At 61.9% G+C, this 57,671-nt stretch carries 41 protein-coding genes and 1 pseudogene (2 of these 42 only partly in view); 27 read left to right on the forward strand and 15 right to left on the reverse strand.

What is annotated here, in order from left to right; all coding sequences use genetic code 11:
* From ACMGF9_RS11310 to ACMGF9_RS11320, 3 genes are all read left to right on the forward strand, one after another.
* A protein-coding gene (locus tag ACMGF9_RS11310; RefSeq protein ID WP_021503735.1) for a VOC family protein crosses the window boundary here: on the forward strand, positions 1-184 show its 3' portion. The gene continues 290 nt to the left of window position 1, outside the view; only the last 184 of its 474 coding nucleotides appear in the window; its start codon lies off the left edge, out of view; it ends in the stop codon at positions 182-184.
* Positions 185-210: 26 nt separating this feature from the next.
* Entirely contained in the window at positions 211-900 is a 690-nt protein-coding gene (locus ACMGF9_RS11315; RefSeq protein WP_015377931.1) for a VIT family protein, read from the forward strand.
* A gap of 108 nt (positions 901-1,008) precedes the next feature.
* On the forward strand, positions 1,009-2,346 hold the full coding sequence (locus ACMGF9_RS11320; protein WP_021503734.1) for a D-serine ammonia-lyase: 1,338 nt from the start codon (positions 1,009-1,011) through the stop codon (positions 2,344-2,346).
* A 54-nt stretch (positions 2,347-2,400) separates the two neighbouring features.
* On the opposite strand, the gene ACMGF9_RS11325 is transcribed toward ACMGF9_RS11320, so the two are convergent.
* The 4 genes from ACMGF9_RS11325 to tet(41) form a co-directional block, all read right to left on the reverse strand.
* The gene (locus ACMGF9_RS11325; RefSeq protein ID WP_031299656.1) at positions 2,401-3,837 is read right to left on the reverse strand and encodes a 6-phospho-beta-glucosidase; all 1,437 of its coding nucleotides are present in this window, start codon (positions 3,835-3,837) and stop codon (positions 2,401-2,403) included.
* Between the two features lie 128 nt (positions 3,838-3,965).
* Complete coding sequence (locus tag ACMGF9_RS11330) at positions 3,966-4,700, reverse strand: MurR/RpiR family transcriptional regulator (RefSeq protein ID WP_004938065.1); 735 nt, start codon at positions 4,698-4,700, stop codon at positions 3,966-3,968.
* A 257-nt stretch (positions 4,701-4,957) separates the two neighbouring features.
* A complete protein-coding gene (locus ACMGF9_RS11335; protein WP_015377929.1) occupies positions 4,958-5,914 on the reverse strand; it encodes a sulfonate ABC transporter substrate-binding protein in 957 nt (318 codons plus the stop codon).
* A 197-nt stretch (positions 5,915-6,111) separates the two neighbouring features.
* On the reverse strand, positions 6,112-7,290 hold the full coding sequence (gene tet(41) / locus ACMGF9_RS11340; protein WP_071796731.1) for a tetracycline efflux MFS transporter Tet(41): 1,179 nt from the start codon (positions 7,288-7,290) through the stop codon (positions 6,112-6,114).
* A 64-nt stretch (positions 7,291-7,354) separates the two neighbouring features.
* On the opposite strand from tet(41), the gene tetR reads away from it, so the two are divergent.
* The 5 genes from tetR (at position 7,355) to ACMGF9_RS11365 (ending at position 12,902) form a co-directional block, all read left to right on the forward strand.
* On the forward strand, positions 7,355-7,996 hold the full coding sequence (gene tetR / locus ACMGF9_RS11345) for a tetracycline resistance transcriptional repressor TetR (protein ID WP_015377927.1): 642 nt from the start codon (positions 7,355-7,357) through the stop codon (positions 7,994-7,996).
* A gap of 175 nt (positions 7,997-8,171) precedes the next feature.
* A complete protein-coding gene (locus ACMGF9_RS11350; RefSeq protein WP_015377926.1) occupies positions 8,172-8,645 on the forward strand; it encodes a (2Fe-2S)-binding protein in 474 nt (157 codons plus the stop codon).
* Positions 8,642-10,900 carry a molybdopterin cofactor-binding domain-containing protein gene (locus ACMGF9_RS11355; protein WP_414160234.1) on the forward strand — a complete coding sequence of 753 codons (2,259 nt, stop codon included), beginning with the start codon at positions 8,642-8,644 and terminating at the stop codon, positions 10,898-10,900. Before ACMGF9_RS11350 ends, ACMGF9_RS11355 begins: the two co-directional genes overlap by 4 nt.
* A 28-nt stretch (positions 10,901-10,928) precedes the next feature.
* Positions 10,929-12,227, forward strand: coding sequence for a c-type cytochrome (locus ACMGF9_RS11360; RefSeq protein WP_031299654.1), 1,299 nt, complete (start codon positions 10,929-10,931; stop codon positions 12,225-12,227).
* 69 nt (positions 12,228-12,296) lie between these two features.
* Positions 12,297-12,902, forward strand: a complete 606-nt coding sequence (locus tag ACMGF9_RS11365) for a nitroreductase family protein (protein WP_004938044.1) — start codon at positions 12,297-12,299, stop codon at positions 12,900-12,902.
* 209 nt (positions 12,903-13,111) lie between these two features.
* Here ACMGF9_RS11365 and ACMGF9_RS11370 read toward each other — a convergent pair whose 3' ends face one another.
* Complete coding sequence (locus ACMGF9_RS11370; protein WP_414160235.1) at positions 13,112-14,008, reverse strand: DMT family transporter; 897 nt, start codon at positions 14,006-14,008, stop codon at positions 13,112-13,114.
* 129 nt (positions 14,009-14,137) lie between these two features.
* On the opposite strand from ACMGF9_RS11370, the gene ACMGF9_RS11375 reads away from it, so the two are divergent.
* Together ACMGF9_RS11375 and ACMGF9_RS11380 are read left to right on the forward strand one after the other, a co-directional pair.
* Positions 14,138-14,707: a helix-turn-helix domain-containing protein gene (locus ACMGF9_RS11375; protein WP_031299653.1), complete on the forward strand. Its 570-nt coding sequence runs from the start codon at positions 14,138-14,140 to the stop codon at positions 14,705-14,707.
* Positions 14,708-14,829: 122 nt separating this feature from the next.
* Positions 14,830-16,755, forward strand: coding sequence for a DUF3857 domain-containing protein (locus tag ACMGF9_RS11380; RefSeq protein ID WP_414160236.1), 1,926 nt, complete (start codon positions 14,830-14,832; stop codon positions 16,753-16,755).
* Positions 16,756-16,793: 38 nt separating this feature from the next.
* On the opposite strand, the gene ACMGF9_RS11385 is transcribed toward ACMGF9_RS11380, so the two are convergent.
* The 3 genes from ACMGF9_RS11385 to ACMGF9_RS11395 form a co-directional block, all read right to left on the reverse strand.
* Positions 16,794-17,150, reverse strand: coding sequence for a DUF1937 family protein (locus ACMGF9_RS11385; RefSeq protein WP_046898315.1), 357 nt, complete (start codon positions 17,148-17,150; stop codon positions 16,794-16,796).
* 99 nt (positions 17,151-17,249) lie between these two features.
* Positions 17,250-18,482: an ethanolamine utilization protein EutH gene (gene eutH, locus ACMGF9_RS11390; RefSeq protein WP_414160237.1), complete on the reverse strand. Its 1,233-nt coding sequence runs from the start codon at positions 18,480-18,482 to the stop codon at positions 17,250-17,252.
* Positions 18,475-19,935 carry an FGGY-family carbohydrate kinase gene (locus ACMGF9_RS11395; protein WP_414160238.1) on the reverse strand — a complete coding sequence of 487 codons (1,461 nt, stop codon included), beginning with the start codon at positions 19,933-19,935 and terminating at the stop codon, positions 18,475-18,477. The genes eutH and ACMGF9_RS11395 overlap by 8 nt, the downstream gene beginning before the upstream one ends.
* A gap of 259 nt (positions 19,936-20,194) precedes the next feature.
* Here ACMGF9_RS11395 and ACMGF9_RS11400 point away from each other — a divergent pair, with 259 nt between their 5' ends.
* The 3 genes from ACMGF9_RS11400 (at position 20,195) to ACMGF9_RS11410 (ending at position 23,695) form a co-directional block, all read left to right on the forward strand.
* On the forward strand, positions 20,195-21,598 hold the full coding sequence (locus ACMGF9_RS11400; RefSeq protein ID WP_004938024.1) for an NAD(P)/FAD-dependent oxidoreductase: 1,404 nt from the start codon (positions 20,195-20,197) through the stop codon (positions 21,596-21,598).
* Positions 21,588-22,811 carry an FAD-dependent oxidoreductase gene (locus ACMGF9_RS11405; RefSeq protein ID WP_414160239.1) on the forward strand — a complete coding sequence of 408 codons (1,224 nt, stop codon included), beginning with the start codon at positions 21,588-21,590 and terminating at the stop codon, positions 22,809-22,811. Before ACMGF9_RS11400 ends, ACMGF9_RS11405 begins: the two co-directional genes overlap by 11 nt.
* A 113-nt stretch (positions 22,812-22,924) precedes the next feature.
* Positions 22,925-23,695 (forward strand): DeoR/GlpR family DNA-binding transcription regulator, encoded by a 771-nt coding sequence (locus tag ACMGF9_RS11410; protein ID WP_004938020.1) that lies wholly within the window; start codon positions 22,925-22,927, stop codon positions 23,693-23,695.
* A 47-nt stretch (positions 23,696-23,742) separates the two neighbouring features.
* On the opposite strand, the gene ACMGF9_RS11415 is transcribed toward ACMGF9_RS11410, so the two are convergent.
* The 3 genes from ACMGF9_RS11415 to ACMGF9_RS11425 all read right to left on the reverse strand — a co-directional run bounded on the left by ACMGF9_RS11415 (position 23,743) and on the right by ACMGF9_RS11425 (position 28,942).
* Complete coding sequence (locus ACMGF9_RS11415) at positions 23,743-26,040, reverse strand: FdhF/YdeP family oxidoreductase (RefSeq protein ID WP_414160636.1); 2,298 nt, start codon at positions 26,038-26,040, stop codon at positions 23,743-23,745.
* Between the two features lie 202 nt (positions 26,041-26,242).
* Entirely contained in the window at positions 26,243-27,916 is a 1,674-nt protein-coding gene (gene ggt, locus ACMGF9_RS11420; RefSeq protein WP_015377920.1) for a gamma-glutamyltransferase, read from the reverse strand.
* Positions 27,917-28,078: 162 nt separating this feature from the next.
* Positions 28,079-28,942, reverse strand: coding sequence for a LysR substrate-binding domain-containing protein (locus ACMGF9_RS11425; protein ID WP_031299651.1), 864 nt, complete (start codon positions 28,940-28,942; stop codon positions 28,079-28,081).
* 143 nt (positions 28,943-29,085) lie between these two features.
* Between ACMGF9_RS11425 and ACMGF9_RS11430 the strand changes: the two genes are divergently transcribed.
* The 3 genes from ACMGF9_RS11430 to ACMGF9_RS11440 all read left to right on the forward strand — a co-directional run bounded on the left by ACMGF9_RS11430 (position 29,086) and on the right by ACMGF9_RS11440 (position 31,975).
* Positions 29,086-30,225 (forward strand): agmatine/peptidylarginine deiminase, encoded by a 1,140-nt coding sequence (locus ACMGF9_RS11430; protein ID WP_075685924.1) that lies wholly within the window; start codon positions 29,086-29,088, stop codon positions 30,223-30,225.
* Between the two features lie 76 nt (positions 30,226-30,301).
* The gene (locus ACMGF9_RS11435; protein WP_021503722.1) at positions 30,302-30,982 is read left to right on the forward strand and encodes a class I SAM-dependent methyltransferase; all 681 of its coding nucleotides are present in this window, start codon (positions 30,302-30,304) and stop codon (positions 30,980-30,982) included.
* 246 nt (positions 30,983-31,228) lie between these two features.
* Positions 31,229-31,975 (forward strand): IclR family transcriptional regulator, encoded by a 747-nt coding sequence (locus ACMGF9_RS11440; protein WP_004938000.1) that lies wholly within the window; start codon positions 31,229-31,231, stop codon positions 31,973-31,975.
* Positions 31,976-32,063: 88 nt separating this feature from the next.
* On the opposite strand, the gene ACMGF9_RS11445 is transcribed toward ACMGF9_RS11440, so the two are convergent.
* Positions 32,064-33,113 carry a DAPG hydrolase family protein gene (locus ACMGF9_RS11445; RefSeq protein ID WP_414160241.1) on the reverse strand — a complete coding sequence of 350 codons (1,050 nt, stop codon included), beginning with the start codon at positions 33,111-33,113 and terminating at the stop codon, positions 32,064-32,066.
* 362 nt (positions 33,114-33,475) lie between these two features.
* Here ACMGF9_RS11445 and ACMGF9_RS11450 point away from each other — a divergent pair, with 362 nt between their 5' ends.
* The 5 genes from ACMGF9_RS11450 to ACMGF9_RS11470 all read left to right on the forward strand — a co-directional run bounded on the left by ACMGF9_RS11450 (position 33,476) and on the right by ACMGF9_RS11470 (position 40,953).
* The gene (locus ACMGF9_RS11450) at positions 33,476-34,594 is read left to right on the forward strand and encodes an MFS transporter (RefSeq protein WP_021503721.1); all 1,119 of its coding nucleotides are present in this window, start codon (positions 33,476-33,478) and stop codon (positions 34,592-34,594) included.
* 124 nt (positions 34,595-34,718) lie between these two features.
* On the forward strand, positions 34,719-35,861 hold the full coding sequence (locus ACMGF9_RS11455; protein WP_414160242.1) for an efflux RND transporter periplasmic adaptor subunit: 1,143 nt from the start codon (positions 34,719-34,721) through the stop codon (positions 35,859-35,861).
* A 1-nt stretch (position 35,862) separates the two neighbouring features.
* Entirely contained in the window at positions 35,863-39,000 is a 3,138-nt protein-coding gene (locus ACMGF9_RS11460) for an efflux RND transporter permease subunit (RefSeq protein ID WP_414160243.1), read from the forward strand.
* A 1-nt stretch (position 39,001) separates the two neighbouring features.
* Complete coding sequence (locus tag ACMGF9_RS11465) at positions 39,002-40,444, forward strand: efflux transporter outer membrane subunit (RefSeq protein ID WP_075686295.1); 1,443 nt, start codon at positions 39,002-39,004, stop codon at positions 40,442-40,444.
* 155 nt (positions 40,445-40,599) lie between these two features.
* Positions 40,600-40,953 carry a DUF1493 family protein gene (locus ACMGF9_RS11470; RefSeq protein WP_004937980.1) on the forward strand — a complete coding sequence of 118 codons (354 nt, stop codon included), beginning with the start codon at positions 40,600-40,602 and terminating at the stop codon, positions 40,951-40,953.
* A 7-nt stretch (positions 40,954-40,960) separates the two neighbouring features.
* Here the strand turns inward: ACMGF9_RS11470 and ACMGF9_RS11475 are convergent, their stop codons facing one another.
* Positions 40,961-41,530 (reverse strand): DJ-1/PfpI family protein, encoded by a 570-nt coding sequence (locus ACMGF9_RS11475; protein WP_004937978.1) that lies wholly within the window; start codon positions 41,528-41,530, stop codon positions 40,961-40,963.
* Between the two features lie 135 nt (positions 41,531-41,665).
* Here ACMGF9_RS11475 and ACMGF9_RS11480 point away from each other — a divergent pair, with 135 nt between their 5' ends.
* A complete protein-coding gene (locus tag ACMGF9_RS11480; RefSeq protein WP_004937975.1) occupies positions 41,666-43,204 on the forward strand; it encodes a long-chain-fatty-acid--CoA ligase in 1,539 nt (512 codons plus the stop codon).
* Positions 43,205-43,243: 39 nt separating this feature from the next.
* Here the strand turns inward: ACMGF9_RS11480 and ACMGF9_RS11485 are convergent, their stop codons facing one another.
* Positions 43,244-44,518, reverse strand: coding sequence for a Glu/Leu/Phe/Val family dehydrogenase (locus ACMGF9_RS11485; protein WP_004937972.1), 1,275 nt, complete (start codon positions 44,516-44,518; stop codon positions 43,244-43,246).
* A 619-nt stretch (positions 44,519-45,137) separates the two neighbouring features.
* Here ACMGF9_RS11485 and ACMGF9_RS11490 point away from each other — a divergent pair.
* Positions 45,138-46,595, forward strand: a complete 1,458-nt coding sequence (locus ACMGF9_RS11490; RefSeq protein ID WP_322192728.1) for an amino acid permease — start codon at positions 45,138-45,140, stop codon at positions 46,593-46,595.
* A 110-nt stretch (positions 46,596-46,705) separates the two neighbouring features.
* On the forward strand, positions 46,706-47,326 hold the full coding sequence (locus ACMGF9_RS11495) for a transcriptional regulator (RefSeq protein ID WP_004937967.1): 621 nt from the start codon (positions 46,706-46,708) through the stop codon (positions 47,324-47,326).
* Between the two features lie 740 nt (positions 47,327-48,066).
* Here ACMGF9_RS11495 and ACMGF9_RS11500 read toward each other — a convergent pair.
* Positions 48,067-50,256 carry a TonB-dependent siderophore receptor gene (locus tag ACMGF9_RS11500; protein ID WP_351005121.1) on the reverse strand — a complete coding sequence of 730 codons (2,190 nt, stop codon included), beginning with the start codon at positions 50,254-50,256 and terminating at the stop codon, positions 48,067-48,069.
* A gap of 200 nt (positions 50,257-50,456) precedes the next feature.
* On the opposite strand from ACMGF9_RS11500, the pseudogene fes reads away from it, so the two are divergent.
* The 3 genes and pseudogenes from fes to ACMGF9_RS11515 all read left to right on the forward strand — a co-directional run.
* Positions 50,457-51,763, forward strand: a pseudogene (gene fes / locus ACMGF9_RS11505) (enterochelin esterase).
* A gap of 29 nt (positions 51,764-51,792) precedes the next feature.
* The gene (locus ACMGF9_RS11510) at positions 51,793-52,017 is read left to right on the forward strand and encodes an MbtH family protein (protein ID WP_004937955.1); all 225 of its coding nucleotides are present in this window, start codon (positions 51,793-51,795) and stop codon (positions 52,015-52,017) included.
* Between the two features lie 50 nt (positions 52,018-52,067).
* Positions 52,068-57,671, forward strand: the 5' portion of a protein-coding gene (locus tag ACMGF9_RS11515) for an amino acid adenylation domain-containing protein (RefSeq protein WP_414160244.1). Its footprint extends 2,907 nt past the window's final position; only the first 5,604 of its 8,511 coding nucleotides appear in the window; it begins with the start codon at positions 52,068-52,070; its stop codon lies off the right edge, out of view.

Consider the following 57,671-nt stretch of genomic DNA (forward strand, 5'->3'; position numbering starts at 1 on the left):
CGGAGAGGCGGAGCAGTGCGGCTGGCTGCGCGATCGCTGGGGGCTGTGCTGGCAAATTGTGCCGCGGCGCCTGACGGAGTTGATGAACGATCCCGACGCCGCTCGTGTGCGGCGGGTCACGGAAGCGATGCTGCTGATGGGCAAAATCGACATCGCCGGGTTGGAAGCGGCGGCGCGGGGCTAGCGGTAAGAGAACGAAGGAGAGAAAGGATGCATCGAGAGCGGCACAGTATTGAACGCATCGGCTGGCTGCGGGCGGCGGTGCTCGGCGCCAACGACGGCATCGTTTCGACGGCCAGCCTGCTGCTGGGCGTGGCGGCGGCCAGCGCCGCGCATTCCGCGCTGATGATCGCCGGCGTCGCCGGGTGGGTGGCCGGGGCGATGTCGATGGCCACCGGTGAGTATGTGTCGGTCTCGTCGCAGGCGGATACCGAAAAGGCCGCGCTGGCGGAAGAGCAGGCGGAGTTGCTCGAAGACTATCCGGGGGAGTTTCGCGAACTGACGTCAATCTACGTGCATCGCGGGCTGGATCCGGCGCTGGCTCGGCAGGTGGCGGAAAAGCTCATGGCGCATGATGCGCTGGAGGCGCACGCGCGCGACGAGCTGGGCATTTCCTCCGTCACCCGCGCCCGGCCGCTGCAGGCCGCGTTGGCGTCGGCCCTCAGTTTCTCCCTCGGCGCGCTGCTGCCGCTGCTGGTGGCGCTGTGGGCACCGCTCGACTGGACGCGAGCGGCGCTGGTGGCGTCGGCGCTGATTTCTCTCGGCGTTCTCGGCGGCATCGCCGCGAAAACCGGCGGGGCGCCGATCTTGCCGGGCGTGGCGCGTATCCTGATCTGGAGCGCGCTGGCGATGGCGGTCTCCTCAGGCGTGGGCATGCTGTTTGGCGTGACGGCAGGCTAACGCCGCGTTTGCATCAATCTATTGCACCTCAAACTCAGAATTTATCATTTGTCAGCCGCCGGCGTTCACGGCATGGTGACGGCAACGCCAAATCAGTCAGGGACTCTTATGCAAAAATCACAGATCCAACCGTGGGTTGCGCAGCATCCGCTGCTGCAACGAATGGTCGCCCTCGAGCCGATCACCTGGTTCAATCCGCGTGCGACCACGCTGGCCGCCGGCTTGCCCCATGTCGGGCTGACCGCCGCCGACGTTGCCGAAGCCGAGCAGCGCCTGGCGCGTTTCGCGCCTTATCTCGCCGCGGCCTTCCCGGAAACCCAGCCGACAAAGGGGATCATCGAGTCCGAGCTGGTGGCGATCCCCGCCATGCAGCAGGTGTTGGATCGGCGCTATGGGCAGGCGTTGGGCGGGCGTCTGCTATTGAAAAAGGACAGCCATCTGCCGATTTCCGGTTCAATCAAAGCGCGCGGCGGCATCTATGAGGTGCTGACGCACGCGGAGAAACTGGCGCTGGAGGCGGGGCTGCTCCAGATCGGCGACGACTACGCCCGGCTGTGTTCCGATGCATTTCGTCAGTTCTTCCGCCAGTACCGCATCGCCGTCGGATCAACCGGCAATCTGGGATTATCCATCGGTATCATCAGCGCCCGCCTGGGATTTGATGTCAGCGTGCACATGTCGGCGGATGCGCGAGAGTGGAAAAAACAGAAGCTGCGCGACAATGGCGTGACGGTGGTGGAATACGCTGACGATTACGGCGTGGCGGTCGAGCAAGGGCGCCAACAGGCGGCGAACGATCCGAATTGCTTCTTTATCGACGATGAAAACTCGCAAACCCTGTTCCTCGGCTACGCGGTGGCGGGCGGCCGCCTGAAGCGGCAGTTTGCCGAACAGGGCATTGTGGTGGACGCGCAGCATCCGCTGTTCGTGTATCTGCCGTGCGGCGTCGGCGGTGGGCCGGGCGGTGTGGCCTTTGGCCTCAAGCTGGCGTTCGGCGATCACGTTCACTGCATTTTCGCCGAACCGACCCATTCCCCCTGCATGCTGCTCGGCGTCTACAGCGGGTTGCATGACGGCATTGCGGTGCAAGATCTCGGCATCGACAACCGCACGGCGGCGGACGGGCTGGCGGTGGGGCGCGCCTCGGGTTTTGTCGGCCGGGCGATGGAGCGCCTGCTGAGCGCATTTTACACGCTGAGCGACGAAGAGATGTTCGCGTTGCTCGGGTTGTTGGACAGGCACGAGCATATCCAGCTGGAACCCTCCGCCCTGGCGGGCATGGCCGGGCCGTGGCGCATGGAGGCCAATGCGCAACAGCTTAGCGGGCAAGGGGTGAGCGCGGAAAGCCTGGCGCAGGCGACGCATCTGGTGTGGGCGACCGGCGGCGGCATGGTGCCGCCGGCGGAAATGGCGAAGTACCTCGCCGCCGGGCAGACGGCGGAGTAAGGCGCAATAAAGTAAAAAGGGGCGAACATCGCCCCTGATTGGTCTGCCGTGCGGTTAAAGCTGTTCGCCGTTGCTGGCGATCACCCGGCGATACCAGTCGAAGCTTTTCTTGCGCGAACGTTCGAGCGTGCCGGTGCCGTCGTCGTGTTTATCGACGTAGATAAAGCCGTAGCGCTTGCTGTACTCGCCGGTGGTGAACGATACGCAGTCAATGCAGCCCCACGGCGTATAGCCGATCAGGTCTACGCCGTCTTCAATCACCGCTTTTTTCATCTCTTCGATATGGGCGCGCAGATAGTCGATGCGATAGTCATCGTTGATCTGGCCGTCCGCTTCCACCTTGTCGAAGGCGCCGAAGCCGTTCTCCACGATAAACAGCGGTTTCTGGTAACGTTCATACAATACGTTCAGCGAGTAGCGCAGCCCGACCGGATCGATCTGCCAGCCCCAGTCGGAAGCCTTGACGTGCGGGTTCGGCACGTTGCCCGGGAAGCCGAACATGCCGTCGCTGCCTTCCACCGCGTTGGCCTGCAGCGCGTTGCTCATGTAATAGCTGAAGCCAATGTAGTCGGTGCAGCCCTCGCGCAGGATCTGTGCGTCCTGCGGCTGCATCTCGATCTTCAGCCCTTTGCGTTCCCAGTCGCGCAGCAGATAGCTTGGGTAGTAGCCGCGCATCTGCACGTCGGTGTACAGATAGCGCTGGTGCATCGCCTCCACGGCGTACATCACGTCGTCCGGCTTGCAGGAATAAGGGTAGAACGGCACGCAGGCCAGCATGCAGCCGATCTTGAACTCCGGGTTGATCTGATGGCCGAGTTTGACCACCTGCGCGCTGGCGACGAACTGGTGGTGCAATACCTGGTACAGCGCCTGCTCCGGATTGTCTTCCTGGGTGTAGTCCACGCCGGAACAGCAGTAGCCGAACAGCGGGTATCGGTAGTTGCTCTGGTTGTTGATCTCGTTGAAGGTCATCCAGTACTTCACCTTCTCGCGGTAGCGGCGCATCACCACTTCGCTAAAGCGCACGAAAAATTCCACCACCCGGCGGTTTTTCCAGCCGCCGTAGGTTTTCACCAAATGGTAAGGCATTTCGAAGTGCGACAGGGTAATCACCGGCTGGATGCCGTATTTCAGCAACTCGTCGAACAGATCGTCGTAAAACTGCAGGCCGGCCTCGTTTGGCGTTGCTTCGTCGCCGTTCGGGAAGATGCGCGTCCAGGCGATCGAGGTGCGGAAGCATTTGAAGCCCATCTCGGCGAACAGCGCCACGTCCTGCTTGTAGCGACCGTAGAAGTCCACCGCTTCATGGTTGGGGTAACGGTAGCCGTCGAGCACGCCGTCTGTCATCACGCGATCGACGCCGTGCGAACCGCCGGACAGCACGTCGGCGATGCTTGGGCCTTTGCCGCCCCGATCCCAACCGCCTTCAACCTGGTGCGCGGCGACCGCGCCTCCCCACAGAAAATCTTTCGGCAACTGTTTCATCGTCAATGTCTCATCTTATTTAATGAAGGATAATAACGTTCGCATTGCCAATAGAGTAACAAGACCAAAAGAAATGTCACGATATAACAAATCGCCGGACAAAGTGATTTGTCACAATAAAAAAACAGCCTGTTTTATTTTGCCGAATTAATATGCCCAAGCCGTTTGCCGATGGTTTCAATAATGTAAAGCACGGGGATCTGCGTGGTGATATTGTGATGGCCGCCGATCAAATGCTGCGGCACGTGGTAGGAGAGATTAAAGTCCGCCAGCCGCGCCAGCGAAGAGGTTTCGTTGTTGGTGATGCTGATGATCTTGCAGTGGTGCAGACTGAATTGGCTGGCCAGCCGCAGGATCTCTTCGGTTTCGCCGGAAACCGACAGCATGATCGCCACCGCGTTTTTATACATATCGCTGTTGACGGGATAATAAGGATCGTCGATATGGGTGCTGAATTTCCCGACGTTGGAAAAGAAACGCGCGCCATATTTCCCCAAGGCGCCAGAGGTGCTGATGCCGACGAAAATAATCCGCTCGGCGGCGGCGATATGATGCGCCGCTTCATCGAGTAACTGATTAAATTCGTCGTTGCTGACGCTTTTAAAAAAACTGAGAATTTCGCCGATGCCGGAATCGACCGGCGGCGCATCGCTTTGCTCCAGATACAGTTTGAAACGGATGCGAAATTCTGAATAACCGTCGCAACCCATTTTTTTGCAAAATCGCAGCACGGTAGTGGTGGATACGCCGGCGGCCTCGGCCAGCTCGCGGATGGTCATGTACATCACTTGATTTTTGTGTTTGCTGACGTAGTTATAAACCATCAGCTCCAGGGCGTTGAGCTCGGCGATTGCTTTATGGGTAAACATGGGTCGATCCGGCGGCTGAAAACGGGACATTTATCTGCGGGTTACCATAGCAAAATTCGCCGCCGCCGACACTGCCGAACAAAAAGAAAAGCCGCACCAGTCAGGGGCGGCCCAGGGTTCACGACGAACAAATAAAGCAAAACGTTCCGGAAGACATGCCATGAAAACGCGTTTCATCACACAGGGTTAGCATAGGTCAGCTTACTCCGGCGGCAAAATGCCGGTTTCTGCTTTCTAAAGCCAAAGCGCGGCAAAGGCTATGGCGCCTCGGGCTTATCTTCGGACCAGCGGGCGGCGTTGACATCCACCTTAACCGGCAGCAGCCCGATGGCGGTGAATTTATCCGCCAACTGCTGTTGCTGTCTGAACACCTCCGGCGACATGCGCTGGCTGCCGAACGGCATGCGGGCGATGGCTCTGGCCCAAATGGCCTGATCCAGACCGGTGCTCTGAGCGAGGATCGCCGCCGCTTCCTGTGGATGCTCGTTGGCCCAGTCGCTCAGCGCGCCGAGCTGTTGAATCACCTGTTTGGCGCTGTCCGGGTAGGTTTCGGCAAAGCGGCGGCTGGCGAGATAGAAGGTATAGTGCGGCACCAGGCCCTCCGCGTCTTTCAGCAGGCGGGCGTTGGCGCGGGTTTCCACCTCGGCGTAGTAGGGATCCCAAATCACCCAGGCGTCGACGCTGCCGCGCTGGAAGGCGGCGCGGGCATCGCTCGGCGGCAGATAGACCGGCGTGATGTCCTTGTAGCTCAAGCCGGCCTGTTCCAGCGCGCTCACCAGCAGGTAATTGACGTCAGACCCTTTGTTCAACGCCACGCGTTTGCCTTTCAGATCGGCCACGGAGCGGATCGGCGAATCCTGCGGCACCACGATGGCTTCGGTTTTCGGGCTGGGCGGCGAATGCGCCAAATAAACCAGATCGGCCTTGGCGGCTTGCGCGAAGGCCGGCGGCGCGTCGCCGGTCGCCGCCAGATCGATGCTGCCGACGTTCAACCCCTCCAACATCTGCGGGCCGGCGGGGAATTCTATCCAGCGAACCTTGACGCCCTGCGGCTCAAGGGCTTTTTCCAGCGTGCCGCGGTATTTCAGCAGCGCAAAAATGTTAGCTTTCTGGTAACCGATGGTGATTTGCTGCGGTTTCTCCTGCGCGCCGGCCGGCAGGCTAAACAGGCCCAGCAGCAGGGCGGCGATCAGCGGCGTTGTGAGTTTTCTCATCCTGATTTTCCGATAGGCGAAGTGAACAATAGCGATACGCGCTGGGCGTAACGCCATGAAACGGCATTCAAATTTTCCTGCGGCGGGATAAGGGCGATGATAATGAGCGGCGCACTGGCGTGTAAAGCGCCCGCTTATGCTGAATAATGCCTTGCTTAGCCATAAATGAGCTTAAGCGGGAGAAGGGGATCTCTACGCTATGCCGCGTCACGCTCGCGCGAACGCGCCAGCAACGGCGGCACCAGCAGATAGAGGGCGGCGGCCAACGCCCAGACCAGGCCGGGCCAGACATCACGCGTGGCGGCATACAGCGCCGTCGCCATCAGCGGCCCCGCGACGCCGATCAGGCTGCCCATGCTGGCCAGCGTCCCTTGCAGCTCGCCCTGATGATCGTCGTCCACTTTGTGCGCCATTAACGCCTGCAGCGCGGGCAGCGCCATACCGCCCGCGGCGAAGAACGGCAGCAGCGCAAAGGGCGCCCAGCCGCGCGTGGCGATCGATAACAGCACCAGGCCCAGCGCGTCGGCGGTCAGGCCGATCAGCAGCGCCTTGCGTTCGCCGAGCCGCGCGACCAGCGGGCCGATGGCGAAGGCCTGCGACAGCGCGTGGCAGGCACCGTAACCGGCCAGCGACAGGCCCGCCACCATCATGCTCCAGCCGAAACGATCCTGGCCGTATAAAATCCACAGCGTGGCCGGCGCCTGTGAAACCAGCGCCATGATCAGATAAATGCCGGCCAGCGGCAGCAGGCCCGGTTTGCCGTGCAGCCGTCGCAATGACGAAAAGGGATTGAGGCGGATTTTCTCGGCGGCGCGGGTGCGGGGTTTACGCGATTCCGGCAGCAGGAAAAACGCCATCGCCAGGTTGAGGGCATTCATCGCCGCCGCCGCCAGGAAGGGCGCATGCAGATGCCACTCGCCCAGCGAACCGCCGAGCAGCGGGCCGACGATAAAGCCGACGCCGAACACCGCGCCCACCAGGCCGAAACGCCGCGCGCGCTGGCCGGCAGGAGTAATATCGGTAACGTAAGCGGTGGCGACCGCCATGTTGGCGCCGGTGATGCCCGCCAGCAACCGGCCCAGATAGAGCCAGGCCAGCGTCGGCGCGAACGCCATCAGCAGGTAGTCGGCCGCGGCGCCGGCGAGTGAAATTAACAGCACCGGCCGCCGGCCGAAGCGATCGCTCAACGCGCCGAGGATCGGTGAAAACAGGAATTGCATCAGCGCATAGGCCGCCAGCAGGGCACCGTAATGCAGGCTGCCGGCGTCAAGACCGCCCAGCGAGCGCAACAGCACCGGCAGGATCGGCATGATCAGACCGATGCCCACCGCATCCAGCAACACCGTCAACAAAATAACCAGCATAGGTTTTTTCAAGATTGTGACTCTAACAGTGATAGAGTATTGAGTATTCCATAGTTACCCTATCAGTGATAGAGAGATGAGTGAAAAAAATACTACGATACGTTTAACGCGTGAAACCGTCCTGCGCGGAGCACTGGCGCTGCTGAATGAAATCGGCATCGATGCTCTGAGCACCCGTCGCCTGGCGCAACATTTGGGCGTGCAATCTCCCACGCTCTATTGGCATTTCAAGAACAAGGCCGAGCTGCTGAAGGCGATGGCGGAAACCATCATGCTGGATCACCGTGAAGAGGTGCCCGCCGACATGCCCTGGCAGGATTGGGTCGTCACCAATGCGAGCAATTTCCGTCGGGCGCTGCTGGCTTACCGCGACGGCGCGCGTCTGCATGCCGGCACCCGGCCGCAGGAGCCGCAATTCGCCATTATCGAGGCCAAGGTGGCGCTGCTGTGCCGGGCGGGCTTGACGCCTGAACGCGCGGTGAATTTGCTGTTCGCCGTCGGGCGCTTCGTCGTAGGCTGGGTGCTGGAAGAGCAGCAAATGCAGCCGGACGATACGCTGAATGACGCCGATCGCCAGCGTTACCCGCTGCTGTGCGAAGGCTGGGAAACTTTGCAGGATAAGGGTGCAGACGCGCTGTTCGAAGCCAGCGTGCGGCTGTTGGTCGACGGTGCCGAGGCCGCGTTGACGAACGCCAATAATCACGGGACGCAATCATAAAACCGGGCTTATCTATCGGAAATTTATAGAAAATACCCACTTTTCGTTAAAGCCATGGCGGCTACATTCCCTTAACATTATCAAGTCTTTTGATGATAATTATTAGCACACTGCGCAATTATTCGCCGCAGTGATGTTACGGATTAAATCCGTTTGTTTAAGGGATAGTTTCACCATGGAAATCAATGTTAATGGCCGGGTGGTTCCACTCGGCGATATCTCGCCCGAGACCCCGCTGTTGTACGTGTTACGCAACGATCTGCACTTGAATGGCCCCAAATACGGCTGCGGCCTGGGGGAGTGCGGCGCCTGCACCGTTCTTATCGACGGCGTCGCCGCTCGCTCCTGCTCAATGCCGTTGGCCGCGGTAGGAAGAAAATCCGTCACCACGCTGGAAGGCCTGGGCACGCCGGAAACGCCGCACCCGGTGCAGCAAGGATTTATCGATGAGCAGGCGGCGCAGTGCGGTTACTGCGCCAACGGCATGATCATGACGCTGGTCGCGTTGTTCGAACGCGAGCCGGATGCAGATGAACAAACCATCAAGAAAGAGCTGGCCTACAACCTGTGCCGCTGCGGCACCCATCTTGAGATCTTGCGCGCCGCCGAACGCGCCCGCGCGCTGCTGGCTGCACGGAGGCAAGCATGAGCCGCCTCGAACTGACCCGCCGCCAGCTGTTGCAGGCCGGCGGTGTGGTGATGGTCAGCAGCCTGCTGCCCGCGCCGTTTAACGCCTTCGCCGCCGAGCCCGCCCCAACGCCTGCCGATCTGCCGCTGGACAGGGTAGACAGTTTTATCAGCCTCACCGCCGACGGCCGGGTGACGGCCTTCAATGGCCATGTCGATCTCGGCACCGGCATTCGCACCGCGCTGGCGCAGATCGTCGCCGACGAAATTTGCGTGCCGTTCGAGCACGTCACGATGATCCTCGGCGATACGCAACGCACGCCGGATCAGGGGCCAACTATCGCCAGCGCCACCCTTCAGGTGACGTCGGTGCCGCTGCGCCAGGCGGCGGCGCAGGTGCGGCATATGCTGACGGCGCTGGCGGCCAAAGCCTTCGAACTGCCGGCCGACCAGCTGACGGCGGCGGCGGGGCAGGTGTTTGTGACCAAGCACCCGGGGCGTTCCTTGAGCTATGCGCAGCTGGCAAGCGGGCAGAATCTGCACGTGGCGCTGGATAAAAACGTGCCGCTGAACGGTGAACAGCAGAACCGCTATGTCGGCCGCGCCGTCGCCCGGGTCGATATTCCGGCCAAAGTGAGCGGCGCGCTGACCTACGTGCACGATCTGCGTTTGCCCGGCATGCTGCATGGCCGGGTGGTGCGCCCGCCTTACGCAGGCGCCGACAGCAGCGCGCCGCTGGGCGGCGGCCTGTTGTCGGTGGATGAAAGTTCGATCGCGCATCTGCCGGGCATCGTGAAACTGGTGGTGATCAACGATTTCATCGGCATTGTGGCCGAGCGCGAAGAGCAGGCGATCGCCGCCATGCGCCAGCTGAAAACCGAATGGAAACCCTGGGCCGGCCTGCCGGACCTGTCGCCGGAGGCGCTGCCCGCCGCACTGGCAGCCAACCCGAAAACTGACCGCGTGCTGCGCGACGATGCGGGCACGGACGACGCGCTGGCATTGCTGCATACCGAAGTGCGGGCGGACTATGTCTGGCCTTACCATCAGCACGCCTCGATCGGCCCTTCCTGCGCAGTGGCGGAGGTTAAAGACGGGCGGGCTCAGGTGTGGTCCGGCACGCAAAACCCGCACGATCTGCGCAAAGATATCGCCACGCTGCTGGAATTGGCGCCTGAGCAGGTGCATATCACCCGCATGGAGGCCTCCGGCTGCTATGGCCGCAACTGCGCCGACGACGTTTCGGCGGACGCGGCGCTGTTGGCGCGGGCGACCGGCCGCCCGGTGCGGGTGCAACTGATGCGCGAACAGGAATCCGGCTGGGAGCCGAAGGGCACCGGTCAGTTGATCCGGGTGCGCGGCGGCCTCGACGCGCAAAACCGAGTGGCGGCCTACGAGTTGAAAACCAGCTATCCCTCCAACAATGCGGTGACCTTGCCGCTGGTGTTGACCGGCAAGGTGGCCAACCGGGCTGACGTGCAACAGATGGGCGATCGCACCGCCATTCCGCAATACGAGTATCCGCACATGCGGGTGATTTGCCAGGACGCCGCGCCGATCGTGCGGGCCTCGTGGATGCGCGGCGTTTCGGCGCTGCCCAACGTGTTCGCCCATGAGTCCTGGATCGACGAGCTGGCCTGGCGTGCCGGCGAGGATCCGATCGCGTTTCGCCTGCGTTACCTGAACGATCCGCGCGCAGTGGCCTTGATTGAGGCCCTGAAGCGCCAGGCGAACTGGCAAGACGGCCCGGCGCACCGGTCACGCGCCGCCGGCGCCGAAGTGGTGAGCGGCCGCGGCTTCGCCTATGCGCGCTATTTCCACAGCAAATTTCCCGGCTTCGGCGCCGCCTGGGCGGCCTGGGTGTGCGATCTCAGCGTCAATCGCCTTTCCGGGCAGATCACGCTCGATAAAATCTTCGTGGCGCATGATTGCGGCCGGATGATCAATCCGGCCGGGGTGCGCCATCAGGTGCACGGCAACATTATCCAGTCCGCCAGCCGTGTGCTGAAAGAGTTTGTGACCTTCAACGCGTCGGGCGTGACGTCATTGGACTGGGGCGGCTATCCGATCCTGCGCTTCGACGAATTGCCGCAGGTCGATATCCAGCTGATCGACCGCCCGGACGAAGCGCCGATGGGCGCAGGAGAGTCCGCCTCGGTGCCGAGTGCGGCGGCGATCGGCAACGCGCTGTTTGACGCCCTCGGCGTGCGCCTGCGCGAGGTGCCGTTCACACCGGCGCGGGTGCTCGCCGCGCTGCGCGCTCAGGCCGGCCATTAACCCCCCGTAACGAACAAGGACAGCAAAGATGAGTAAGATGAAAAAAATCGTCGGGTGGGGCGGCGTCACGGTGATCGCCGTGGTAGTCGCCGGCGTGGTCGCCAGTTGGCAGCCGGAGATTGCGCCGCTCGCCGCCGATGCGACCCACAGTTTCAGCGAGGCGCAGATCGCGCGTGGCAAAACGTTGGCCGATCTCGGCGACTGCGCGGTGTGCCACACCCGTGCGGGCGGCGAGCGCAACGCCGGCGGGCTGGCGATGGAGATCCCCTTCGGCACCATTTACACCACCAACATCACGCCGGACGTGGAAACCGGCATCGGCAGCTGGAGCTACGCGGCGTTCGAACGCGCCATGCGCCACGGCGTCGATCGCCAGGGCCGCTATCTCTATCCGGCGTTTCCCTATACCGCCTTTACCCGCACCCGCGACGACGATCTGCAGGCGCTGTATGCCTATCTGATGTCGCAGCCGCCGGTCAAGTACCGGCCGCCGGCCACCGATCTGCACTTTCCGTTCAACATTCGCCAGGGCATCTTCGCCTGGAACCTGCTGTTCCTGACGCCGGGCGCGTTGCCGGAACAGCCAGCCCAAAGCGCCGACTGGAACCGCGGCGCGTACCTGGCCGAAGGGTTGGGGCACTGCAGCGCCTGCCACTCACCGCGCAACGTGCTGTTCGGTGAGAAAACCGGCGGCGAGCACCTGGCCGGCGGCGTGGCGGAGGGCTGGACGGCGCCGGCGTTGAGCGGCCGCTCGCCCGCGCCGCTCGCCTGGACGCAGCAGGATCTGGTCGATTTCATGCGCACCGGCTACTCGGCCAACCACGGCGTCGCCGCCGGGCCGATGGCGCCGGTGATCGAAGAAGGGCTGTCGCGCTTGTCGCAGGCCGATCTGCAGGCGATCGCCGTCTATCTGCGCAGCTATCATCCGGAAGCGGCGGCGCAGGCCGCGGCGGCAACCTTGAACGCTCAGGCGGAGCGCCAGGTCGAGCCCCTGAGTTCGCAAGGGGCGCGGCTGTTTTCCGGCGCCTGCATGGCGTGCCATGCGCAGGAAAAAGGCGCGCAGATGGCGGGGGTGCGCCCGTCTCTGGCGCTGAATACCAACCTGTTCGCCGAGGCGCCGGACAACGCCATTCGCGTGGTGCTGGACGGCATACAGCGGCCGGCGAACGCCGAGCTGGGCTATATGCCAGGCTTTCGCCATAACCTGAATGACGCGCAGATCGCCATCCTGCTCAACTACCTGCGGCAGCATTACGCCGGTCAGGCGCCGTGGCCGGACCTGGCGGCGCAGGTCGGCCGCTTGCGCGCCGAAACCGAGCAGAAATAGCCGCCGGGGGCTGGACAGCCACGCCGCGTTGGCGACAATAGAGCTTTTCACATGGACAGAGGCAGTAAAATGAATACGTTAGACGCAATCCGCCAGCGCCGCGCCACCAAGCAGTTCGATGCGCAGCACGTGATGACGCTCGAAGAGAAAAAAGCGTTGCTGACTATCGCGCTGCAGGGCGCTCCCAGCGCGTTTAACCTGCAGCACTGGCGCCCGCTGCTGATCGAAGATCGCGCGCAGCGCGAGAAAATTCGCGAGGCGGCGTGGGGGCAGGCGCAGGTGACCGACGCGTCGATGCTGGTCGTGCTGTGCGGCGATCTGTCGAGCTGGGAGTCACAGGTAAAAACCGTCTGGGCCGAGGCCGCGGAGCCGGTGCAGCAATTCATGATCCCGGCCGTCGATCAGTATTATCGCGGTAAGCCGCAGGTGCAGCGCGACGAGGTGATGCGCAGCAGCGGCATCTTCGCCCAGACGCTGATGCTGGCGGCCAAGGCGCAGGGCTACGACTCTTGCCCGATGGACGGTTTTGATTTCGACGCGGTGGGCGAGATTATCAATAAGCCGGCGCATTATCAGATCGCGCTGATGGTCGCTATCGGCAAGGCGGCGGGGCAACCTTACCCGCGCATCGGCAAGCTGCCGTTCGACGAGGTGGTGAAAACCGACCGTTTTTGACCCGAGCGGTGAATGACAAAAGGGAAGGCTTGCGCCTTCCCTTATTTTTTTGTGACGCACAGTTCGTTCCAGTAGCTGAAACGGATGCGCCGTTGCAGGCGGTGATGCCACATAGAACACTCCTTCTACCCTACACGGTTTAAATAAATAGCACCGCGCCGGACACAAGGCGAATGCCTTATTGTGCATAGCTTGCCCGTCGGGCGGGATTAACCGATTTTACCGGCCCGGTGCGCGGCAGGCGGCCATCGCCAGCCGAAGTTCATGCCCGCCGCCGCGCCGAGAATGGCCAGCGTGCCCAGCAGCTGCAACAGGCTGAGACGGTGCCCGAACGCCGCCCAGTCCACCACGATCGCCACTGCCGGGTAGATAAACGACAGCGCGCCGACCAGAGCGGTGGGGATTTTCTGGATCGCGCCATAGAGCAACGTGGACATCAACCCGGTATGCACCAGACCGAGGGTCGCCAGCAGCAGCCAGTCGAACGAATCTGCGGGAAGGTGGGCCAGACCGGCGAACGGGGCCAGCGCCAGCGCGCCGACGGTCAGCTGAATCAACACGATCAGCTGCGGCGGCAGCGCGGCCAGCTGTTTGACGATCGCCGCCGCCAGGGCGTACATCAGGGCCGCCCCCAGCGCCAGCGCCACGCCCAGCAGATAGTCGCCATTGCCGCCACCGCTTTGCCGGCCGGTGACGATCAACACCATCCCCGCGAACGCCAGCAGAAGCCAGCCCAGCCGGTTAGCCGTCAGTTTTTCACCGAACAGCAGCACTCCCAGCGCCACCAACATAAACGGTTGAACATGGTAGGTCACGGTGGCGACAGCGATCGAGGCATGCGCATAGGCGGCAAACAATAGCGTCCAGTTGAGCACCAGCGCGAGGCCCCCCAGGACGGCGAACGCCAGCTGCCGCCGGTTGATGGCGCCTGATTTCAGTTGTCCAAGCGCGGCGCAGGTGGCCAGCATCGCCAGCGCGCCGAACGCGCAGCGCCAAAACACCACCGTGGCGGGCGGCTGCCCTAACACGATCACCGGCCAACCGACGGTGCCGGAGATCGTCATGGCGAGGATCATTTGCACTGCGCCGCGCGTTTTCGTTTTCATGTCGTTTCCCTCGCGGCCTGACCGTGCTTGTGGTGAAGTCGCTTAATCATTAAAATGAACAATCGAACATTATGATGAACACGGTTGACGCTGTTCGTCAAGTCGAACAATTGAATGGTATAACGAACAATGAGCGAGAGCCTAATGCAGAACATCACGCCGATTGGCCTCTTGTCGGCGGCAATCCGCCGTGAGCGGGAGCGATTGAATCTGTCCGTTACCGAACTGGCGAAGCGCGCGGGTATCGCCAAGTCCACGCTGTCGCAGCTCGAAGCCGGCAGCGGCAACCCCAGCCTGGAAACGCTGTGGGCGCTGGCGATGGCGCTGGATGTGCCGGTCAGTCGGCTGATTTCACAGCCGAGCAGGCCGGTGCAAGTGATCCGCGCCCATGAGGGAACGCCGGCGCTGTCGGAGCAGGGCAACTACGCCGCCACGCTGTTGGCCACTTGTCCACCGGGCGCGCAACGCGACATTTACCGGCTGCGGGTGCAACCCGGTGAAACGAAATGCTCCCGGCCGCATCCGCCGGGCACCGTCGAGCACGTGATCATCAGCAGCGGGCGCGCGCGCCTCGGGCCGGCGGATCAGCCGCTGGAGCTGAGCGCCGGGGATTACATCAGCTACTCGGCCGATCGCGAGCATATTTTCGAAGCGCTGGAGCCGGAGACCACCGCCGTGATGCTGATCGAACAGGGCTAACCCGGCGTTGATGGTTCGTTTATTGAAAATGATTCTCAATTATATTAGTGTGCCCGCCTGTTTTGACGCCGGGACGGACGTATGGCCCGGTGTCGCTGCTTAACGCCCTTCAAGGACCGAAGATGAAAATCGCTATTCCTTCCATACTGTTACTCGCCGGTTTGACGGCGACGCACCCGGCCACCGTGTTGGCCGCTGCACCGCCCGCCGCGGCGGATCAGGGCCAGAACGACACGGCCAACAACGATTTCAGCTTCGTGCGCTATCGCGCGGATTATCGCGTTAACGCCAACGCCACCAACGTGAAGACGGAAAGCTACGAGGTGCTGCTGAAGACCAAGGCGGCGATCGAGAAATTCAGCCAGATCCGCCTGAGCTACAGCGAGAAAATGGAAACGCTCGAGGTGGTCGCCGCCTATACGCTGACCGCCGACGGCCAGCGCCACGATGTAGCGCCCGATCGCATCTACACCCAGGAAAGCTATTCCAGCGCCACGGCGCCGCTGTATGCCGATCGCAAGGTGCGCGTCATCGTGTTCTCCAATCTGGCGCCGGGATCGCGCGTGGTGTATGAGCTGCGTCGCACGCAAAACACCCCGTATTTCCCTGACTATTTCGGCCTGTGGGAGACGTTCAGCGTTTTCGATCAGTTCGACGACGCCGAAGTGACCCTGCAGGCGCCGGCCAAGCTGCCGATGCATATTTTCACCCGCGGCGTGGCGGGCGGCGACCAGCCGCAGATCCGCAACGGCCAAGCGCACTGGCGCTGGCATTATTCGCGCAGCGCGCCGATGAAGGCGCAAAACTGGGCGGCGGACAGCTGGACCTTCAGCCCGACCATCATGGCCAGCACCTACCGCGATTGGCCGCAGTTGGCCAAGGCCTACCAGCTGAAGGCCGGCGCGGCGGCGAAGGTGACGCCGGACATTCAGGCGCTGGCGGACAACATTACCGCCGGCATCAGCGATCGGCGCGAGCAGGCGGAGGCCCTCTATCGCTGGGTGGCGCAAAACATTCGCTACGTGGCGGTGTACCTGGGCAACGGCGGGCTGGAGCCGAATTCGGCGCAGAGCATTCTCGATAACCATTACGGCGACTGTAAGGATCACGTGGTGATCCTGGAGGCGCTGCTCGCCGCCAAAGGCATCGAAAGCTCGCCGGTGCTGATCGGCATGGATGAGGGCCCGATACTGCCTAAAGTGCCGCTGCTTGGCCGCTTCAATCACGCCATCACCTACGTGCCGGAATTCAAACTGTACCTCGATTCCACCAATCCCTGGGCGCGTTTCGGGCAACTGCCGGAGGGCGATTTGGGCGCGCCGGTGCTGCTGACGCGCGACGCCAGGCTGGCGCGCACCCCGGGCAGCGACGAGCAGCCGGTCAAGAGCGCGCTGAGCGTCGATTTCGTGTTCGACAAGGCGGGCAATCTGCAGGGGGAGACCGAGCGCCGGCTGAGCGAAGTGGAAGAGATTGACCTGCGGGGCTACTTCTCGCAGATCAACCGCCAGAACCGGGCGCAGGCCGAAGCGACGATCATGTCCGCCTCCGGCATCGACGGCAGCGGCGAGGTGGCGATGAACAGCGATCCGCTGGATCTCAAAAAGCAGTTCGGTTACCGCTTCCGCTTCAAGGCGGACGACTACGTCGATTTCGGCGTGGTGGGCGGCATGACCTTGCCCAACCCGCCCGGCGGCAAATCGTTCCGCACGCTGTATACCACCACGGCGGCGCCGGGCAACGAAACGCCGTTCTACTGCACCGCGCAGCGCTACGATGAAACCTACCGTCTGCAGCTGCCGGCCAACGTGCCGATCATCGCCATTCCGAAAGATCGGCAATTCCGCAATGCGGCGGGCGACTATCGCGTCGCGTGGCGGCGCGACGGGCAGCAGGTGACCGTCAATCACCGCCTGCAGGTGAACGCCATTCGCGGCAAGGAAGCGCTGTGCCAGGCGCAGGATTACCCGGCGTTCCGCGAGCTGTTCCAGCAGGTGCGGCGCGGTTTCCGCGGCCAGGTGGTGTACGGTGAATTGGCCAACGGCAAATAGGCCGCTGCCCCGTCGCGCCAAGCGGCGGGGCGCACGCCTCAGTTGAACTCGCCTGCGACCTCGGACCACAGGCTGACGCGGCAACCGCGCGCCGCGAAAGCGTCCATCTCGCGCTTGATGCCGCCGCTCTCTTGCCAACCCGGCAAGTCGAGCACGATCAATTCATCCATCGCCGCCATGAACAGCGCGTCGATCGGCGCCCACAGCTTGCCGATGGCGGTTTTGTCGAGCTCTTGCAGGCAGAGATTGATCGGATGCGACATGCTGACCTGGCTAAAAACGGCATTGCCGGCGCGCACGATAGCGGCGGCGACGTCGTTGCAGGCGATAAAGCGTTGCTGCACGACGTTGGCGTCGGCGTGGCTGTAGGGGCAGGCCAAAAATATTTTTCTCATTAGCGTTTGTTCTCTCAATAATTGTTGTCAGGGACGAAAAAAGGGCGCAGCTTCCCCGTGAGGCGGCGCCCCGTTTATTTTTATGGCTTAGGGATAAATTTAGCGAGCGGCGGCGGCGATGGCCGTCGATTGCCTTTGCGTCTGTTCTTTTTCCAGCAATTCAGCCTCCGGCACCGAAATTTTTATGGCGATCAGCACGGCGATCATGCCGCCGAGGAATTTGCCCATCATGATCGGCAACACCAGCGAAGGTTGGAAGTTGGCGGTAAACGCCAGGTGATCGCCCAACGTGGCCTGCGCGCAGATGCCGAAGGCCACGCACAGCACCTTATCGCGCGCCCGCATGCCTTTGAACAGGTGATAAACGGCGATGATATTGGCCAATACCATAATAAAGCCCAGCGCGCCGGTATCCGATAAACCGAGCTTTTTACCGATGAAATGCATCGGCTTGCGGCAATAGCGCTGGAATAAATAACAAATGGGGAATGTGCCCGCCAACATAATGCCGATATAACCGGCGATCTCGATAGCGCGGAATAATTCGTCTTTGTCGGCAAATAACGGATCGAACACCCAGCCGCCGAATACCTTTTTAAACACGCCGGTGAAATGTTCGATGATGCACAGCGCCAACACCAGCTTGATAAAGGCATCCGCCGCCTTGCCGAAGATCAGGAATCCTTTCACCATCGCCGCCGGCCGCAGCTTCAGCCCCAGCGCCAACAGGAAGCACAGGGCGAACAGCGGCGACAGCAGCCGCAGCGCCTGCAGCAAGTCCAGCTGCAGATAGTGCGCGGCGGGCGAGGTGGTGGAAATGATCTCCCTGACCGGCAGGTTATTGAAGGTGATGGTCACCAGGGCGATCAGCACGGCGAACGGAATGCTGATCAGGCCCGCCATGGCGCCCAACGCCAGATATTTATGGTCGTCGCGGTTCAGCATGATAAGCCCGACCGGGATCAGGTAGACGATGCTGGCGCCGGAGGTGTAACCCACCAGCATGGCGACGATCCACATATCGCGGTTGGCGGCGATGGCGTCGGCCAACTGGTAGCCGCCCATGTCCACGGCGATCACCGCCAGCGCCGCGATCGAGGCGTCTGAGCCGAGCGCCGAGAAGAAGGGGCCGATGCTGTACATGATCAGGTAAGAGATGATCGGGATCGCGGCCATGATGCCCGCCTGGGCGAGAAACACCGGGCCGATGGCATGAATGCCGTTGACGAACTCACGCCCCAGCTCGCCTTCCGGCTTGATGATCGACGCCAACGCGCCGATCAGGGTGCCGGCCATGATGATATAGATGATGACATTACCGAACTCAGCCATGGTGTTCCTCCTGCGGTGAACGTAAGCCGCGCGAGCGCGCGATGATTTCCTGATAACGGGTAAACCAGACCCTCATATCGACCTCGGCGGGTTCCGTCACTTCATAGCGGCTGAGCACCTTGAGCGGATGTTCCATCCCCAATCCTTTACGCGCCAGCAGCGCAACGCCCTGGGCGGTGATCTCCTTATTGGCGGGAGAGACGATGCGCTTTTGGATCAGGTTGGCGAGAAACTGCGTGAAGTAACGGTTGGCGGACAGACCGCCGTCCACCGAAATGTTGTCGCCGATCGGTTTCAGTTTATCCATGGCGTTGATCACCTCGGCGGAACGCATGGCGATGCCTTCGAGGATCGACTGCAGCAGATCCTTGCGTTCGGTTTCCAGCGACAGGCCGGCCCACATCCCGGCGGCGGAGCGATCCCAGTACGGGCAGGCCAGCCCAGAGAGCGCGGGCACAAAGGCCAGGCCGCGCGCGATGGCCGGCTGGGCCGGAAAATCGCCGAATTCATCGAAATCGTTGAACAGGCCTATCTTTCTTGCCCAGTTAATGGCGGAGGCCGCGTTATAAACGCCGCCGTCCAGGCCATACACCGGCTCGCTGCCGGGCAGCTTCCAGCACAGCGTGGGCAACAGGCCGGACTCGCCGGCGTCGATCGGGCGCGGCCCGGTGATCGCCTGTAAAAAGGCGCCGGTACCGAAGGTGATCTTCATCTGCCCCGGTTGATGGCAGCCGTGGCCGTATGTGCCGGCAAACTGGTCGACGATGCAGGCCGTCAGCGGCACCGGTTTGCCGTTGAGCGCGACGTCGCCGAAGTGGCCGATGTTGTCTCTGACCTCGGGCAGGCTGTCGATCGGCACGCCGAACAAACGGCACAGCTCCTCGTCCCACTGCAGGGTATGAATGTTGAACAACGAGGTGCGCGAGGCCGAGTTATAGTCGGTGAGGTGCCGGCCGCACAGGTGGAACAGGAAGAAAGCGTCCATGGTGCCGAGCCGCAGGCGGCCGCGTTGCGCCAGCTGCCTGGCCCCCGGCGCGTTGTTCATCAGCCAGCCCATCTTGCTGGCGGAGAAGTAGGTATCGAGCGGCAGGCCGGTTTTCGCCATCACCAGCGGCTCGACGCCTTCGCGTTTCAGGCGCTGGATCTCCGGCTCGGTGCGCTGATCTTGCCAAACGATGGCGTTGTACAGCGGCAGGCCGCTGTCGGCGTCCCAGGCCAGCAGGCTTTCGCCCTGATGCCCTAAACCGATGGCATCCACCATGTCGCACTGGCTGAGACAGCGGCGGATATTCGCCAAAATCTCCAGGGCGTCGTGTTCCACCCAGCCCGGATTGGGAGTGATCTGCTTGTGCGGCATGCTGGCCGGCGAATGGTGCCTGCCGTCTTCGCCGAACACCACGACCCGGGTGCCGGTGGTTCCCTGATCAATCGCGGCATAACGTTGATTCATCATTGCTTCGCTCTCTTATAGGTTTTGTTTTTTTATTGTGCCTGGTGTTGGTTGTGTGACTGTTTTAATAATCTATCTTCAATTTCACACATTAAAGCAACATAAATCACAAGATAAAATAACCCCGCGTGATCGACCTCATACTTTTTGCTTATCACCCGCCTTATGCGGCCTTTTTTTGGGAGTTGTGTTGTTTTTACCATTTCAAATGCGGTTATTGTGTGGTTTTATTGTGGTTATCACATCAAAACGGGACATCAGCATGATGGAAGAACAAACGGATTGGGACATTGTCGTGATTGGCGGCGGTGTGGTCGGGTGTGCGGTATTCCGCAAATTCTGCCTGATGGGCGCCCGTACGCTGCTGTTGGAAAAGGGGGGCGATATCCTGTCCGGCGCCAGCAAAGCCAACAGCGCGCTGCTGCATACCGGCTTCGATGCGCCGAGCGGCAGCCTGGAACTGCATTGCATGCAGGCCGGCTACCGGGAGTTTATCGCCATCCGTGAACGGATGAATTTGCCGCTGTTGCCTACCGGCGCGTTGGTGGTGGCGTGGGACGAGCAGCAGCTGGCGGCGCTGCCCGCGATCGTGCAGCAGGCGCATGACAACGGCGTGCTGGACGTGGCGCAGATCGACGCCGCCGAACTGTATCGCCGTGAGCCGCAGCTGGCGCCCGGCGCGTTGGCGGCGGTAGAGGTACCGGGAGAGAGCGTGATCGATCCCTGGAGCACGCCGCTGGCGTACCTGACGCAAGGTGTCAAACACGGCGGCGACTATCGCTTCAATACCGAGGTGACCGGCGCCGAACGCTTGCCGACCGGCTGGCGGCTAACCAGCAACCGGGGCGAGTTTCACGGCAAAATCGTCATCAACTGCGCCGGCAATCAGGGCGACCGGGTAGAAAGTTTCTGCCATCAGCCCGAGTTTGAAATCCGCCCGCGCAAAGGGCAGTTCCTGGTGTTCGACAAGGCCGCCGCCGGTCAGGTCAACGCCATCATCTTGCCGGTGCCGACGGCGATCACCAAAGGGGTGCTGCTGTCGAAAACCATCTTCGGCAATTTGCTGCTCGGGCCGACCGCCGAAGAACAGCAGGATCGAGAAACGGCGACGGTGGACGAAACCAAAATGCGCGAGCTGATCGAACAGGGCACCCGGCTGCTGCCCACGCTGGCGAATTACAGCGTGACCGCCAGCTATGCCGGATTACGCCCGGCGACCGAACAGAAACACTACCGCATCCAGCACTATCCCGACCGGCAGTGGATCTGCGTGGCGGGCATTCGCTCCACCGGCCTGACGGCGGCGCTCGGCATCGCGCAATACGTGGAACAGCTCTATCGCGACCACTTTACGCCATGCTTCACGCCGACAACGCCGCAGACCGTGCATTGGCCGCAGATGCCGATGCTTGCCGACTATGCGCTGCGCGATTATGCGCGCCCGGACAACGGCGGCATCGTTTGCCATTGTGAGCTGGTGACCCAGCGGGAGATAGAGGCGGCGTTCGATTCCGCCGTGCCGCCGGAATGCATCGGCGGGCTGCGGCGCCGCACGCGCGTGATGATGGGGCGCTGCAACGGTTTCTATTGCAGCAGCCGGGTGGCGGAAATGGTGGGCGATCGTTTTGGCCAAACGCTGGCCGTAGGGAGCATTGATGAAAACTGAGTATCAGGTGGCGATTGTCGGCGCCGGGCCCGCCGGGATTGCGGCGGCGACCGCGCTGCGGCAGGCGGGCATCGAGGATGTGGTGATCCTGGAGCGGGAACAGCAGGCGGGCGGCGTGCCCAGGCACTGCCGACATCCCACCTTCGGGCTGCAGACTTTTTACCGGCCGATGCTGGGGTCCACCTATGTTGATAAGATACTGGCGCGCGCCGGGCAGGTAGAGATCCGCACCGGCGTGACGGTGCTCGCCATCAAACCAGACGGTGAGCTGACCATCACGGACCGCCGTGGCGTTAGCATCTTGAAAGCGCAGCGGGTGATCCTGGCGACCGGCGTGCGCGAGACGCCGCGTCATCCGCGCCTGGTGAGCGGCCTGCGGCCGCAGGGCGTGCTGACCGCCGGCGCGCTGCAGCAGTTCGTCTATTTGCGCGGGCTGCAGCCGGGCAAGGCGCCGGTGGTGGTCGGCACCGAGCTGGTCAGTTTCTCCGCGCTGTGGACGCTGCGCAACGCCGGCGTGCGCGCCGTCGCCATGATTGAAAGCGGCGGCAGGCCCGTCGCCTGGCGGCTGAGCGCGCTCTATGCGCGCCTGATGGGGGTGCCGATTCACTATTATTCGCGGGTGACCGACATTGCCGGCCGCGATCGGGTCGAATCCATCGAGGTGGAGAACCGCCAGGGAGAGAAACGGCGCATCGCCTGCGACAGCCTGATCTTCACCGGCCGCTTCACCGGGGAGTATACGCTGATCCGCCAGAGCCACCTGGCGCAGCGGCCGGAGAGCGGCTGCCCGCTGACCGATCAGTTCGGCCGCTGTTCCGACGCCGCCTATTTCGCCGTCGGTAACATGCTGCATCCGGCAGACATGGGCGACCAGTGTTATCAGGAAGGGCTGCGCGTCGGCGAAGCCGTTGCCCGTTCGCTGCAGCGCACGCTGCCGCCGGCGCGGCAAATCCTCCCGGTGCGGCATGACGAGCGGATCCGCCTGACCGCGCCTGCCAACGTGGCGCTGATCGGCAAACCCGCCACGGTCACGATCAATATGCGCGTGGAACAGCCGGTGTCCGGTTCGGTGGTGGTGCGGCTGGGGGAGAAAGTACTGTACCGCAAAACGCATCGCTGCCTGCCGGAACGGCGGATCCTGCTGCGCAACATCGCCTTGCCGCCCGGCGGCGAGCGTGACGCGCTGCACATCAGCATCGAACCCACCGGATGAACGGCGGCTACGGCTTGCGTCTAACGCCATGAAACCCGTAGTATTCCGTCAGTTAACGCCGCGAGTCTCGGCGGAAGCAGTCACTCTTACTTAAGGCAGCGAGTGTAATGTGAATGGATATCTCTAATTCCGTGGAAAGGCGCAATGAAATACTGGCGCTGATCCAGGCCAATGGCCGGGTTTACGTGAATGAGCTGGCGGATAAATTCCAGGTTTCGCAGGAAACCATTCGGCGCGATCTGAACAAGCTGGAAGACTATCGGCTGATCAAGAAGATCCACGGTGGCGCGGTCAGCAGCCAGTTCAAGTTCGAGCATGAATTCAATGAGCGGGCCAAAATCGCCGAGGCTGAGAAGCGCGCCATCGCGGAGAAAGCGGTGACGCTGATCCAACCGGGCGATACGGTGTTCGTGGATTTCGGCTCCACCACGCTGGAGTTCGCTCGGCAGTTGGCGACGGTGGATCAGTTGACGGTCATCACCAACTCGCCGCTGATCGCCAACGTCTGTCTGGAAAATGACTCCATCGACGTGGTGCTGATCGGCGGGCAGTTCATCGACTCCAAAATGGCGTGCCTGGGCGCGATCGCGTTGAATAATATCGAAGCGTTTTTCGCCGATTACGCCATTATCGGCGCCGGTGCGGTTAATGTGCAGACCGGGGTGATGGATCAAAACGTCAATGAGGCGGCCATCGCGCGCAAAATGATTGCGCAGAGCCGCAAATGCATTGTGCTGGCCGACGAAAACAAGCTGCGCGGGCATGCGATGACGCTGGTGGCCAAATGGCCCGAGGTCGATTATCTGGTGACCTCCGACAGCGGTAATGCATTGGAAGGATTGGTTTTCCCCGCCAACGTTAATGTGTTGGTGGCGCAGGTATAAAGGGGAGAAGCCTTTCTCCATGCGGAGAAAGGCTCAAACCGCTTCCGTCAGGCGATATCGACCGCGCGCACCTCTTTGGATCTCAGCTTCACGCGGATTGGCACCGATTTGTACGAAGGCGTACCGCTCTCCTCATCGATGTAATGCAGCGGCACCAGCACGTTGGCTTCCGGGTAGTAGGCGCCGACCGATCCGGCCGAGATGTTGTAGGCGATCACCGTGATGCCTTCCAGGCGCTGGGTGCTGCCGGGCAGCGCCGTTTCCAGGTCGACCACGTCGCCATGCTCCAGCCCCAAACGTTGCAGATCGCTGTCATTCATAAACAGCACGTCGCGCCGGCCGAAAACCCCGCGATAGCGGTCATCCAGGGCATAGATGGTGGTGTTGTACTGATCGTGGCTGCGCAGGGTGATCAGCCGCAGCGTATCTTGTTCCGCCGCAATCTGGTCTTCGTGCAACCCGCTGAACACCGAAAACATCGCTTTGCCCGTCGCCGTCGGCCACTGGCGTTCTGTCGGCGGCAATGGCATGCGAAAACCGCCGGGTTGGCGAATGCGCGCGTTGTAATCGTCGAAGCCCGGTATGGTTTTTTCGATCAGATCGCGGATCACATCGTAATCCTCGACCAACTCATCCCAGGGCACCTTGCTGGCGGGCATCACCGTTTTGGCCATGCCGGCCACAATGGCGGGTTCCGAACGCAGGAGTTCCGACGCCGGTTTTAATTTGCCGGACGAGGCATGCACCATCGACATCGAATCCTCCACCGTCACCGATTGCCGTCCGCCGGCCTGCAGGTCCAGCTCGGTACGGCCCAGGCAGGGCAGAATGAGAGTTTCTTTCGCCACCAACAGATGGCTGCGATTGAGTTTGGTGCCGATATGCACGCTTAACTCCAGCGCTTTCATCGCCGGGAAGCTCTGCTCGGGGTCCGGCAGCGCCACGGCGAAGTTGCCGCCCAGGCAAATCAACGCCTTCGAAGCGCCGTCGATCATCGCCTGCATGCATTTCACGGCATCGTGACCGTGGGCTTTGGGCGGCGTGAAGCCAAACACCGTTTCCAGCTTCGCCAAAAATTCGGCCGAGGGTTTTTCGGTGATGCCGACGGTGCGGTTGCCCTGCACGTTAGAGTGGCCGCGCAGCGGGCAAATGCCGGCGCCCGGTTTGCCAATGTTGCCGCGCAGCAGCAGCAGGTCAGCGATCAGGCGCACGTTGGCCGTCCCTTTATTGTGCTGCGTAATGCCCATGCCGTAGGTCACGATGGTGGCGTTGGATTTCGCGTAAGCGGCGGCGACCTGTTCCAGATCCTGACGCGTCAGACCGCTTTCCGCCTCAATGGCTTCCCAACGGGTGGCCCGCAGATCGGCGTCGAAAGCCGTAAACCCTTCAGTGTGCTCGGCAATAAAGGCGTGATCCAGCGCATTGCCATGCTCATCATCCAACTGCAGCAACGCTTTGGCGATGCCTTTGAGCGCCGCGGCATCGCCGCCGGCTTTGACCTGATAGTAGGTTGAAGCGATCGGGGTCGAACTGTAGGTCGCCATTTCGATGACGTTTTGCGGATCGGTGAAACGTTCGAGCGCCCGCTCGCGCAGCGGGTTAAACACAATGATCGGCACTTTTTTGCGCGCCAGCTCATGCAGCGTGCCCATCATGCGCGGGTGGTTGGTGCCCGGGTTGTGCCCGATGGAAATAACCAGCTCCGCGCTGTCAAAGTCGTCCAGCGAGACAGTGCCTTTGCCGATGCCGATCGACTGCGGCAGGCCAACGCTGGTCGGCTCATGGCACATGTTGGAGCAGTCGGGAAAGTTATTGCTGCCAAATTCACGCGCAAACAGCTGGAACAGGTAGGCCGCTTCATTGGACGCCCGGCCGGAGGTATAAAATTCCACCTGTTCCGGCGGCAGCGTCTGCAAGACGGCGGCGATGCGTTGGAACGCCTCGTCCCAGGCCAGCGGGCGCAGGGTGTCCGTCCCGGCGTCATAAAACAGGGGCGTGGTCAGACGGCCGTAGTCCTCCAACTGATAATCGGTTTTTTGCAGCAGTGAGGTCACGGTATTTTGCGCCAGGAATTCGGGGGTCACGCGCTTGCTGGTCGCTTCCCAGGTCACGGCTTTGGCGCCGTTTTCGCAAAACTGAAAGGTGGAGCGATGCTCTTTATCCGGCCACGCACATCCCGGGCAGTCAAACCCGTCGGGCTGGTTGGTACGCATCAGCGTCACCGGCGCTTCCAGGGTATCCATCTGTGTGCGCACGGCGATGGCCGTCGCTTTCAGCGCGCCCCAACCGCCGGCGGGCCCATCGTAGGGATGGACACCGGGTACTGCTCGTCTTTTCGCCATTATTGATTGCCTCCGACACCGCTTACGATAAATGCAGGTGATTGATTTAAAATTAATATTGTCGTTATCGTCTAAGAAGGAAGGCAGACGCCGCCGTCGTCAAACGCGAGCCTGTCGCTTCAGTATAGATGAGTAAGAAAGGGCGCAGCGGCAGTCAATGCGGGGAAGTAGCGGCCCGTCTAACCTGAGGCGGGCCGCCGGGGCGTTACTTTTTCACCACCAGGCCCACGCCGCGGCCGCGCGGATCGGACGCGGTTTCCGGCGTGCGGCCATCGATGCGGATGACCTGAATATCCCCCATGTTCCAGCCCTGGTCTTCGAGGGTGTAGCCCATGGCCTTCAGCTCGTCCGCCGGTTTGCCGGTCAGCGGCGCAAAGCTGTCATAGTAGACGGTGTCTTTCGGCAACAGCTGATGGTGTACGCGCTGGGCGGCCACCGCCTGCGCCAGCGGCAGGTGGTAATCGTAGAGGTTGTTGATCACCTGGAAGATCGAGGTGAAGATGCGCGAACCGCCCGGGGTGCCGATCACCAGGGTGACGTCGCCGTCGCGGGTGATGATGGTCGGGCTCATCGAGGAGAGCATGCGTTTGCCCGGCTCAATGGCGTTGGCGTCGCTGCCCACCACGCCAAAGGCATTGGCGACGCCCGGTTTGGCGCTGAAGTCATCCATCTCGTCGTTGAGCAGGAAGCCGGCGCCTTTGACCACCACGCCGCTGCCGAAGTCCCAGTTGAGCGTATAGGTGTTGCTGACGGCGTTGCCGGCGGCATCGACGATCGAGAAATGGGTGGTTTGGTGGGTTTCCAGCCCCGGCCGTACCTGCTCGGTCGGTGAGATCGCCTGCGGATTGATCTCGGCGGCGCGTTTTTGCAGGTAATCAGGGGCGATCAACTGCGCTTCCGGCACGTTAGTGAAATCCGGATCGCCGAGGTAGTCGGCGCGATCGGCGAACACGCGTTTTTCGATCTCCGCCAACAGGTGGATATAGCGCGCCGAATTCAGCGGCACGTCCTTGAAGTCGGCGGCGCGATCTTCTTTTATCCCCAGCAGCTGCGCCAGCGCGATGCCGCCGGAGCTGGGCAGCGGGGCGGTATACACGGTGTTGCCGCGCCAGCTGATGCGCATCGGTTCGCGCCATTTCACCCGGTAGTCGGCCAGATCCGCCGCGCCGATCAGCCCGTTGTCGCGCTGCATTTGCGCCACCAGCAGGCGGGCAGTTTCGCCGTGATAAAAATCGTCGGCGCCCGATTTGGCGATGCGCTCAAGGGTGGCGGCCAGCTCCGGCTGTTTGAACACCGTGCCGGGCTTCATGGCGCCGAAATAGTCGCCGAAGTTGGTTTTACCGGCGAACAGCTTGTTGGCGTCTTCACGGTACTGATACTGCTGATCCGCTACGGTGAAACCTTGCCGGGCGTAGCCGATCGCCGGCGTCAGCAGTTCGGCCCACGGCAGCTTGCCGAAACGCTTGTGGGCTTCCCACAACCCCAGCACGGTGCCCGGCACGCCGGCGGCGCGGCTGCCCACCAGGCTGAGATTTTCGATCACTTCGCCTTTCTCGTTCAGATACATGGTCTTGCTGGCGGCCTTGGGCGCCACTTCGCGGTAGTCGAGAAAATAGGGCTTACCGTCGACGTACAGCGTCATAAAGCCGCCGCCGCCGATATTGCCGGCTTCAGGGTAGGTCACCGCGAGGGTAAAGGCGGTGGCGACCGCCGCGTCGACCGCGTTGCCGCCGGCCTGCAGAATGTGCGCGGCGACCTTGGCGCCATACTGATCCGGGGCGGCGACCGCGCCGGCGGTCAGATCGGCGGCAAAGGCGGCGGGAAGGGAGCAAGCAAGGGTCACGCTCAGCGCTATCGTTTTCAATAAACCGGCAGACATAGAAGATCCTTTTAGCGATGTTCAGTTATCAGGTGAATTCAACTAATTATTTTTGAAACAGCAGGTTAGCGCGTTTTCTTCGGGCTGTTGCGGCGCTTTATTGAAGGTAGCAGCGGTCAGGCGGGGTCGCCTGACCAGAGTAGCAAATCGTGACGTGACGCGTTATGCGCCGGCGGGCAGCGCCGACTGCAGCCATTGGCAGAAGTGCCGGGCGAGCGGATTGTGTTCGCTGTCGCGATGCAGCAGCCACGCCCAGTTGGCGCCGCGCACGCGTTGCTCGGTTAACGGGTGCAGCAGCCCGACGTCGCGCGCGTGTTGCGCCAGCAGCTGACTGACCAACGCGATGCCGAGGCCGTTGCAGGCGGCGTCCAGCAGCAGACCAGGATCGGAGAAGTTCAGCCCGCTGTCGCGTTGGCCGACGTGCGCGCCGCCCGCCACCGTCCAGTGGCTCCAGTCCATCTCGCGTTCGCCGTGCAAGGTCACGCGCTGCTCCGGCGCCAACGCCAGCAGGCTGGGGTGGCAGGCGGGATAGAGCCGGTCGGTACAGAGAACGTTAAAGGTGCAGTCCGCCTGCGCGCTGAGATCGTCGCGGATCGCCAGATCGATGCTGTCCGTCGCCATATCCGGCGGTTCAAAGCTGGTGAACAGCCACAGATCGATCTGCGGATGTCGCTGGTTGAACTCGCCCAGCCGCGGCGCGAGCCAGTGGCGGGCAAAGGCCGGGGTGGTGTTGACGATCAGCTGGTTGGGTTTGCGGTACTGATCCAAACGGCGAATGCCGACGGCCAACTGTTGCAGCATCACCTGTGCGGTGCTGAACAGATCGTGGCCGGCGTCGGTCAGCGTTACGCTGCGGCCGGTGCGGAAGAACAGCGGCTGTTCCAAAAACGCCTCGAGGCTGCGGATCTGTTGGCTGATGGCCGACTGGGTCAGGTGCAATTCTTCGGCGGCCTGATGAAAACTGCCCAGGCGCGCCGCCGCTTCGAAACCGCGCAGTGCGCTCAAAGGGGGCCAGTGTTTTAACATTATCGATAAGCCTGTCTAATCAGATATCCACTAAATATATCGTTTGTCGCGGTGGCAGGGGAAGACTAGCATGGGATTCAAGTGCCGGAGAGTGAAGAATTCGGTTAACCATTTGAATTTAAATTAATTAAAAGAGGTCGTTTATGTCATCGCGTCGCACCTTCATCAAGCAGCTTTCGGCGGTGGCCGGCGTCGGCTTGACGGCATCGTTGGGCTTTCCATTACGCGGTCACGCAGAAGCTGCGCTTAATCCGGCCTGGCGGATGCCCGACGAAGGGGAACCTCAGCTGCGGGCGTTTCTCGCCTTCGGCGCCCAGAAGGCCATCTGGGGCGGGTTCACGGCGGACGTGCAGGCAGCGCAGGGGCGCATCGCCCGCGCCATCGCCGAGTTTCAGCCGCTGACGGTATTTTGCCGCGCGCACGAACGGCAGCTGGCGGAGGCCACCTGCGGCAGTCAGAACGTCAGCTATGTCGTCACCGAGCTGGATGACATCTGGATGCGTGACATTGGCGCCAATTTCGTCATCAACGACGCCGGTGCGCTGGGCGCGGTGGATTTCAACTTCAACGGCTGGGGCGATAAGCAGCGGCATGCCAGGGATGCGCGTCTGGCGGCGTTCGCCGCCAAAAAATACGGCGTCGCTCAGCCGCGCCGCAGCGCGCTGGTGGGGGAAGGCGGTGGCATTGAGGTGGATGGGCGCGGCACCGGCATCATGACCGAGAGCAGTTGGGTGAATGCAAACCGTAATCCAGGCTGGAACCGCGATCGGGTGGAGCAGGAGCTGAAGGCGATGCTCGGCCTGCGCAAAATTATCTGGCTGCCGGGCATTAAAGGCCGGGACATCACCGACGCCCACGTCGATTTTTATGCCCGTTTCGTGCGGCCGGGCGTGGTGGTGGCCAACCTGGACACCGATCCGGCCTCTTATGATCATGCGGTTACCCAGGCGCATCTGGCGATCCTCAAGGCAGCGACCGACGCCGACGGCCGCAAGCTGCAGGTGCATACGCTTTCGCCGCCGCTGGCGCCGCGCGACAGCCGTTTCAGCCGTAACAATCCGGACTTTGCGGCGGGCTATATCAACTATTTCGTGATCAACGGCGCGGTGATCGCCCCTGAATTTGGCGACCCGCAGGCGGATAAGGCGGCATTTACGCTACTGTCGGCGCTCTATCCGCAGCGCAAGGTGGTGCAGTTGGAGATCGACGCCATCGCGGCCGGCGGCGGCGGCATTCACTGCGTGACCAGCCAGCTGCCGGTGCATGGCAAGCCAGAGCAGTGAATGTTCAAAAAATGCGCGCACGGTTGTTTGTCGCCATAGGCTGTGGTTGGCTGAGTGGAAACATAAGGAGGCCATCATGAACGACTCATCCTTGAGCATTCCCACCTGGTATCGCGATCCGCACGCAGAGCAGGCCATGGCCGAAGGCCATGCGCCTATCTGGCGGCATCTGCTAACTCTGGTGCCGGAACACGAACTGTCCGGCGTCAGGGTGCTGGACTTCGGCTGCAATCAGGGCGGTTTTCTGCGTCTGTTGCACCAAATCCGGCCATTTCGTGAAGGGCTCGGCGTCGATATCGCCCGCCAGTCCGTCGAACACGCCAATCGCCTGAAAGGAAACCTGCCGATCGATTATCAAACCGACACGCGGCTGACAGGCTGGGATGACCATTTCGATATCGCTTTCAGCCATGAAGTCATCTACCTGATCGAAGATATCGCGCAGCATGCCGCCGATATGCTGCGGGCGCTGAAACCGGGCGGCGTTTACTATGCGGTGACCGGTTGCCACACCGACAACCCGCTGTGGCCGCAATGGCGCGCAAGGGTCGCTGAACAGACGCATACCGTGGTGCAGGATCGCTCGCTGGACGACTATGCACGCATTTTCTCCGGCGCGGGGTTCCAGGTCTCTGCCCGCAGGCTGGGTTTTTCCGGCTTCGTGCCCTATGAGCCGGACGGTTGGATGCCGAATATCGCGGCGGCGATCGACTACTATTGGCACACAAAAACGGTGTTCAGATTGGCGAAGCCGTAAAAAGCCGTAGGTACGCGAGGCTGTTGGCGTAGGCGCCTGCGCGATGATGAAGCATGGGCAGACTGCCATCCTGAATATCATGGGGGAGCTATTGCTTTTATCTCACTGTGTTGCTCTAAAAAATCCTGGTATCTGTGATGAGGCAGGTAGGCGGGGGATTTTCCATGGATCTTGTCCACCTATCCAATATGTGGACAACCTGTGATATTCTTTCGTCCCTGACCCCATTCAATGTGGAACATCACGATGAGTAATGATGCGGATAATAGCGGCTCACAGGTGATTGCCCGGGCCGCCACCCTGCTGCGGGCGCTGGAAACTCAACCGAAGGGCATGACCATCTCTCAATTGTCCCGGGAAACGGGGCTGCCGCGCACCACCGTACACCGTTTGGTCACCTCGCTTGAATCGCAACAGCTGCTCATCATGGGCAGCGGCGGCGTTCAATTAGGGCCGGCGCTCGCCCGCCTGGCGGCTTCCGCGCATACGGATGTGATCACCCTTGCAAAACCGGCGATGGAAACGCTTGGCCGCCGCACGCGTGAAACCGTCGATTTGTGCGTTTACCGCGGCAGCCACGCGGTATCGGTAGGCCAGTTTGTTTCCGATCAGGAACTTCGCGTCGTATCAGCCGTTGGCACCGCCTTTCCGTGTCACTGCACGGCGCATGGCAAAGCCATTCTGGCCGAGCTGCCTGACGAAAAGATTGCGGATCTGCTTGGCGGCCAGCCGGATGTCAGAACGGATAATACCCTCAGAACCGTCTCATCCGTACTGGAGGACATTCGGGAAACCAGGATCCGTCGTTACGCCATCGATCGCGAAGAGCACGCTCGGGGCGTCTGTGGCGTCGGCGTTTACCTCAATATCGGCGTCAACGAGCTTTACGCCATATCCATTGCGGTTCCAGCCATGCGTTTCGAGGAAAAGTTTGACCATCTGCTCGGTTCGCTGATGCAGTGCAAAGCGGAAATCGAAGCGATGCTGGCATAACAAGCCGGGGCGTTTGGCCCGGCAGGCGCTGAACGCCGGGGCCAGCACGCCTCGCTCCCGGCGCTGCGTTGGCGAGGGAAGGCGGCGGTCAGCTGTTGCCGAACCGGGCATAAATCTCAGGCAGAAAACGGCCGAGCGAAGAGAACTCCGTCATATCGTGGACGGCCATTTCATAGGCAAAGTCTTCCAGCGACGCTTTCGTCATCCCCGCTTTTGCGATGTATTCGCGCGAGCGTTTTCCGCCGTCCGGGAACTTGTCGAATCTATCCCAGGATTCATGCGTGCCGATCCAGTAACGGTTGACCATTTCCATCCCTTGCGGCGTGTCGCGTCCCAGATGAATCATCAGCACCAGCGGCGTTGATTGCGCATCATAAGGCGTGATGATGCCGCTGGCGTTAAAGGTAAAGCGATGCTTTTTGAGCAACTCGCTCTCGACGCCGAAGCTTTCCGGCGCATTAAAATGGATAACGCCGTCCAGATAGTTATCGCCAATGTACTCGGTAATGTGGTTCGGGTTGCCGTACAGCCGCTCAGCGTAGGACAGACGGGTATCCGCCAGACGCTTGGGATCGACAACCGAGTTGTGGATATGAGCATGCGGGAACCACAGATAATAGCGTTCGCTCTCGATCGGGTGCCAGCAGAACCACCACTTGAACATCTCCGTGGTCACGCCCGGAAAAATATGGCGGCTTTGCGCATAGGCGCAGGGGCCGCCATCCTCAACGACGGCGTAACCCGATACCGGAAACTCGTCAAAACGTTCCAATAGGGTTTTCAGGCCCGCTTTCGTGGGTTGAAGAATGTGTTCTTTTGCCAACGGCCCCTGTTCCAGCGCGCGGATCATCTCTACGGGCGCATCCAGATTGCTGTCGAAGAACTCGGCGTAGGGCTTGCCCTGAATGCCTTTCTCATTGATCTTCAAGCGTTTCTGCATCGGCACCTGATAGTAGGAAATCAATGACTTATCGAGCGATGCGCCCGCATCAGTAAACGCGCCTTTCCGCGTCGCCGCCGGTAGGGCGGATGATGGTGCCGCCATGGCGGAAGACAGCAGGGATTGAGAAAGCAAGGCGCCGCCAGCCAACAGCGGAATGCGTTTGATGATATTACGACGTGAAATTTCTTTACTCATGAGTTCCTCACTTAGGTTGTCGCCGACTTGACGGCAGCGAGATGTGGTGTGGTTGATATTGATTTCGAATTATCCGAATAATGGATCACTCATCCGAATAGTGGTTATTATTCTGTTGCCGGATGTGGGCGATGTCAACGCTCATTGAGTGACAAAGCGCATGGATTGCCAAAAAGCGCCTGCCAGCCATTGCAGGTAATAACTGGAGGGTTGCCGACGTTGGCAGGGTAGGATTGACATTCAGTTTACAGTTCGCGCGTTGACATGTTGGGCAGAAGCCTCAAGAATACCGTCCGAATTGTGGATATCATATCCATATATCGGATATTTCAGTGAGGCACTCTATGCGTGAATTAAGAAAAATGGCGGCGTTTACGCTCTTGGCCGTGGCCTGTCTGACGATCATGGTCGGTTGCGTGATCGTTCCCGGTTTGACGGAGATCGCGAGCCAGTTGGGCACGCCTTCCGCGGCCAGTTGGCTGGTCACCGTGCCGTCGTTGGGCGTGGTGATATTTGGCCCCTTCGCCGGACGTTTTATTGACAAGGCGGGCGCTTACGCGGCGCTCAGCTGGGGGCTGTTGTTGTATGGCCTGCTTGGGTCGGGGGGGCTGTTGCTGCGCGGCTTTTGGCCGGTGATGCTCGACCGCCTGCTGCTTGGCGGCGCCACGGCGATCGTGATGTCAGCCGGCACCGGTCTGATTTCTGCTTTTTACAGCGGGCAGGCGCGCTTGAAAATGATCGCTTCGCAAGGCATGTCGATCGAGCTGGGCGGCGTCATCTTTCTGTTTATCGGCGGGCTGTTGGCGACGCTCGGCTGGCGCTGGCCCTTCCTGTTGTATCTTGTCGCCTGGGTGTTGCTGGCGATGCAGTTGCTGTTTGTGCCCAAACCCCAGTCCGATGTGGGCGAATCAGACAACGTTCAGCGCGATGATGCCATTTCCACCGGCGCCGGCAGATTAACCGCGGTCTATTTTTCCGCTGTGCTTTCCATGATCTGCTTCTTCACCGGGATCATTATCATCCCGCAGCATTTCCACCACATGAATATCGGGGCGGCGCAAACGGGATACTTCCTGTCGTTTATCTCGCTTATCGCCGTTTTTGCCGCCGCGCTGATGCCCAGGTTGGTGGCTTTACTCAGAGAAAACGGCGCGCTTGGCGCGGCGTTTGTCTGTTATGCCGCAGCGCATCTGCTCTTCGCCTCTGCGCACGGCACTGCGGCATTTGTTGCCGGCGGCATTCTGATGGGATGCGGGTTCGGCTTCTCGGTGCCGTTGGTTAATCATATGACCGTAGAAAAAAGCTCCCCCCGCACCCGGGGGCGAAATCTGGCCTATTTATCGATGGCGATTTTCTCCGGCCAGTTCTTGTCATCCTTTATGGCGTTCATTCCCGGCAGTTCATCCGCCGTTTTCCTGGGAGCGGCGGGTATCAGCATCGCCACGATTTTGGCGCTGACGCTTGCGCGCAGATTAGGATAAACCCACCGCGCTGCGCATTTTCCAGCCCGAAAAGATTTTACGCAATCCTTACGCAACCCTTTCAGAAGCGCATTGCGGCATTCGATATATTGAGAATAGTCATTCTCAATAGGATCGTATTGCAATGCAGAGGAAAATGCTTTTAGCGCTGGGGCTGTCGCTGTTGCTGGCCGGCTGCGATGGGCAAAACGCCGGTGCGCTGGCGGGCGCAGGCGGTGAGCAGGAGGTCGGCGTGGTCACGCTGCGCGGCCAGTCAGTGACCCTGAGCAGCGAGTTGACCGGCCGGGTCAACGCCACCATGACCTCCGACGTGAGGCCGCAGGTCGACGGCATCATCAAGCAGCGGCTGTTTACCGAAGGAGCCGAGGTGAAAGCCGGGCAGGTATTGTATCAAATTGACCCCGCCAGCTATCAGGCCAGCTACGATCAGGCCGCCGCCCAGTTGAAAAACGCCCAGGCTACGGTGCAATCCACCCGGCTCAAATCGCAGCGCTATGCGGCGCTGGTGAAAGAAAACGGCGTTTCCAAACAGGACGCAGACGACGCCAAAGCCGCGTATCTGCAGGCCGTGGCGTCGGTGGCGCAGTATCAGGCGGCGCTGGAGACGGCGCGCATCAATCTCGGCTATACCCAGGTGCGTGCGCCGATCGCCGGGCGCATCGGTATTTCGTCGGTGACGCCGGGCGCGCTGGTCACCGCCGGCCAGACCGATGCCTTGGCCACCATCCGCGCGTTAGATCCGATCTATGTCGATCTGACCCAGTCCAGCGCCCAACTGCTTAAACTGCGGCGCCAACAGGCGGCGTTACAGCGCGGCGCGGTCACGCCGGTCGCCATTAAGCTGGAGGACGGCACGTCTTATGCTCACGCCGGCAAGCTGGAGTTGACCGAGGTGGCGGTGGATGAGGCCACCGGTTCGGTCACGCTGCGCGCGGTGTTCCCCAACCCCGAACATGAGCTGTTGCCCGGCATGTATATCCACGCCACGGTGGATAACGGCGTCGATCCCAAAGCCATTCTGGCGCCGCAGCAGGGCATCACCCGCAACGCCAAGGGCGAAGCCACCGCGTTGGTGGTGGACGAGCAAAACAAAGTGGCGCAGCGCACCGTCAACGCCGAACGGGTGGTGGGCAGCAACTGGCTGATCGGCAGCGGGCTGAACGAAGGCGATCGCCTGATCGTCGAAGGCACCAGCAAGGTGACGATCGGCGCCGCAGTGAAGCCGGTTGAAGTCTCGGTCGACAAAAACCAACGCGGGGAGCAGTGATATGGCGCAGTTCTTTATCCGGCGGCCGGTGTTCGCCTGGGTGATCGCCATCATCATCATGCTGTGCGGCCTGATGTCGATCAATTCGTTGCCCATCTCGCAGTACCCGGACGTGTCACCGCCGCAGATTTCCATCTCCGCCACCTACCCGGGCGCGGACGCGGAAACGCTGGAAAACAGCGTCACTCAGGTGATAGAGCAGCAGCTCACCGGGCTGGATGGCCTGCTGTATTTCTCTTCGACCAGCAGCTCCAGCGGCTCGGTCAGCATCGACGTCACCTTTGATCAGGGCACCGATCCGGATATCGCGCAGGTGCAGGTGCAAAACAAAGTTCAGCAGGCGGAAAGCCGCTTGCCGAGCGCCGTCACCGCCCAAGGCGTGACGGTCAAGAAATCCCAGAGCAGCTTTCTGCTGATCGTCGGACTGTATGACGAGACCGACAAGGCGACGATGGCCGACATTTCCGACTATCTGGTCAGCAACCTGCAGGATCCGCTGTCGCGCATCGAGGGCGTCGGGGACGTTCAGGTGTTCGGCTCGGAATACGCGATGCGCATCTGGCTGGATCCGACCAGGCTGGCGAGCTATGCGCTGATGCCTTCCGACGTGCAGACGGCGATCGAGGCGCAAAACACCCAGGTATCCGCCGGTAAAATCGGCGATCTGCCGGCCGCCGCCGATCAGCAGCTGACCGCCACGGTGAAGGCGCAGTCGCGGCTGCAAACGCCGGAACAGTTCCGCAATATCATCCTGAAAAGCGACAGCAGCGGGGCGCTGGTGCGGCTGGGCGACGTGGCGCGGGTTGAACTGGGCAACGAAGACTACTCCGCCAGCGCGCACCTCAACGGCCACCCGGCGGCGGGGATCGCGGTCAAGCTGGCGGCGGGCGCCAACGCCCTCAACACCGCCAAGCTGGTAAAGGCCAAGGTGGCGGAATATCAAAGCGCGATGCCGCAGGGTTATAAGGTGGCCTACCCGAAAGACAGCACCGACTTCATCAACATCTCGATCGAGGAGGTGGTGAAAACGCTGTTCGAAGCGGTGGTCCTGGTAGTGGTGGTGATGTTCGTGTTCCTGCAAAACCTGCGCACCACGCTGATCCCGACCATCACCGTGCCGGTGGTGTTGCTGGGCACCTTCGGCGTGCTGGCGGCGTTCGGCTACTCGATCAATACCCTGACGCTGTTCGGCATGGTATTGGCGATCGGGCTGTTGGTGGACGACGCCATCGTGGTGGTGGAAAACGTCGAACGCGTGATGCGTGAAGATAAGCTGCCGCCGCGCGAGGCGACGGAGAAATCGATGCGCGAAATCACCGGCGCGCTGGTCGGCATCGCGCTGGTGCTGTCGGCGGTGTTTCTGCCGATGGCGTTCTTCGGTGGTTCCACCGGGGTGATCTACCGCCAGTTCTCGATCACCGTCGTCTCCTCGATGGTGCTGTCGGTGGTGCTGGCGTTGACGCTGGCGCCGGCGCTGTGCGCCACATTGCTGAAATCGACGCATAAAGAACAGACCGACAAAGGGCTGCTGGGTAAATTCAACCGCGGTTATAACCGGCTGCAGGAGAAGTACGCCGACAAGGTCGGCGGGGTGATCCACCGGCCGACGCGCTATCTGCTGCTGTACGGCCTGCTGCTGATCGCCACCGCCGTGATGTATCTGCGTTTGCCGACCGGTTTCCTGCCCAATGAGGATCAGGGGTCGGTGATGGTGCAGTACACCTTGCCGGCCGGCGCCACCAATGCCCGCACCTCGGCGGTGAGCGAGGCGGTGACCGCCTATTTCCTCGAGCAGGAAAAGGCCAACGTCAGCACCATTTTCACCATCAACGGTTTCGGCTTCAGCGGCAGCGGGCAAAACGCCGGCATGGCGTTCGTCAGCCTCAAAGACTGGAGCCAACGCGGCGGCAGCGAAAACACCGCCGACGCCATCGCCAAGCGCGCCATGGCGCATTTCGCCTCGCTGCGCGACGCCCAGGTCTTTTCCATGAGCCCACCGGCGATCGACGGCTTCGGTCAGTCCGACGGCTTCACCTTCGAGCTGCAGGCCAAAGGGGCGACCACCCGCGCCGAGCTGCAGGCGATGCGCGATCAGATCGTCGCCGCCGCCGCCGGCAATCCGTCGCTGCTGGCGGTGCGCGCCAACACCTTGCCGGACACGCCGCAGCTGCAGGTGGAGATCGACAGCGGCAAACTGCAGGCGCTCGGCCTGAGCGCCGGCGACGTCAACAGCACGCTCAGCAGCGCGTTCGGCAGCACCTACGTCAACGACTTTATCGATCGCAACCGGGTGAAAAAAGTCTATATGCAGGGCGACGTAGCGTATCGCGCCAAGCCGGAAGATCTCGACAAATGGTTTGTGCGCGGCACCAACGCGGCGGGCGACAGCAGCATGACGCCGTTCTCCGCTTTTGCGTCCTCACACTGGATCTACGGCCCGGAAAACCTGACGCGCTATAACGGGCTGTCGTCGTTCGAGATCACCGGGCAGGGCGCCGCCGGCGTCAGTTCCGGCACGGCGATGAGCGAGATGGAGAAACTGGCGGCGAAGTTCTCCGCCGGCAGCAGCTATTCCTGGAGCGGGCTCTCCTATCAGGAGCGGCTGACCAGCGGCCAGGCATCGTCGCTGTACGCCATTTCGCTCATTGTGGTGTTCCTGTGCCTGGCGGCGCTGTATGAGAGCTGGTCGATTCCGTTTGCGGTGATGTTGGTGGTGCCGATGGGCATCGTCGGTTCGCTGCTTGCGATCACGCTGCGCGGGCTGGAGAACGATATCTACTTCCAGGTGGCGCTGCTGACCATCGTCGGTTTGTCGGCAAAAAACGCCATTCTGATCGTCGAGTTCGCCGAGGAAATGCACCAGCGCGGTGAAACGCTGATTGGCGCGGCGGTTCACGCGGCGCGCATGCGCCTGCGGCCGATCCTGATGACCTCGCTGGCGTTTACCGCCGGGGTGCTGCCGCTGGCGGTATCCAGCGGCGCCGGCGCCAACAGCCGCATCGCCATCGGTACCGGCATTATCGGCGGCACCCTTACCGCCACCGCATTGGCGATCTTTTTCGTCCCGCTGTTTTATGTGCTGGTGCGCCGCATGTTTACCCGTCGGCCCGCCAACTCGCCGTCGCAGGCAGGAGAATAACGTGTTGCAACGAGTCATGATGTTAACTTTACCGCTGCTGCTGAGCGGGTGTCTGTCGCTGGATCCGCACTACCAGCGCCCGGCGGCGCCGGTGCCCGCCAACCTGCCGCAGGGCGAGGCCGCAGGCAAGCAGGCGTTGAGCTACCCGGACGTCGCCTGGCGCGACTATGTGCAGGACGCCAGGCTGCGCCAGGTGGTGGCGATGGGGCTGAGCAGCAGCCGCGATCTGCGCGAGGCGATCGCCAATATCGCCTCGGCGCGCGCGCTGTACGGTGAGCAGCGCTCGGCGCTGTTGCCGACGATCAACGCCACCGCCGACGGCAGCCGCGGGCGTTCGCTGACCGGCAACGGCAATGCCACCGCCATCAGCCAGAGTTACGAAGCGCAGGCCGGCGTCAGCGCCTTTGAGCTGGATCTGTTCGGCAAAAACGCCAGCCTGTCGCGGGCGGCGTTCGAAACCTATCTGGCGAACTCGGAGGCGGCGAAAAGCACCCGCCTGACGTTGATCGCCGACATCGTCACCGACTGGGTGGCGGTGGCAGCCGAGCGCAGCAATCTGGCGGTGGCGCAGCAGACGATGGAAAGCGCCAAACGGTCGCTGGAGGTGACGCGCAAGAACCAGCAGCACGGCATCTCGTCGCTGGTCGACGTGGCGTCGGCGGAGACCGTTTATCAACAGGCGCGATCGGACGCCGCCAGCTATGCGACCAGCGCCGCGCAGGCGAAAAACGCGCTGGATTTAGCGGTGGGGCAAAGCGTGCCGGAAAACCTGCTGCCCGGCGGCATCGACGCGCTGGGCGGGATCATGCGCGATCTGCCGGCCGGGGTTTCTTCGCAGGTGCTGCTGACGCGGCCGGACGTGCTGCAGGCGGAGCATAACCTGAAATCCGCCAACGCCAATATCGGCTCGGCGCGGGCGGCGTTCTTCCCGTCGATCAGCCTGACCGCCAGCGGCGGGGTGGGCAGCGGTGAACTCTCGTCGCTGTTCAGCCACGGCGCGGGCGTTTGGTCATTCGCCCCGAGCATCAGCCTGCCGATTTTCAGCGGCGGCTATAACACGTCGCAACTGAACTACAGCAAAGCGCAGAGAGATCTGTATGTCGCCACCTATGAGAAAGCGGTGCAGACGGCATTTCAGGAAACCGCCGACGCGCTGGCGCGCAAAGCCACGCTGCGGGAGCAGCTGGCGGCGCAAACCGGCTATGTGGCGGCGGCGCAGCAATATTATCGTCTGGCCGAACTGCGCTACCGCCAGGGCGTGGACAGCTATCTGACCGTGCTGGACGCGCAGCGCACGCTGTATACGGCGCAGCAGTCGCTGATCGCCGCGCAGCAGACGGCGTACGATAATCAGGCGACCCTGTATAAAGTGTTGGGCGGCGGGGTTGCCGCCGAGCGGCAGGGGGATGGCGTCATCGCCGACAAGACGACGCTCAGCCGCTAACCTTCGACCGCGCGCGCCGGGCGTTTGGCTGCGCGCGCTTTTTATGGAAAGTGTAAAGAAACGGAAAACCCGCGCGGCGGCCCGAACTCGCCGCGGCGGGCAGAGTCAGACAGGTAATTGCACTCACTTTTTCTTCATATCGGCTCGAGGTCGTCATGGCAGAAGACATTCAGCAACAGGTCATCGCGCTTATCGCCGCCTTCAACGCATCAGGGCGGCTGCAGAAGGGCGTGGCCATCACCCCGGAAACCGAGATTAACACCGTGCTCAATCTGTCGTTCAGCGACTCCAACACGCTGATGCGCCGCTACTTCGACACCTTCGGCGTCGACAGCGGCAACTATAACCACGAGCTGTATTTCCAGCCGCCGAGCAATACCGGGCGCTGGTTTTCTCCCTCCGCCTGTAAAGAACACACCCGGCCGCTGTGCGTGTCTATGCTGGTGCGCTCCGCGCGCGCCAAACGCTGGCTGTACGACATCCATTTTCTGATCGAGCAGCTCCGTTAGCGCCGCATTACTGCTCCAATACCTCAGCGAACTTCGCCAGCCACTGCGGATGCGCCGGCCAGGCCGGGGCGGTGACCAGATTGCCGTCGACGTGCGCCTGATCGATGCCGATCTCCGCATAATGACCGCCGCCGAGCCGCACCTCCGGTGCGCAGGCCGGGTAGGCGCTGCAGGTGCGGCCTTTCAACACTCCGGCCGCCGCCAGCAGCTGCGGACCGTGGCAAACGGCGGCGATCGGTTTTTTCGCGGCGTCAAACGCCTGTACCAGCGCGATCACGTCGGGGTTCAGACGCAGGTATTCCGGCGCCCGACCGCCGGGGATCAAGAGCGCATCGTAGTGCTCTTCTTTGGCGGCGGCGAAGTCGGCGTTCAGGGTGAAACGGTGGCCGGGTTTCTCGCTGTAGGTCTGCGCGCCGTCAAAATCGTGGATCGCGGTCTGGATATAGTCGCCGACGGCTTTGCCGGGGCACACGGCGTCCACCCAATGGCCGATCATCTGCAATGCCTGGAACGGCACCATGGTTTCGTAATCTTCGGCGTAGTCGCCGACCAGCATCAGGATCTTTTTCTTGCTCATGATCACAACTCCTGCAGGAGGGGGAATGCCTAAGGTATAGCCCAGCCCCCCTTGGAATGCGAACCGCAAAGTGCCTATCTATACTCGTGATACTGCGGCGCTTTTCTCGTCGCTCAACCCCAGGGAGAATCCCCGATGCTGAATTTGGCAACCTTGCTTGAAGAGAGTGCGCGTACCTGGCCGGAGCGGCCGGCGGTGATACAGGACGATATCCCGCTCAGCTATCGGGCGCTGAATGAAATGGCCAACCGGGTGGCGAATTTGCTGGTCGCGCGCGGCGTGCAGCCCGGTGAACGGGTGGCGCTGGCCTGCACAAACCGGCCGGAGTTTCCGGCTATCTACTACGGCATCCTCAAAAGCGGCGCCGTGGTGGTGCCGCTGAATATTTTGCTTAAAAGCGCCGAATTCGACTATTACCTGGCGGATTCGGCGGCGGTGGCGCTGTTCTGTTTCGAAGGCAGCAGCACTCTGCCGTTGGGGGAAGAGGCGCTGCGGGCGGCGGCGAAGGCGGAACAATGCCGCGAGGTGTTTATTATCGGCGATCGGCTGCCGCTCGAGGGGGAGCGTTTCAGCCAGGCGATAGCCGCACAGTCCACTGAGTTCGCGTCTGCCGCGACGCTCGAAAGCGACACGGCGGTGGTGCTCTATACCAGCGGCACCACCGGCCGGGCCAAGGGTGCGGAGTTGACCCACGCCAATCTGGTGCTCAACGCATTGGGATCGGTGCGGCTGTTCGACGGCTCAGAGGCGAATCCCGATCGTCACCTGGTAACCTTGCCGCTGTTCCACACGTTTGGTTCGACGGTGCAGATGAACGCCGGATTTGCCGCCGCCGCCACCCTGGTGCTGGTCGAGCGCTTCGACGCCGCACAGGCCATCGCGCTGATGCAACGGCACGGCATCACCTTTTTCGCCGGGGTGCCGACCATGTATTGGGCGCTGTTGAATGCGCTGGATGAGCACACGGATATCGAACGCTTGCGCAGCACGCTGCGTATGGCGGTGTCCGGCGGCGCCAGCCTGCCGGTGCAGATCCTGGAGGATTTCTCGCGCCGCTTCGGCGTCAACATTCTCGAAGGGTATGGGCTGTCGGAAACCAGTCCGGTCGCCACCTTTAACCATCCGCACCGCGTGACCAAACCCGGCTCCATCGGCCAACCGATCTGGGGCGTGGAGGTTCGCTTGCTCGACGTCACCGGGCAGCCGATCGACGGTGTCGATCAGGTGGGGGAGATCGCGGTGCGCGGTTACAACATCATGAAAGGCTATCTGAATCGCCCCGAAGCGACGGCGGAGGTGCTGGAAAACGGCTGGTTTCGCACCGGCGATCTGGCGCGCCGCGACGCCGACGGCTTCTATTTTATCGTCGATCGTGCCAAGGACATGATCATTCGCGGCGGGTTCAACGTCTATCCGCGCGAGATTGAAGAGGCGCTGATTCGCCATCCGGCGGTGTCGTTGGTGGCGGTGATCGGTGTCGAGCATCCTTCGCTGGGCGAAGAGATCAAAGCGGTGGTGGTATTGAAGGAAACGGAAGAACCGATCGAGGAAGAAGCGCTGATCGCCTGGAGCCGGGAGCGGCTGGCGGCGTTCAAGTATCCGCGTATCGTCGAGTTTGTCGAACGCTTGCCGATGACCAGTACCGGTAAGGTGTTGAAACGCTGTTTGCGCTGAGGAAAATCCGGCCTGCCGGGGCAGGCCGGAATACGGGTATCAACCTGGGTAGATGCCGCGCTCTTTACGTGCGGTCAGGATGCGCTCACAGGCCACGATGTAAGCGGCGGTGCGCAGGCTGCACTCTTTCTCGGCGGCCTTGTTCCAGACGTGGACCATCGCGTCGGTCATGATCTTGTCCATACGCTCGTTGATCTCGGACTCGCTCCAGAAGTAGCTCGCCATGTCCTGCACCCACTCGAAGTAACTGACCGTTACGCCGCCGGCGTTACAGATAACGTCCGGAACCACGGTGATGTTGCGGGAACGCAGAATGTCGTCCGCTTCTGGGAAGGTTGGGCCGTTAGCCCCTTCCAGCACCAGTTTGGCGCTGAGGATTTCGGCGCGCTGGCGGGTAATCTGGCCTTCCAGCGCCGCAGGGATCAGGATGTCCATGTCAACCGACCAGAACGCTTCGCTCTCGATCTCGCTGGCGCCAGGGAAGCCGGCGATCTGCTTGTGCTTGGCCTGGTATTCGGTCAGCGCGGCCAGGTCGATGCCGTCGGCGTTGAACAGGGTAGCGGAGTGGTCCTGGATGGTGACGACGCGCGCGCCGACGCCGACGAACAGACGGGCCGCTTCGCTGCCCACGTTACCGAAGCCTTGTACCGCCACTTTGGCGCCTTCGATCTGCACGCCCAGACGCTTAGCCACTTCGCTGCCGGTGACGAACACGCCGCGGCCGGTCGCTTTCTCACGGCCCAGGGAGCCGCCGAGGTGGATGGGTTTGCCGGTGACCACGCCGGTGATGGTGGTGCCGTGGTTCATGGAGTAGGTGTCCATCATCCAGGCCATCACTTTGGCGTTGGTGCCGACGTCCGGCGCAGGAATGTCTTTCTGTGGCCCGATGATGAAGCCGATTTCACTGGTGTAGCGGCGGGTCAGTCGCTCCAGTTCACCTTCAGACAGTTTGAACGGGTCGACGCGGATGCCGCCCTTGGCGCCGCCGTACGGCAGGTTGACCGCGGCACACTTGATGGTCATCCAGGCGGACAGGGCCATCACTTCGTTCAGATCGACGTCAGGGTGGAAGCGGATGCCGCCTTTGCCCGGCCCGCGCGACAGGTTGTGCTGTACGCGGAAACCTTCGAAGTGACGGATGGTGCCATCGTCCATCTGCAGCGGGATATCGACAATCAAAGCGCGCTTAGGGTGACGCAGCGTATCAACCCAGCGTGACAGGTCACCGAGGTAAGGGGCGACGCGATCGATTTGTTGCAGATATGTAGCCCAAGCGGTGGTGCTGCTGTCTGAAGCGTAGGATAGCTTTTCCATAACCAACCTTTATATATTAGAGGTATTTATTTCGTTTAACCGTGGATTAGCAAGCGCATAACACTTTGCGACGCTAAATTTACCACTAATTATGCCGGTTGTTAGCCCCCCTCTCATCGGGCCAGCGGACGGTTTTTCGCCGCCTGCAGAGCGGTAAATGAATAGTTAATTACTTTTTGTCAGCGGTGAGCGATCACATGCATAATTTATGCATATAAAGCGCATAAAAACCCTTTTTATCTATTTTTCAGAAGCTTGAATGTGATCAAAAAGTTTCATTTTATTTAACTGCCATGTTGACAATGGCATTTCCCCTCGCCAGAGTTAAATTAATGTTAAAACGGCTCCGGCGTCGTTTTTTTGTTGCACAAGGGAAAGTATAACCATTTGATATTGTAGTGTTTACCCACCACGCTCAGGCTTTGTACGCCAAACGTGGGCGATACGACGGCTCACGAGAGCATTTTCTTGGTACCCATTATTATTACCTCCCTGTCACAACGGGGCGGGCAGCGTTTGGTCTCAATTTTTTTGCCGGTTAGAGCGCCCGCGGGCGTTTCATTCCTGCTGCAACCGCGCATCGGTTGCTTAATCGCCTTAACGACGGACAGGTAACACCATGACAAAAAACCACTGCGATCGGCTGAACCCAGGTTCAGCCGAGGGGCCTCACTGTGCCCAAACCTTGCAGCGCGGGCTGAGTGCGCGCCACATTCAACTGATTTCGATCGGCGGCGCCATCGGCACCGGGCTGTTTATGGGCGCCGGGAAAACCCTCGCGCTATCGGGCACCTCCATCGTACTGACTTACGCCATCGTCGGTTTTTTCATGTTCATGGTGATGAGAGCGATGGGGGAGCTGCTGCTCACGCGGCTCGATTACCGCTCGTTCGCCGATTTTGTCTCCGAATACCTGGGGCCGCGCGCCAGCTTTTTTCTCGGCTGGTCCTACTGGCTGAGCTGGGTCGTAACCTGCATTGCCGACGTGGTGGTGTGCGGCGGCTACGTGCAATATTGGCTGCCAGACGTCTCGCCCTGGTTGCCGGCGCTGCTGACGCTGGGGTTTCTGTGTCTGTTCAACACGCTGTCGGTCAAGATGTTCGGCGAGGCCGAATTCTGGTTCGCGATGATCAAGGTGGTGGCGATCGTCGCGTTGATCGCTACCGGCGCCTGGATGGTGTTCAGCGGCTGGACTTCGCCGGACGGCGTGACCGCTTCGCTGCATAACGTCACCGATCCCGCCATTTTCATGCCGCACGGCATCTTCGGCTTTTTCGCCGGTTTCCAGATCGCCATTTTCTCCTGTACCGGCATCGAGCTGCTGGGCACGATGTCGGCGGAGACCAAAAACCCCGAGAAGGTGCTGCCGAAGGCGATCAACGCGATCCCGGCCCGCATCATCGTCTTCTACGTGTGCTCGATGCTGACCATTATCGCCGTCACCTCATGGAGCCACATCTCGCCGGACAGCAGCCCGTTCGTGATGCTGTTCGATCGGGCGGGGCTGCCGGCCGCCGCCGCGGTGATCAACTTCGTGGTGCTGACTTCGGCGATGTCCTCGGCCAACAGCGGGGTGTATTCCAGCACCCGCATGCTGTACAGCCTGTCGATGGAAAAGCATGCCCACGGTCAGTTCCGCATTCTGTCGCGCACCACGGCCATTCCGATCCGCAGCCTGCTGTTTTCCTGCTTCTGCATGGTGGCCGGCACCTTGCTGCTGGTACTGGTGCCGAACGTCATGACGCTGTTCACCATTGTCTCTACCGTGGCGGCGATCCTGGTGGTTTACAGCTGGGGCATGATTTTGGTCGCCTACCTGGTGTATCGCCAGAAGCGGCCGGATCTGCACGCCGCTTCCCACTTCAAAATGCCGGGCGGGGTAGCGATGGCCTGGCTGACGCTGGCATTTTTCGCCTTTACGCTGGTGCTGATGGTGTTCGATAGCGATACGCTGATCGCGTTGTGCAGCATGCCGCTGTGGTTTACCACGCTCGGCCTGATCTGGCGCTATCGGGTCCGCGACAGCGTGGCGCGCGAGAGCTACGTGTTTTATCGGCGCGGCGCCGAGGCGGAATAACCGGCGAAGGATACGCCGCTTGCCGCCGCTCCGCTCGGCAAGCGGCGGCAACTGCGGTATGCTAAGCGGCTGAACCGCAAACCAAACCGGGCTATACGGAGACCCCCAGCGTGCCGAACTCTTCTTCTCAACTCGACCTTTTGCGATCGGTCGCCGACGGCATCGCCGCGCTGTTTTTCCCGAATGCGGAAGTGGTGATCCACGATCTGGCCACCAACAAGATTGCCTATCTGGCGAACAACCTGTCGAAGCGCAAACCGGGCGATGACGCCGGCCTGGAAGACTTCGAGCTCGATGGCGGCACCGGCGTGACCGGCCCCTATGAAAAGCTGAACTGGGACGGCAAAAAGATGCGTTCGGTGAGCATCGCCGCGCGCGACGAGCAGGGCAAGCCCAGCTATCTGCTGTGCATCAACCTGAGCACCGCGATGTTCGAGGACGCCCGCAATGCGCTGGACATGTTTTTATCGGTCACGCGATTGCAGCCGCAGCCGCAACAGCTGTTCAAAGACGACTGGCAGGAGAAGATCAACACCTTCCTGCATGACTGGCTGCGGCGCGAGAACGCTGCGCTCGGCGCGCTGAGCCGCGAGCAGAAACGGCGGCTGGTCAGCGATCTCTATCATCAGGGGGCGTTCAAGGCCAAAAGCGCGGCGGATTACATCGCCAACGTGCTGTCGATGGGGCGCGCCACGGTGTACAAACACTTGCGGGAATTGAAGCAGGAGTAAAGGCGGCGAGAAAGGCGGAAGAAAGGGGCGGCGCTGGCCGTAAACCTGACTGGCATTTTTTATCCGGTATCTGTCAGCGCCGTGCAGGAAAAATTGCCGTAAATACCCCGAATTTCTCTGTTACCACAATGAACGGCAATTGTAGGGGCCGAAGGCGCGGCCCCTACACCCGCGCCTTCGCTTAACACCGTCTGTCCGCTATGCGGATACCCTCGCCGCGTCTGCATTGTCGGGCGGGTCGGCTGCGACAAACGTCCCTGTTAGTCTCGCCTCAACCGGCCTTCCCTGGCCGGTTGCCCCTGACAACGCCGTCTTGCTCGGCAGCCGGTGATGCGCGCCCAAGGTCAACACCTGAGCTGGCGGCTACCGGGAAATCTGTCGCTTATGAGGTTGTGGTAGAGACGTTGGAGATGAGCGCGGTGTTGGGCGCCCTTGAAGACGCCGAACGCAGGCATAGCGCATTAGGCGAAACCGCCATGGACGGCGGTTTCAGGTGAGACAGGCAGGGACGCCTGTCGCAACCGGCCTCAATGCGCTATGGCGGAGGGAGGGCAGTTGGCAAAGCCAACCGTCTGATAGGGCAAAGGCGCGGGTTGCAAGGGACCGCGCCTACGGTCCCTTGCTCGGTCGAGGCGCATGAGTTTCATGGTGCATCTCACATTTATCGACCGAAATACGTCACCAATACCTTCAGAAAAACGCTAACTGACACGCATTACGGCGCTGGCCGCCCATTTTCGTTACCAGCGGTAGTTGACCGAAGCGATAATGCTGCGGCCGCTGCCGTAGAAGCAGGCATACTCACCGCTGCACGACGAAACGTATTTCTTGTCCGTCAGGTTCTGCACGTTGAGCTGCAGCGCCGCGCCGCGCAGCGCCGACGAAGCCTGACCGAGGTCATACTTCACCATGGCGTCGTACAGCGTGTAGTGCGGCACGTCGTACTGGCCGGTGGCGTCGGCCGGCGCATCGCCGATATAACGCACGCCGCTGCCGACGGTCAGGCCGTTGAGCGCGCCGCTCAGGAAGCTGTAGCTGCCCCAGGCGGACGCCGCGTGGCGCGGGATGCCCGCCGGGCTGTGGCCGATTTCGTCCGCCGAGTTGGAGTCTTTGGTCACTACGTCGGTGTAGGTATAGGCGGCGGTCAGCTTGATCGCCGGCGTCGGCTGAGCGTGCACTTCCGCCTCAATCCCCTTGGATTTCACCTCGCCAATCTGCTCATAGGCGGAGGTGAGACGGTTATAGGACGCCACGTTGCGCTGGGTAATGTCGAACCAGGAGAGGGTCAGCAGGGTATTGCCGCCCGGGATCTGGTACTTCACGCCCACCTCGGTCTGTTTGCCGGTGGTCGGCTTGAGCGGATCGGCGCCCGGCGCGCTCGGATACAGGTTAGGATCGAACGAGGTGCTGTAGCTGACATACGGCGAAATGCCGTTGTCGAAGGCGTAGAGCAGGCCCGCGCGGCCGGTGAACTGGGCATCGTTGTAGGTCTGCTCTTTGCCGCCGGCGGTGCGATCGCGGGTGTTGACCTGCGACCAGTCCTGGCGGCCGGACAGCAGCAGGTTCCAGTTATTCCACTCCAGCTGATCCTGCAGATACACCCCGACCTGATTCAGCGTCTTCAATTCGCTGGAAACCAGCGTCAGCGCGCTGCCATCAATGCTGGGGCGAACCGGATTGGCCCAGTCGATCGGGTAATCGTTGCCGCGATCGCGATACATCTTCGAATCGCTATGGCTGTAGCGGTAATCCAGCCCGCCCAGCACGGTGTGCTTCACCTCGCCGGTATCGAACAGGCCCTTCAGCTGGTTATCCACGCCAAACTCGTTGGTCATCTGCGTTTCATGCTGCGCCCTGCGCGTCACGGTGTGGTCGTTAACGTCAGAATTTACGTTATAGACCAGATATTTATAGTCTTCATCGCGGTGAGTGAAGCGCAGGTTCTGGGTAAACGACAGCGCATCGCTGAAGTTGTGCTCGAGGCTGTAACCGATCGACGCCTGCTCGCGCCGCGATTTGTTGAAGCTGGGCTCGCTGACGTTGAAGTCATAGGGCACGTAGCCCGCGCTGGTCGGGAACAGCGTGCCGGCGCGCGGCAGGAAGTTGCGCGACCCGGCTTTCGGATCGTTCTGGTAGCTGGTCAGCAGCGTAAAGCTGGTGTCTTCGTTCGGCAGCCAGGTGAAGGCCGGCGCGATGGCCACCCGTTGCTGCTTGCTGTCTTTGACGAACTCATGTTCGGTTCTGGCGATACCGTTCAGGCGATAGAACAGGGTGTTGTCGTCGTTGAGTTTGCCGCCGAAATCGAACGCCGTTTCCGCCAGATGGCGGTTGCCGGTGCTGAATTTGACTTCGTGAATGCTCTGGGCGGTAGGGCGTTTACTGGTCATCACCACCACGCCGCCGGGGCTGACCTGGCCGTACAGCACGCCGGCCGGGCCGTGCACCATCTCCACGCGCTCCAGCAGCCAGGGGTCGATCTGCCCGGCGCCGCCATTTTGGCTCGAGAGGCCAAAGTGCAGGCCGTCGAGCAGTTTGGGCGCATAGCGGAAGCCGCGGCTGATCACTTCGTCATTGCGGTTGGAGTTGCCGCGGTAGGTGGTGATCACCCCGCTGGTGTAGTTCAGCGCGTCGGCGACCGACGCCGGCTCCTGGTCGTTCATTTGCTCGCGCGTGACCACCGAGATGGACTGCGGCGTCTTGCGCAGAGAGGCGGCGGTCTTGGTGCCGGCGGCGCTCTCTTTGGCGACGATCCCTTTGACCGGCGCGGTCACGCTGTTTTGCGCGTCGGCGGTCACCAAAATCGTTTCGTCCGCTGCCGCAGAAGCGTGTTGCGCCAAGGGCAATAACGCCAGCGCCGATCCCAGCAACAGACACCTGGCGGACATCGCCTCCGCATTCCCGTTAGCTATCCCTTTGTTTTTAATCTTCATTATCTCTCCTGCATACCTGCGTTGTGTGTTATGCCACCCTGATAAACCCCGAAATATCGGCGAGCGGTATTCACCCGTCGACGCGGAGACGCCGTATGTGCACGACGGTAAAAATCCGACAAATAGTATTGAAAATGATAATGAGTATCAATACGATTGTCAGGTTTTGTAAAAATCACTCATGTTATGTAAGGGGCGCTATGGAGTTTTTGCCGGAAAAGAGGCCAGGAAACGACCTTGAGGGATTGGCGGCGCAATGGCTGCGTGAAGAGGCGGCAGGGCAATCCGCGTGGTGGCAAAAGGTTGCCGCGCAGGGCACGCCCATCGTCGACGCGCTCGACGAACGCCACGTCAAAATGACCTGGCTATGGCGCGACCCCGCCGGCGATGAACGGCACTCGCCGATATGCCGCGTTTACGCCGATATCAACGGCATTACCGATCACCACAGCACGTCCCCCAGCAGCCTGACCAGGCTCCCCGGCACCGACGTTTGGTACGGCTCGGCCGTTATCGATCGCCGCTGGCGCGGCAGCTACAGCCTGATCCCCATTACCGAGCGAGATCTCCCCCCGTCTTCAGCGATGACGAAACGTTACGCGACCGCCAGCAGCGTGCCTGGTGGGTATCGCTGTTCCCGTTGGCGATCGCCGATCCGCTGAACCGGCTCTCGCTGGGGCCGTCTCATCGCCCGCGGCCCGTATCCCTGGCGCAAGGACCGGATGCCGACGATCAAAGCGCCTGGCAGGCTGCCGATCGGCCGCTGGATGAGGCGCGGCTACAGCGATTTCAGTGGCACAGCGAACGGCTGGGTAACCAGCGGCGCGTTTGGCTGTATGCCAGCGGCGACGCGGCGGTGAAAGCGAACCGCCCGCTGGTGCTGCTGCTCGACGGCCAAAACTGGATCGAAAGGCATGCGCTGCTGCCGGTGATCGAGAACGAAACCGCAAAAGGGCAGTTGCCTCCCGCGTGCTGGTTGCTGATCGATGCGATCGATGGTGAATACCGGGAAAACGAGCTGCCCTGCAACGCCGTCTTCTGGCAGGCGGTGATCGACGAACTGCTGCCGCAGGCGCAGCGCCGCGAAGCGTTCAGCGAGACTGGGGCGCGCACCGTGGTCGCCGGCCAGAGCTACGGCGGGCTGGCGGCGTTATACGCCGGTTTGCACTGGCCAGAGCGCTTCGGCCACGTGCTGAGCCAGTCCGGCTCTTTCTGGTGGCCTACGGTGCAATTTGTGACCCAGTTCGAAAAACGCCACGAACTGGAGGAAGGCTGGCTGATACGCCAGGTTCGGCAGCGCAACGCGGCGGCACCCAAGCTCACCGTGATCCAACAGGCCGGCGATCGGGAGGCGGACATCGAATTCGTCAATCGCCAGATGCACCAGGCGCTGACGGCGGCCGGGCACCGCGCCGACTACCGCGTGTATTCCGGCGGACATGACGCGCTCTGCTGGCGCGGCGGCCTGGTGGACGGCGTGCGCCGGCTGCTTTCCGCAATGAAGTAATCCCACATTTTGACAGACAGGTAATGCAAATGACTCAGGAACAACAAAACCCGTTCGATGACGAAAGCCTCCGTTTCTCCGTGCTGGTCAACGCGCAGCAGCAGTATTCGCTGTGGCCGCAGTTTGCCGATACGCCGCAGGGGTGGCGCGTGCTGATGGGGCCGGCGTCGCGCGGCGAGTGCATCGACTACATCGAAACGCACTGGCAGGACATGCGGCCGGCGGCGCTGAAAGCGGCGGATGCGGCGCGTTAAGCGCCTGGCAGTCAATCGATATATTCCGTTTGAGGGAAAGGACAGACACCATGTCAGAAACGCTTTCTTTACCGGATACTCAGGTCGAGTATCGGGATTATCCGCTGGTTGCTGCGCAACCGGGGATCTGGATCGCCGACCAAATCGCGCTGCGCCGCAACAGCTTCGCCGTGGCGCACTACACCGAACTGCACGGCGCTATCGATCGTTCGGCGCTGGAGCGCGCGATCCGTCAGGGGCTGGCCGAAGCGGATACGGTTCAGGCGCGATTCTTTGAGGCGCAGGACGGCCAGCCGGTGCAGCGTTTACCGCTGATAGCCGATCCCGCACGCGTGCAGGCGCCGGAGTGGTTCGATTTCAGCGCGCGGCCGGACGCCGAGCAGGCGGCGCTGGCGCTGATGAACGACGATCTGGCGCAGGATCTGCCGGCGGACGGCGAACGGCCGCTCTATCGCCATGCGGTGATCCGCGTCAGCGCCGATCGCTGGTTCTGGTACCAGCGCTTTCATCATCTGACCCTGGACGGCTTCAGCTTCGAGGCCATCACCCGTCGGATCGCCGATATCTATCGCGCGCTGCGTCACGGGCTGTCGCCGGCGGCATCGCCGTTTACCCCGTTCGGCAAGGTGGTGGAAGAGTTTCAGCAATGGCAAACGTCGCCGGCGCGCCGGCGGGCGGCCGAGTTCTGGCAACAGCATCTGCGCGATTTGCCGTCGCCGCTGTCGCTATCGACGGAGAGTCGGGAGGTTGAACCGGGTGCCCGGCCGCTCAAACAGGCGCTGGTGCTGCCGGAATCGCTGTTTGACGAAGCGCTGCGCGATGGCGCGCTGCAGTCGCTGCAACCGGCCGATATCGTCACAGCGGCGCTGGCGATGTATCTGGCGCGCATGAGCGGCGAAACCCGTTTTTCACTCGGTTTTCCTTTCATGCGCCGTATGGGCTCCCAGGCGCTGGCGGCGGTCGGCCCGGTGGTTAACGTGCTGCCGCTGCTGCTGAATGTGACGCCGGAGATGTCGCTGGCGGACGTCTGTCAGGCGACCGTGGCGCAAATCAAACAGGCGCGCCGCCATCAACGCTATGAAGCGGAGCAGATCAAACGCGATCTCGGCCTGGTCGGCGGCCATCAGGAGCTGTACGGCCCGGTGATCAACGTCAAGGTCTACCACAGCGCCTTGTCCTTCGACGGCCAGGCGGCCGTTACCCATACGCTGGCGATGGGGCCGGTCGACGATCTCGAGTTTGAGATCGGCTTTCGCAACGGCGTGCTGACGCTGTCGTTGGTGGCCAACCCGGCCAAATACTCGCCGCGCACCTTGCATCACCACGCGGAGCGCATCGGCCATTGGCTGCAGCAACTGGCGCGGCAGCCGCACCAGCCGAACGGTCAACTGGCGTTGATCGGCGAAGGGGAGTTAAAGCAGCTCGCGGCCTGGGGGCGCGGCGCGCATCTGACGCCGCCGGCGGGCATGGTGTCAATCATGGACGCTTTCCAGCGCCAGGTTGAGCGGCAGCCCGAGGCGCTGGCGGTGGCCTGCGGCGATGTGCGCCTCAGCTACCGTCAGCTCTCCGAACGGGTGATGCAGCTGGGGCGAGTGCTGATCGAAAGCGGCATCGGCGCGGAAGACGTGGTCGCCATCGGCATTCCGCGCTCGGTGGACACGCTGGTCGCGCTGTTCGGCGTGTTGGCCAGCGGCGCGGCCTATATGCCGCTCGATCTGGATTACCCGCGTGAACGCCTGGCGCTGATGTGCGACGACGCGCGGCCGGCGATGTTGCTGACCCACCGCGCTACGCAGGCCAATATGCCGGATCTGCCACAGGTATTGTGCCTGGACGACGCAGCGTGCCTGGCGCGCTGCGCGGCCGCCGAAGCTGCGCCGATAACGGATGCCGAACGGCGTGCGCCGCTGAACGAGGCGCATCTGGCCTATATGATTTACACCTCCGGTTCGACCGGCAAACCCAAAGGCGTGATGTCCACGCACCGCGGGCTGCTGAACCTGTTCCTGTCGCATCAGGCCTCGCTGTTTGGCCCGGCGATCGAAAAATTCCAGGCTCGCCATGGGCGCCGCCTGCGCGCCGGCCATACCGCTTCGTTCTCTTTCGACTCCTCCTGGGAACCGCTGTTCTGCATGATGATGGGCAGCGAACTGGTCATCTTCGATGAGGAGCTGCGCCGCGATCCCTGGGCGCTGCTCGAACAAACCCAACAGACGCCGATCGATCTGCTGGACATCACGCCGTCATTCTTCTCGCAACTGGTGGACTGCGGCCTGCTGAAGGGGCAGTTCCCGCTGCCGGCGTTCGTGATGATCGGCGGCGAGGCGGCAACGCCGACGCTGTGGAACCTGATGCAGCAGCATCCGGAGGTGGAGATCCACAACTATTACGGCCCGTCCGAATACACCGTCGATACCCTCGGCGCGCCGGTCACGGCCGCCGAACAGCCGGTGATTGGCCGTCCCCTCGCCAATACCGAAGTCTGGCTGCTCGACGGCCGCCTGCAGCCGGTGCCGATCGGCGCGGCGGGAGAGCTGTACATTTCCGGCAAAGGCATCGCGCGCGGGTACCTGCGGCGCCCGGATCTGACGGCGGCGCGCTTTGTCGCCAATCCGTTCGCCGAAGGCGAAGTGATGTACCGCAGCGGCGATCTGATGCGCTGGAGCGCTGAGGGCCAGCTGGTGTTCATTGGCCGGACCGATCACCAAATCAAGGTGCGCGGTTTCCGCGTCGAGCTGGGTGAGGTGGAAAGCGCCTTGGCCGCCTTGCCGGACGTGGGGCGGGCGGTAGCGATCGCCGAGCCGATCGGCGCCACCTATCGCCTGATCGGTTACTGCTCGGTGCAGGATGACGCGCGCCGTGCCTCACCCTCGCTGCAAAGCGAGCTGCTGGGGCAGTTGGCGCAACGTCTGCCGGATTATATGGTGCCGGCGATCCTGGTGGTGATGCCGGAGCTGCCGCTTAACGTGAATGGCAAGATTGACCGCCAGGCGCTGCCCAAACCGCAGGAGACGCTGGCGCAAAGCATTCGCGAGCCGGCCACCGAGCAGGAAAGGCTGATTTGCGGCGCCATGGCGCAGCTGCTGGGGATGGATCGCATCGGCGCCGACGACGATTTCTTCGCGCTCGGCGGCGACAGCATCTCGGCGATGGGGCTGGGCACCGCCCTGCGGCGCAAAGGGTATCTGCTGCGGCCGCGCGAGATCTTCGCGCTGCACACCCCCGCGCGCATGGCGCAGGCGATGCAGCCGCTGGCCGTAGACTCTCAGGCCGCGCGCAGCGTGCAGCAAGGCCCGATCGACGGGCTGCCGATCCTGTACTGGTTTGCCGAGACGGGCGATATGCATCGTCGCTTCGCGCACGGCGTTTTTCTGCGCGTGCCTGCCGAGCTGCAACCGGAACAGCTGCGTTATGCATTGGAGCAGTTGCGTGCGGCGCACCCGGCGCTGGGCGCGCGGATCCGCGAGGGGCAGTTGGTGGTTGAAACCGCCGCCGCCGGTGAGCTGATGCAGGTTCATAACGTATCCGGTGAGCTGGAGTTAGCGGCGGAACAGGCGTTTGATGCCGCACTTGACCATCTCGAACCGGCTGCCGGCACCATGATGCAAGGCATCCTGTTGCAGCGCGACGGGCAGAGCCTGGGGCTGGTGCTGGCGATCCATCACCTGGTAGTCGACGGCGTTTCCTGGCGCATCCTGCTCGACGAGCTGCGGCAGGTGGCCGACAGTGCCATGCAGGGGCAGCCGATCACCTTGCCGCCGGAAGAAACCTCGCTCTATGAGTGGTCTGCACGCCTACGAGCCGACGCTGAACGCCGGGAAGCCGAGCTGCCGTTCTGGCGGCGGATGCTGGCGGACGGCGCACCGCGTTTGGGGCGACGCGCGCTGGATCCGCTTAGCGATCGCACTGGCGACGTATCGGAAAAACGCACGTTGCTCGACAGCCGGCTGACCGCCGCGCTGCTCGGCACATTGCCGCAGGGATACCGCGCGCAGGTTGAAGAGATCATGCTGTGCGCGCTGGCTCAGGCCTGCCGCCGCCGTTTCCAGGCCGCTTCGCTGCGTTTCTCTCTGGAGTCGCACGGCCGCGCAGAACTGGACGACGGACTCGATCTGGCCCGCACCGTCGGCTGGCTGACGGCGGAGTATCCGCTGCACATTGAACTGCATGACGCTGAGCACAATGAGGCCGTGCGTGCGGTGAAACGGGCGACGCGAGCGGTGGCCGATCGCGGCGTCGGTTATGGCCAGCTGCGTTATCTGCATCCGCAGCGTGACGAACTGGCGGCGCTGGCGCAGCGCAATGCGCCGGAGATCTTGTTCAACTACCTCGGGCGTTTCAGCCAGGATGAGGGGCACTGGACGCCGCAACGCAGCCAAACCCGCTTCCGCGACGCCTTCGCCGTGGCGCAGGATGCGCAACAGGCGCTGTCGTATGGCCTGGAGGTGAATATCTTTGTCGAAGAGCGGCGCGACGGCGCCTGCCTGGCGATCAACTGGAGCTGGCTGGAGGCGATTTTCAGCGAGAGCGACATTGCGCAGCTGCACATCGGCATCGAGCAAGCGGTGCGTTCACTGTGCGAGTTTGCCGAGCGTCATCCCGAACGCGCGGCGGCAACGTTGGTGGCGGCCGATATCGCCCAGCCGAACGTTGACGATGAGACGGTGCGCGCCTGGGAGCAAGAGTGCGGGCCGTTGGCCGCGGCGCTGCCGCTGTTGCCGTTGCAACATGGCCTGCTGTTCCATGCGCAGACGGCGCAGCAGGGCGGCAGCTATAACTCGCTGACGCGCCTGAGCCTCTGCGGCGAGCTGGACGAACATCAACTCCAGCAGGCGCTGAATGCGGTGATCCGCCGCCATCCGCAGCTGGCCGCCCGGTTCAACCGCGAGGGGGAACCGCTGCAGCTGATACCGCAGGAAAGCCATTGGCCGCTGGACAGCCGTAAGCTGCCGCCGCTGTCCGAAGAGCAAGAAACGCAGGCGCTGCATGACCTGGAACAGGAAGAGCTGCGGCGCGATCTGTTTAACCAGCCGGGCGCGATGCTGCATGCGCTGCGGATCAAACACGGCGATAGCGAACGCTACACGCTGTTCCTTAACGCACACCATCTGATTGTCGACGGCTGGTCGACGCCGGTGGTGCTCAACGATCTGATGCTGGCCCTGCGTGAAGGCGAGCAGGCGTTGCCGCCGCTGCGCTCGAACTACGCCGATATCGTGCGCCGCCTGACCGCGCGGGATGCCGACGCCTCGCGCCGCCTCTGGCGTGAGACGCTGCAGGATGTGCGCCCGACGTTGTTGTTCGGTGAATCGCATAACGATCGCGTGCATGAGTTGGAAATGACGCTGCCGCCGGCCGAGGAAAGGCGCTTGCTGACCCTGTGCCGCGAACGCGGGCTGACGCTCAATACCCTGATGCAGGGCATCTGGGCGCTGCAGCTGGCCAGCTGTTGCGGCCATCAGGACGTGGTGTTCGGCTCGCCGGTTTCCGGCCGCTTTGGCCAGATAGAAGGGATTGAGGAACACGTTGGCCTGTTCAGCAACACGCTGCCGGTGCGGGTTCGTCTGCAGCATGACCGTTCGTTGACGGATCAACTGACCGAACTGCAGCATCGGCAGATTGAACTGCTGGAGCACGACGATTTGGGCTTGGGG

The sequence above is a fragment of the Serratia sp. BNK-23 genome (genome assembly GCF_047456145.1).
Classification (GTDB): domain Bacteria; phylum Pseudomonadota; class Gammaproteobacteria; order Enterobacterales; family Enterobacteriaceae; genus Serratia; species Serratia nematodiphila.

Excerpts from the sequence above, each read along its gene's own strand:
- ACMGF9_RS11375 (WP_031299653.1), top strand. The coding sequence starts at position 14,138 with ATGAGCGAGAGCCTAATGCAGAACATCACGCCGATTGGCCTCTTGTCG.
- ACMGF9_RS11445 (WP_414160241.1), bottom strand. The coding sequence starts at position 33,113 with ATGAGTAAAGAAATTTCACGTCGTAATATCATCAAACGCATTCCGCTG.
- ACMGF9_RS11510 (WP_004937955.1), top strand. The coding sequence starts at position 51,793 with ATGACTCAGGAACAACAAAACCCGTTCGATGACGAAAGCCTCCGTTTC.
- ACMGF9_RS11365 (WP_004938044.1), top strand. The coding sequence starts at position 12,297 with ATGAATACGTTAGACGCAATCCGCCAGCGCCGCGCCACCAAGCAGTTC.
- ACMGF9_RS11395 (WP_414160238.1), bottom strand. The coding sequence starts at position 19,935 with ATGATGAATCAACGTTATGCCGCGATTGATCAGGGAACCACCGGCACC.
- ggt (WP_015377920.1), bottom strand. The coding sequence starts at position 27,916 with ATGTCTGCCGGTTTATTGAAAACGATAGCGCTGAGCGTGACCCTTGCT.
- ACMGF9_RS11475 (WP_004937978.1), bottom strand. The coding sequence starts at position 41,530 with ATGAGCAAGAAAAAGATCCTGATGCTGGTCGGCGACTACGCCGAAGAT.
- ACMGF9_RS11400 (WP_004938024.1), top strand. The coding sequence starts at position 20,195 with ATGATGGAAGAACAAACGGATTGGGACATTGTCGTGATTGGCGGCGGT.
- ACMGF9_RS11440 (WP_004938000.1), top strand. The coding sequence starts at position 31,229 with ATGAGTAATGATGCGGATAATAGCGGCTCACAGGTGATTGCCCGGGCC.
- ACMGF9_RS11355 (WP_414160234.1), top strand. The coding sequence starts at position 8,642 with ATGAGCCGCCTCGAACTGACCCGCCGCCAGCTGTTGCAGGCCGGCGGT.
- ACMGF9_RS11435 (WP_021503722.1), top strand. The coding sequence starts at position 30,302 with ATGAACGACTCATCCTTGAGCATTCCCACCTGGTATCGCGATCCGCAC.
- tetR (WP_015377927.1), top strand. The coding sequence starts at position 7,355 with ATGAGTGAAAAAAATACTACGATACGTTTAACGCGTGAAACCGTCCTG.
- ACMGF9_RS11455 (WP_414160242.1), top strand. The coding sequence starts at position 34,719 with ATGCAGAGGAAAATGCTTTTAGCGCTGGGGCTGTCGCTGTTGCTGGCC.
- ACMGF9_RS11460 (WP_414160243.1), top strand. The coding sequence starts at position 35,863 with ATGGCGCAGTTCTTTATCCGGCGGCCGGTGTTCGCCTGGGTGATCGCC.
- ACMGF9_RS11405 (WP_414160239.1), top strand. The coding sequence starts at position 21,588 with ATGAAAACTGAGTATCAGGTGGCGATTGTCGGCGCCGGGCCCGCCGGG.
- ACMGF9_RS11320 (WP_021503734.1), top strand. The coding sequence starts at position 1,009 with ATGCAAAAATCACAGATCCAACCGTGGGTTGCGCAGCATCCGCTGCTG.
- ACMGF9_RS11425 (WP_031299651.1), bottom strand. The coding sequence starts at position 28,942 with ATGTTAAAACACTGGCCCCCTTTGAGCGCACTGCGCGGTTTCGAAGCG.
- ACMGF9_RS11500 (WP_351005121.1), bottom strand. The coding sequence starts at position 50,256 with ATGAAGATTAAAAACAAAGGGATAGCTAACGGGAATGCGGAGGCGATG.
- ACMGF9_RS11360 (WP_031299654.1), top strand. The coding sequence starts at position 10,929 with ATGAGTAAGATGAAAAAAATCGTCGGGTGGGGCGGCGTCACGGTGATC.
- ACMGF9_RS11410 (WP_004938020.1), top strand. The coding sequence starts at position 22,925 with ATGGATATCTCTAATTCCGTGGAAAGGCGCAATGAAATACTGGCGCTG.
- ACMGF9_RS11330 (WP_004938065.1), bottom strand. The coding sequence starts at position 4,700 with ATGTTTACCCATAAAGCAATCGCCGAGCTCAACGCCCTGGAGCTGATG.
- ACMGF9_RS11350 (WP_015377926.1), top strand. The coding sequence starts at position 8,172 with ATGGAAATCAATGTTAATGGCCGGGTGGTTCCACTCGGCGATATCTCG.
- ACMGF9_RS11480 (WP_004937975.1), top strand. The coding sequence starts at position 41,666 with ATGCTGAATTTGGCAACCTTGCTTGAAGAGAGTGCGCGTACCTGGCCG.
- ACMGF9_RS11450 (WP_021503721.1), top strand. The coding sequence starts at position 33,476 with ATGGCGGCGTTTACGCTCTTGGCCGTGGCCTGTCTGACGATCATGGTC.
- ACMGF9_RS11385 (WP_046898315.1), bottom strand. The coding sequence starts at position 17,150 with ATGAGAAAAATATTTTTGGCCTGCCCCTACAGCCACGCCGACGCCAAC.
- ACMGF9_RS11470 (WP_004937980.1), top strand. The coding sequence starts at position 40,600 with ATGGCAGAAGACATTCAGCAACAGGTCATCGCGCTTATCGCCGCCTTC.
- ACMGF9_RS11490 (WP_322192728.1), top strand. The coding sequence starts at position 45,138 with ATGACAAAAAACCACTGCGATCGGCTGAACCCAGGTTCAGCCGAGGGG.
- ACMGF9_RS11315 (WP_015377931.1), top strand. The coding sequence starts at position 211 with ATGCATCGAGAGCGGCACAGTATTGAACGCATCGGCTGGCTGCGGGCG.
- ACMGF9_RS11485 (WP_004937972.1), bottom strand. The coding sequence starts at position 44,518 with ATGGAAAAGCTATCCTACGCTTCAGACAGCAGCACCACCGCTTGGGCT.
- ACMGF9_RS11370 (WP_414160235.1), bottom strand. The coding sequence starts at position 14,008 with ATGAAAACGAAAACGCGCGGCGCAGTGCAAATGATCCTCGCCATGACG.
- eutH (WP_414160237.1), bottom strand. The coding sequence starts at position 18,482 with ATGGCTGAGTTCGGTAATGTCATCATCTATATCATCATGGCCGGCACC.
- ACMGF9_RS11335 (WP_015377929.1), bottom strand. The coding sequence starts at position 5,914 with ATGAGAAAACTCACAACGCCGCTGATCGCCGCCCTGCTGCTGGGCCTG.
- ACMGF9_RS11380 (WP_414160236.1), top strand. The coding sequence starts at position 14,830 with ATGAAAATCGCTATTCCTTCCATACTGTTACTCGCCGGTTTGACGGCG.
- ACMGF9_RS11430 (WP_075685924.1), top strand. The coding sequence starts at position 29,086 with ATGTCATCGCGTCGCACCTTCATCAAGCAGCTTTCGGCGGTGGCCGGC.